The organism is Tepidimonas sediminis (assembly GCF_007556605.1).
Taxonomy (GTDB): Bacteria; Pseudomonadota; Gammaproteobacteria; order Burkholderiales; family Burkholderiaceae_C; genus Tepidimonas; species Tepidimonas sediminis.
Map to the genome: position 1 here is coordinate 1 of NZ_VJND01000012.1, position 56,608 is coordinate 56,608.

Here is a 56,608-nt window from a genome sequence, read left to right on the forward strand (position 1 = left end):
CGATCGAGCTGCCCAAGGACAAGGAGATGGTGATGCCGGGCGACAACGTCACGATCACGGTCAAGCTGATCGCGCCGATCGCGATGGAGGAAGGCCTGCGCTTTGCCATCCGCGAAGGCGGCCGCACGGTGGGCGCCGGCGTGGTGTCCAAGATCATCGAGTGAGGCCAGGGTCTCCGGCCTGCCGCTACAATCGGCAGGCCGCTGCAGGGGTATAGCTCAATTGGCAGAGCGTCGGTCTCCAAAACCGAAGGTTGGGGGTTCGATTCCCTCTGCCCCTGCCAGTCGCCGGTGAGCGCGCCAGCCGGCCCAACCGTCCAAGCCCGACCGGGTCCCGAACCAGGACCGCCGCGGGCTTGATCTTTCTGGTGCCAAGGTTTTTGTGGGATGTGAGGACACGATGGCCTCGACGGAGATCGAAACGGTCAGCCCCGCGGCCGACAAGGCCAGGCTTGCCGCCGCCGGCGTGCTGGCGCTGCTCGGTTTCGTGGCGTACTACCTGCTGGGCGCGCAGGGTGCCTGGGTGCAGTGGGCGGCGCTGCTGCTGGCGCTGGCCGCCGGCATCGGTGTCGGGCTGACGGCCTCGCCGGGGCAGCGCCTGATCGCCTTCGGCCGCGACGCGGTCAAGGAGGCGCGCAAGGTCGTCTGGCCCACGCGCAAGGAGGCCGCGCAGGTCACCGGCTACGTGTTCGCGTTCGTCGCCGTGATGGCGATCTTTCTGTGGCTGACCGACAAGCTGCTCGAGTGGGTGCTGTACGGCCTGATCCTGGGGTGGAGGTGAAGATGAGCGAGACGACGAATGCGGCGCCGACGATGAGCGCCGCGCCCGCCGAGGGGATGCGCTGGTACGTCGTGCACGCCTACTCGGGCATGGAAAAGGCGGCCGAGCGCAACATCCGCGAGCGCGTGCAGCGCGCCGGCATGCAGCACAAGTTCGGCCGCATCCTGGTGCCCACCGAGGAGGTGGTCGAGATCAGGAACGGCGTCAAGCGCACCACCGAGCGCAAGTTCTTCCCCGGCTACGTGCTGGTGGAGATGGTGATGGACGACGACACCTGGCACCTGGTGAAGAACACCAGCAAGGTGACCGGCTTCGTCGGCGGGGCGCGCAACCGCCCCACGCCCATCTCCGAGGAGGAGGTGCAGAAGATCATCGGCCAGATGCAGGAGGGCGCCGACCGTCCGCGCCACAAGGTCGAGTTCGAGATCGGCGAGCTGGTGCGGGTCAAGGAAGGGCCGTTCGCCGATTTCAACGGCACGGTCGAAGAGGTCAACTACGACAAGAGCAAGCTGCGCGTGTCGGTGACGATCTTCGGGCGCGCCACGCCGGTGGAACTGGAGTTCAACCAGGTCGAGAAGACCTGAGCGTGGCCCGGGCCGCGCCCTTGACCGCGCGGGTCCTCGGGTTATAATGGAGAGCTTTTTTAGCCCGCGGTTGCTGTCGACTGCGGGCGCGTTGCCGTCAACGGTTCGGGCGGCGACCTGCGGCGGGCAGCCGTCGCGGCGGGGTCGAACCATCAGCGCGAGGAGGCGTGCCCGCGCGGGGCGCCGTCGGAACTCGCAGGAGCAACCATACCATGGCCAAGAAGATCGTCGGCTTCATCAAGCTGCAGGTGCCAGCGGGTAAAGCCAATCCCTCTCCCCCGATCGGTCCGGCGCTGGGTCAGCGCGGCCTCAACATCATGGAGTTCTGCAAGGCGTTCAACGCCCAGACGCAGGGCATGGAGCCCGGTCTGCCGCTGCCGGTGGTGATCACCGCCTACGCGGACAAGAGCTTCACCTTCGTCATCAAGACGCCGCCGGCCACCACGCTGATCAAGAAGGCGATCAAGCTGGAGAAGGGCTCCTCCAAGCCGCACGCGCAGAAGGTCGGCAAGATCACGCGCGCCCAGCTCGAGGAAATCGCCAAGACCAAGATGAAGGACATGACCGCGGCCGATCTCGACGCGGCGGTGCGCACGATCGCGGGTTCGGCGCGCTCGATGGGTGTGATCGTGGAGGGACTGTGAGATGGCCAAGCTGACCAAGAAGCAGAAAGCCCTGCAGGGCAAGGTCGATCCGGCCAAGCTCTACCCGCTGCCGGAGGCGCTGGCGATCGTGAAGGAGTGCGCCACCGCCAAGTTTGACGAATCGATCGACGTGGCGGTGCAGCTCGGCGTCGATCCGCGCAAGTCCGACCAGGTGGTGCGCGGGGCCGTGGTGCTGCCCAACGGCACCGGCAAGACCAAGCGCGTGGCGGTGTTCGCCCAGGGCGCCAAGGCCGAGGAGGCCAAGGCCGCCGGGGCCGACATCGTCGGCTTCGAGGATCTGGCGGCGCAGGTCAAGGCCGGCAACATCGACTTCGACGTCGTGATCGCGGCGCCGGATGCGATGCGCGTGGTCGGCCAGCTGGGTCAGATCCTCGGGCCGCGCGGCCTGATGCCCAACCCCAAGGTCGGCACGGTGACGCCGGACGTCGCCGCCGCGGTGCGCAACGCCAAGGCCGGCCAGGTGCAGTTCCGCGTCGACAAGGCGGGCATCGTGCACACCACGATCGGGCGCCGTTCGTTCGACGTCGACAAGCTGCAGGGCAACCTGGCGGCGCTGATCGAGGCGCTCAACAAGGCCAAGCCGCAGTCGTCCAAGGGGCAGTACCTGCGCAAGGTCGCGGTGTCCTCGACCATGGGCGTCGGCGTGCGCGTCGACCCGCAGACCATCGTCGCGGGCTGACGGCCGAAGGAATTCGGGCCGGCGTTGTCGCTCCCCAAGGGAGCGGTGCCGCCGGGCTGGATGGTGGGTCCGGGCGGCGTGCCGTCCGGAGCCATCCAAGACCGCTGGTGCGAAGACCGCTTCGCCTAAGTGCCGCCCGTGCGGGCGGTGGCCAGCGCAGATGGCGATCCCGCCGTGGAAGGAATCGGGTGCCGGCTGCGGCCGGCGTGCGGTGTTGCCGGACACGGTTGATCGCTGCAACGAGGTGCAAGCCCGCCACCCGGCGGGCGTGCGTGGAAGGAGTCAACCTTGAGTCTGAACCGCAGTGAGAAGCAAGCCGTCATCGACGAGGTGGCGGCGCTCGCCGCCAAGGCGCAGACGCTGGTGATGGCCGAGTACCGTGGCATCACGGTGGCCGACCTGACCAAGCTGCGTGTCGAGGCCCGCAAGGCCGGCGTGACGGTCAGCGTGTTGAAGAACACGCTGGCGCGCCGTGCCGTGGCCGACACGCCGTTTGCGGTCGCCGCCGAGCAGATGAGCGGTCCTCTGCTCTACGCCTTCTCGGAAGATGCCGTGGCCGCCGCCAAGGTGGTGGTCGAGTTCGCCAAGACCAACGAGAAGATGGTCCTGCGCGGCGGCGTCTACGCCGGCAAGGCGCTGGACGTCAACGGCGTCAAGGCGCTGGCGAGCATCCCGTCCAAGGAGGTGCTGCTGTCGCAGCTGCTCGGTCTGCTGCAGTCGCCCGTCTCGCGCCTGGCGCGTGTCGTGGCGGCGCTGGCCGAGAAGAAGGGCGAAGGCCAGCCGGCCGCCGAGGCCCAGCCCGCTTGATCAGGGCATCGTCCGCTTTCCTCAACCTGTATTCCTGGAACTGACATCATGGCTTTCAACAAAGACGAATTCCTGGCCGCTCTGGACACCATGACGGTGATGGAGCTCAACGACCTGGTCAAGGCGATCGAGGAGAAGTTCGGCGTCTCCGCCGCCGCGATGGCCGCCCCGGCCGCCGCCGCCGGTGCCGCCGCTCCGGCCGCCGAGGAGAAGACCGAGTTCGACGTGATCCTGAAGGACGCCGGCTCCAACAAGGTCGCGGTGATCAAGGCGGTGCGCGAGATCACCGGCCTGGGCCTGAAGGAGGCCAAGGACCTGGTGGACGGCGCGCCCAAGACCGTCAAGGAAGGCATGCCGAAGGCGGATGCCGAGGCGGCCAAGAAGAAGCTGGAGGAAGCCGGCGCCAAGGCCGAACTCAAGTGATTCGGCGCTCGCCTGCTGCGCGGCCCGATCCTGGTCCCGCGATGCTCGCCGTACCTCGGTACGGCTGGGCTTGCCGAACCAGCCTCGGGCCGCCCGCGACGGCGATCGCTCGAATCACGATGGCGCCGCGCACGTCCGCAAGGGCTTGCGTGGCGGCTGTGACGGGGCTGGTCCGTGGACCGGCCCGTCGCGCTTGAGGTCGAGAGCGCACGTGCAAGGGGTTGGTCGCCGCCGGCTCCTTGCACGTGCCTTCTGAACCGACTGCAGGAGGCGCCTTGGTCCGGGCCCGCGTGCAACGCGCGGGCCGTCAGCCGACAGACCGGTGGGGGCCGGTCGCCAAGCCATGCCGCGGCTGCCGCAGCGCCGTTGCGCAGCCCGCCGCCAGTCGCCGCAGCATCGAACCGCGAGACGGAGTTTCCATGGCCCAGTATTCGTACACCGAGCGCAAGCGCATCCGCAAGAGCTTCGGCAGCCGCGACAGCGTGCTCGAGATCCCCTACCTGCTGCAGATGCAGAAGGACGCCTACACGGCGTTCCTGCAGGCCGACGTGCCGCCGCGCCAGCGCAAGTCGGTCGGCCTGCAGGCGGCGTTCGAGTCGGCCTTCCCGATCGTGTCGCACAACGGCTTCGTCGAGATGAAGTTCGTCGAGTACACGCTCGGCAAGCCGGTGTTCGACGTGCGCGAGTGCCAGATCCGCGGCCTGACCTACGCCGCGCCGGTGCGCGCGCGCGTGCAGCTGATCATCTACGACCGCGAGGCCTCCACGCCGCAGTCCAAGGTGGTCAAGGAGGTCAAGGAGCAGGAGGTCTACATGGGCGAGGTGCCGCTCATGACCGACAAGGGCTCCTTCATCGTCAACGGCACCGAGCGCGTCATCGTCAGCCAGCTGCACCGCTCGCCCGGCGTGTTCTTCGAGCACGACAAGGGCAAGACGCACTCCAGCGGCAAGCTGCTCTTTTCCGCGCGCATCATCCCGTACCGCGGCTCGTGGCTGGACTTCGAGTTCGACCCGAAGGACCTGCTGTACTTCCGCGTCGACCGGCGCCGCAAGATGCCGGTGACGATCCTGCTGAAGGCCATCGGGCTCACCCCCGAGGCGATCCTGGCGCACTTCTACGTCAACGACCACTTCCGGCTGCTCGACAGCGGCGCGCTGATGGCCTTCGTGCCGGAGCGCCTGAAGGGCGAGGTGGCGCGCTTCGACATCACCGACAAGAACGGCAAGGTGGTGGTGGCCAAGGACAAGCGCATCACCGCGCGCCACGTGCGCGAGCTGGAGCAGTCCGGCACCACGCACATCAGCGTGCCGGAGGATTACCTGATCGGCCGCGTGGTGGCCAAGAACATCGTCGATCCGGACAGCGGCGAGATCATCGCGCGCGCCAACGACGAGCTGACCGAGACGCTGCTGAAGAAGCTGCGCGCCGCCGGCATCCAGGAGCTGCCCTGCATCTACACCAACGAGCTGGACCAGGGCCCCTACATCAGCCAGACGCTGCGCATCGACGAGACGGCCGACGAGTTCGCCGCCCGCGTGGCGATCTACCGCATGATGCGCCCCGGCGAGCCGCCGACCGAGGACGCGGTGCAGGCGCTGTTCCACCGCCTGTTCTACAACCCGGAGACCTACGACCTGTCGCGCGTGGGGCGCATGAAGTTCAACGCGCGCGTCGGCCGCGACTCCCCCGACGGTCCGATGGTGCTGACCAACGACGACATCCTGGCGGTGGTCAAGATCCTGGTGGACCTGCGCAACGGCAAGGGTGAGGTCGACGACATCGACCACCTGGGCAACCGGCGCGTGCGCTGCGTCGGCGAGCTGGCCGAAAACCAGTTCCGCATGGGCCTGGCGCGCATCGAGAAGGCGGTCAAGGAGCGTCTCGGCCAGGCCGAGACCGAGCCGCTGATGCCGCACGACCTGATCAACTCCAAGCCGATCTCCGCGGCGCTCAAGGAGTTCTTCGGCGCCAGCCAGCTCAGCCAGTTCATGGATCAGACCAACCCGCTGGCCGAGATCACGCACAAGCGCCGCGTCTCGGCGCTGGGTCCGGGCGGTCTGACCCGCGAGCGCGCCGGCTTCGAGGTGCGCGACGTGCATCCGACCCACTACGGCCGGGTGTGCCCGATCGAGACGCCGGAAGGCCCCAACATCGGCCTGATCAACTCGCTGGCGCTGTATGCGCGCCTCAACGAGTACGGCTTCATCGAGACGCCGTACCGCCGCGTGGTGGACGGCAAGGTCACCGACCAGATCGACTACCTGTCGGCCATCGAGGAAGGCAAGTACATCATCGCGCAGGCCAACGCCGAGCTGGACGAGGAAGGCCGGCTGGTCGGCGAGCTGGTGTCGGCGCGCGAGAAGGGCGAGTCGATCCTGACCACGCCGGATCGGGTGCAGTACATGGACGTCTCGCCGGCGCAGATCGTCTCGGTGGCGGCCTCGCTGGTGCCGTTCCTCGAGCACGACGACGCCAACCGCGCGCTGATGGGCGCCAACATGTCGCGCCAGGCGGTGCCGGTGCTGCGGCCCGAAAAGCCGCTGGTGGGCACGGGCATCGAGCGCGTCGCCGCGGTCGACTCCGGTACCGTGGTGGTGGCCAAGCGCGGCGGCGTGGTCGACTACGTCGACGCCAACCGCATCGTCATCCGCGTCAACGACGACGAGGCGGTGGCCGGCGAGGTGGGCGTGGACATCTACAACCTGATCAAGTACCAGCGCTCCAACCAGAACACCAACATCCACCAGCGCCCGATCGTCAAGAAGGGCGAGCGCATCCACAAGGGTGCGGTGATCGCCGACGGCGCCTCCACCGACCTGGGCGAGATCGCGATCGGCCAGAACATGCTGATCGCCTTCATGCCGTGGAACGGCTACAACTTCGAGGACTCGATCCTGATCTCGGAGAAGGTGGTGGCCGAGGAGCGCTACACCAGCATCCACATCGAGGAGCTGGTGGTGATGGCGCGCGACACCAAGCTCGGGCCGGAGGAGATCACCCGCGACATCCCGAACCTGTCGGAGCAGCAGCTCAACCGACTGGACGAGTCCGGCATCATCTACGTCGGCGCCGAGGTGCAGCCCGGTGACGTGCTGGTCGGCAAGGTCACGCCCAAGGGCGAGACGACGCTGACGCCCGAGGAGAAGCTGCTGCGCGCGATCTTCGGCGAGAAGGCCTCCGACGTGAAGGACACCTCGCTGCGCGTCGAGCAGGGCAGCCAGGGCACGGTGATCGACGTGCAGGTCTTCACGCGCGAGGGCATCCAGCGCGACAAGCGTGCGCAGCAGATCATCGACGATGAGCTCAAGCGCTTCCGCCTGGACCTGAACGACCAGCTGCGCATCGTCGAGGCCGACGCCTTCGACCGCCTGGAAAAGCTGCTGATCGGCAAGGTGGCCAACGGCGGGCCGAAGAAGCTGCCCAAGGGCACGGTGCTCACCAAGGCATATCTCGCGGAGGTGGACAGGCACCACTGGTTCGACATCCGCGTGGCCGACGACGACGTGGCCGCGCAGATGGAGTCGATCAAGAACGCGCTGGAGGCCACGCGCCACAAGTTCGACCAGGCCTTCGAGGAAAAGCGCAAGAAGCTGACGCAGGGCGACGAGCTGCCGCCGGGGGTGCTGAAGATGGTCAAGGTGTTCCTGGCCGTCAAGCGCCGCCTGCAGCCCGGCGACAAGATGGCCGGCCGCCACGGCAACAAGGGCGTCGTCTCCAAGATCGTGCCGGTGGAGGACATGCCCTACATGGCCGACGGCACGCCGATCGACATCGTGCTCAACCCGCTGGGCGTGCCCTCGCGCATGAACATCGGGCAGGTGCTGGAGGTGCACCTGGGCTGGGCCGCCAAGGGGCTGGGCGAGCGCATCGGCGAGATGCTGCAGCGTCAGGCCGACGTGGCCGAGGTGCGCAAGTTCCTCGACACCATCTACAACTCCACCGGCCGCAAGGAAAACCTCGACGACCTGTCGGACGAGGAGATCATCGCGATGGCGCAGGAGCTCACCAAGGGCGTGCCGTTCGCCTCGCCGGTGTTCGACGGCGCCAGCGAGGAGCAGATCCGCGCGATGCTGCGCCTGGCCTACCCGGATGAGGTGGCCAAGGCCAAGGGCCTGACCGAGAGCCGCACGCAGGCGCAGCTCTACGACGGCCGCACCGGCGATCCGCTGGAGCGCAAGACCACCATCGGCTACATGCACTACCTGAAGCTGCACCACCTGGTGGACGACAAGATGCACGCGCGCTCCACCGGCCCGTACTCGCTGGTCACGCAGCAGCCGCTGGGTGGCAAGGCGCAGTTCGGCGGCCAGCGCTTCGGCGAGATGGAGGTCTGGGCGCTGGAGGCCTACGGCGCGTCCTACGTGCTGCAGGAGATGCTGACCGTCAAGTCCGACGACGTGCAGGGCCGCACCAAGGTGTACGAGAACATCGTCAAGGGCGAGCACTCGATCGATGCGGGCATGCCCGAGTCGTTCAACGTGCTGGTCAAGGAAATCCGCTCGCTCGGTATCGACATCGAGCTGGAACGCAACTGAAGCAAGCCCACGAGGAGCGCAAGCCATGAAATCCCTGCTCGACCTGTTCAAGCAGTTCACGCCCGACGAGCACTTCGACGCCATCAAGATCGGCCTGGCTTCGCCGGAGAAGATCCGCTCGTGGTCGTTCGGCGAGGTCAAGAAGCCCGAGACGATCAACTACCGCACCTTCAAGCCGGAGCGCGACGGCCTGTTCTGCGCCAAGATCTTCGGCCCGATCAAGGATTACGAGTGCCTGTGCGGCAAGTACAAGCGCCTGAAGCACCGCGGCGTGATCTGCGAGAAGTGCGGCGTGGAGGTCACGCAGGCCAAGGTGCGCCGCGAGCGCATGGGCCACATCGAGCTGGCCGCGCCGTGCGCGCACATCTGGTTCCTGAAGTCGCTGCCCAGCCGCCTGGGCCTGGTGCTGGACATGACGCTGCGCGACATCGAGCGCGTGCTGTACTTCGAGGCCTACGTGGTCATCGACCCGGGCATGACGCCGCTGAAGAAGGGCGCCATCATGTCCGAGGACGACTACGACGCCAAGCGGCGTGAGTACGGCGACGAGTTCGTCGCCAAGATGGGCGCCGAGGGCATCAAGGAGCTGCTGCAGAACATCGATCTGGACCTGGAGATCGAGAAGCTGCGCAACGACCTGACCGGCTCGGAGATGAAGGTCAAGAAGAACGCCAAGCGCCTGAAGGTGCTGGAGGCGTTCAAGAAGTCGGGCATCAAGCCGGAGTGGATGATCCTGGAGGTGCTGCCGGTGCTGCCGCCGGACCTGCGGCCGCTGGTGCCGCTGGACGGCGGGCGCTTCGCCACCTCCGACCTCAACGACCTCTACCGCCGCGTCATCAACCGCAACAACCGCCTGAAGCGCCTGCTGGAGCTGAAAGCGCCGGAAATCATCGCGCGCAACGAGAAGCGCATGCTGCAGGAGGCGGTGGACAGCCTGCTGGACAACGGCCGTCGCGGCAAGGCGATGACCGGCGCCAACAAGCGCGCGCTGAAGTCGCTGGCCGACATGATCAAGGGCAAGAGCGGCCGCTTCCGCCAGAACCTGCTGGGCAAGCGCGTGGACTACTCGGGCCGTTCGGTGATCGTGGTCGGTCCGACGCTGAAGCTGCACCAGTGCGGCCTGCCCAAGCTGATGGCGCTGGAGCTGTTCAAGCCGTTCATCTTCGCGCGGCTGGAGCAGATGGGGATTGCCACGACGATCAAGGCCGCCAAGAAGGAGGTCGAGGCCGGCACGCCGGTGGTGTGGGACATCCTGGAGGATGTCATCAAGGAACACCCGGTGCTGCTCAACCGCGCCCCGACGCTGCACCGCCTGGGTATCCAAGCGTTCGAGCCGGTGCTGATCGAGGGCAAGGCGATCCAGCTGCATCCGCTGGTGTGCGCGGCGTTCAACGCCGACTTCGACGGCGACCAGATGGCCGTGCACGTGCCGCTGTCCATCGAGGCGCAGATGGAAGCGCGCGTGCTGATGCTGTCGTCGAACAACGTGCTCTTCCCCGCCAACGGCGAGCCCTCCATCGTGCCGTCGCAGGACGTGGTGCTGGGGCTGTACTACGCCACGCGCGAGCGCATCAACGGCAAGGGCGAGGGCATGATCTTCGCCGACGTCGATGAGGTGGAGCGGGCGCTGGCGGCCGGCGCGGTGGAGCTGACCAGCCGCATCAGCGTGCGCCTGACCGAGTGGCTGAAGAACAAGGAGACCGGCGAACTGGAGCCGGTGACCAGGCTGCGCGACACCACGGTGGGCCGCGCGCTGCTGTCGCGCATCCTGCCCAAGGGGCTGCCGTTCGAGCTGATCGACAAGCCGCTGAAGAAGAAGGAGATCTCCAAGCTCATCAACGCCTCGTTCCGCAAGTGCGGCCTGAAGGAGACGGTGGTCTTCGCCGACCAGCTGATGCAGAACGGCTTCCGCCTGGCCACGCAGGCCGGCATCTCGATCTGCATCGACGACATGCTGGTGCCGGCCGAAAAACAGGCCATCATCGAGCGCGCCGAGGCCGAGGTCAAGGAGATCGCCCAGCAGTACGCCTCGGGCCTGGTGACCGCCGGCGAGCGCTACAACAAGGTGGTCGACATCTGGGGCAAGGCCGGTGACGAGATCTCCAAGGTGATGATGGAGCACCTGAAGAAGGAGAAGGTCATCGACCGCCACGGCAACGAGGTGGAGCAGGAGTCCTTCAACTCCATCTACATGATGGCCGACTCCGGCGCGCGCGGCTCCGCCGCCCAGATCCGCCAGCTCGCCGGCATGCGCGGCCTGATGGCCAAGCCCGACGGCTCGATCATCGAGACGCCGATCACCGCCAACTTCCGCGAGGGCCTGAACGTCCTGCAGTACTTCATCTCGACGCACGGCGCGCGCAAGGGTCTGGCGGATACGGCGCTGAAGACCGCCAACTCCGGCTACCTGACGCGCCGCCTGGTCGACGTGACGCAGGACCTGGTCGTCACCGAGGAGGACTGCGGCACCAGCAACGGCACGCTGATGCGCGCCATCGTCGAGGGCGGCGAGGTCATCGAGAGCCTGCGCGAGCGTATCCTGGGCCGCACCACGGCCGAGGACATCGTCGACCCCGAGACGCAGCGCGTGCTGGTGCGCGCCGGCCAGATGCTGGACGAGGACGCGGTGGACCTGATCGAGCAGGCCGGCATCGACGAGGTGCGCGTGCGCACCGTGCTGACCTGCGAGACGCGCTACGGCGTGTGCGCGCGCTGCTACGGGCGCGACCTGGGCCGCGGCGGGCTGGTCAACGTCGGCGAGGCCATCGGCGTGATCGCCGCGCAGTCGATCGGCGAGCCGGGCACCCAGCTGACGATGCGCACGTTCCACATCGGGGGCGCGGCGTCGCGCGCGGCGGTGGCCTCCAGCGTCGAGGCCAAGTCCAACGGCATCGTCGGCTTCAACAGCACGATGCGCTACGTCACCAACGCCAAGGGCGAGCAGGTGGTGATCGCACGCTCCGGCGAGATCGTCATCCACGACGACAACGGCCGCGAGCGCGAGCGCCACAAGGTGCCCTACGGCGCGATCCTGGCGGTCAAGGCCGACCAGCGCGTCACCGCCGGCACCGTCCTGGCCAACTGGGACCCGCTGACGCGCCCGATCATCACCGAGTTCGCCGGCGTGGTGAAGTTCGAGAACGTCGAGGAAGGCCTGACGGTGGCCAAGCAGGTCGACGAGGTCACCGGCCTGTCGACGCTGGTGGTCATCGACCCGAAGCGCCGCGGCGCCACCAAGGTGGTGCGCCCGCAGGTCAAGCTGATCGACGCCGAGGGCAAGGAGGTCAAGATCCCCGGCACCGACCATGCGGTGACGGTGACCTTCCCGGTCGGCGCGCTGATCCAGGTGCGCGACGGCCAGAGCATCCACCCCGGCGAGGTGCTGGCGCGCATCCCGGTGGAAGGCCAGAAGACGCGCGACATCACCGGCGGTCTGCCGCGCGTGGCCGAGCTGTTCGAGGCGCGCTCGCCGAAGGACAAGGGCATCCTCGCGGAGATCACCGGCACGGTGTCGTTCGGCAAGGAAACCAAGGGCAAGGTGCGGCTGCAGATCACCGACCCGGACGGCAAGGTCTGGGAAGAGCTGGTGCCGAAGGAAAAGAGCATCCTCGTGCACGAGGGCCAGGTGGTCAACAAGGGCGAGCTGATCGTCGACGGGCCCGCCGACCCGCAGGACATCCTGCGGCTGCTCGGCATCGAGGAGCTGGCGCGCTACATCGTCGACGAGGTGCAGGACGTCTACCGCCTGCAGGGCGTGAAGATCAACGACAAGCACATCGAGGTGATCGTGCGCCAGATGCTGCGCCGCGTCGAGGTCGAGAACCCGGGCGACAGCCACTACATCGCCGGCGAGCAGGTCGAGCGCTCCGAGATCCTCAACGTCAACGATCGCCTGCGCGCCGAAGGCAAGCAGCCGGCCACCTTCAAGAACCTGCTGCTGGGCATCACCAAGGCGTCGCTGTCGACCGACTCGTTCATCTCCGCGGCATCGTTCCAGGAGACGACGCGCGTGCTCACCGAGGCGGCCATCATGGGCAAGCGCGACGAGCTGCGCGGCCTGAAGGAAAACGTCATCGTCGGCCGCCTGATCCCGGCCGGCACCGGCATGGCGTTCCACGAGGCGCGCCGCGCCAAGGAGCGCATGGACGAGGAGGAGCGCCGCGCCATCGCCGAGGCCGACGCGCTGTCGCTGGCCGGCAGCGACGGCGACGACGAGACGGCTTGACGCGCTCTGGCAGCCCCGGCGCCGGCCCCCATGGGCGGCGCCGGGCGGGCCGATCGACCCCGCCCGGCGGCGCGCCGCGGCGGGGTTTTGTCGTCGTGAGCAGCCCGGCGCGTGCTAGAGTGCCGACGAGGGCCGGGGGGCCGGCTCAAGGGGCCGACGATGGAAGGCGCGACGTCGTGGATCGAGGCGGCCGGCCGCTGGCCGCGCTGGGTGTGGGCGCTGCTCGTGCTGGCGGCGCTGGGGCTGTGGCTGGCGCGCGCCTACAACCGGCTGCAGGCGCTGCAGAACCGCGTGGCCAACGCGTTCGGCCAGATCGACGTGCAGCTCAAGCGCCGGCACGACCTGATCCCCAACCTCGTCGAGGTGGCGCGGCGCTACCTGCGGCACGAGCACGACACGCTGCAGGCCGTCATCGAGGCGCGCGGCCGTGCGCAGCAGGCCGAACGGCGCGCCGCCGCCGCGCCGGTGGATGCCGCCGCCCTCGGTGCGCTGGCCGGCGCCGAGGCGGCGCTCGGCGGGGCGCTGGGGCGGCTGTTCGCGCTGGCGGAGGACTACCCCGAGCTGAAGGCCGACCAGACGCTGCGCGAGCTGCGCGAGGAGCTCGCGCACACCGAGAACCGCATCGCGTTCGCGCGCCAGGCCTACAACGACGAGGTGCTGGCCTACAACGACACGGCGCGCCACTTTCCGACCCTCGTGGCGGCGCGGCTGTTCGGCTTTGCCGTCCTGCCGCCGCTGCAGGCTACGGGGTCGGAGGAAGAGCGCCAGCCGCCGCGCGTGCGGCTGTGACGGGTTTGCCCGGCGGTGCGCGCCTTCTTCGATCGCCAGGCCGAGGCGCGGCGCCAGACGCGGCGGCTGCTGGTGCTGTTCGGCCTGATGGTGGCCGCGGTGGTGGCGGCGGTCAACGGCGCGCTGGCGCTGGCGTGGCGGCTGATGGCGGGCGGTGGCTGGCTCGGCTACCCGCGTTTCTTTTTCGAGGTCAACACCGGCGTGACGCTGCTGTTCGTGCTGGGCGGCTGGTGGCTGGAGAGCAACACGCTGCGCCACGAGGGTGGGGCCGCGCTGGCGCGGCGGCTTGGCGCGCGCCCGGCGCGCGAGGCCGACTTCGACGAGCGGCGCCTGGTGCACGTCGTGCGCGAGATGGCGCTGGCGGCCGGCATGACGCCGCCGGCGGTGATGGTGATCGAGCGCGACGCGGCGATCAACGCGTTCGCCACCGGCTGGGACGAGCGCGACGCCGTCGTGGCGCTGACCGAAGGCGCCCTGCGCCACCTGACGCGCGCCGAGCTGCAGGGCGTGGTGGCGCACGAGCTCAGCCACATCCGCGAGGGCGACACGCGGCTGAACATGCGCCTGGTCGGCATGGTGTACGGGCTGGAGATGCTGTACCGCCTCGGCGAGCAGCTGATGGAGCCGGATGCGCGCGGGCGGCGCCATGCCGGCGCGCTGATCGGGCTGGCGCTGCGCGTGGCGGGCTGGCTCGGCTGGGTGGCGGGCCATGCGCTGCAGGCGGCGGTGGCGCGCCAACGCGAGTTCCTGGCCGACGCGCGCGCGGTGCAGTGGACGCGCCAGCGCGACGGGCTGGGGCGCGCGCTGCGCAAGGTGCTGGGCCAGCGCCGCGGCGAGGGCGATGCCGGCGACGGCCCGCTGCCGTTGCCGCAGGCGCGGCACCTGTGGCTGGTGTCGGTGCCGCGCGATGCCTGGCTGCCCTGGTTCGATCCGCATCCGCCGCTGGCGCAGCGCATCGCGCGGCTCTATGGCGGTACCATGCCGCCGCTGCCACCGCACGATGGCCTGGATGCCGCCGATGAACCTGTCGTCCCCGCCCGCCCCACCCCTGTCTGAGCTGCTGGCCGCTGCGGCGCGCGGTGTCGCCGGCGTGCGCGCCGGCCGCTCGCTGGCGGAGCTGCTGCCCGCGGTGCCGGCGCCGCTGCGCCCCGGTACCCAGGCGCTGGTGTTCGAGGCGCTGCGCCTGGGCGGCACGGCGCACGCGCTGGTGCGCGCGCTGGCCGAGCGCACGCCGCCGCCGCGCGTGGCCGCGCTGCTGGAGGTGGCGCTGGCGCTGCTGGTGCAGGGGGAGGCCTATGCCGAGCACACGGTGGTGGACCAGGCCGTGCAGGCGCTGCCGCGGCTGCGTGCGCCGGCCCTGCGCGGCTTCGTCAACGCCTGTCTGCGCCGCTTCCTGCGCGAGCGCGAGGCGCTGTTGGCGCAGGTGCGCGCCACGCCGGAGGGGCGCTGGAACCACCCGGCGTGGTGGGTGCAGCGGCTGCAGGCCGACCATCCGCTGCGCTGGGCCGAGGTGCTGGAGGCTGACAATGCCGCCGCGCCACTGGTGCTGCGCGTCAACCGGCGCCGCGCCACCCGCGCCGACGTGCTGGCGCGGCTGGTGCTGCAGGGCTTGAGCGCCGAGCCGATCGGCGCCGACGGGCTGGTGCTGCAGCGCGCGGTGCCGGTGCAGCAGTTGCCCGGCTGGGAGGAGGGGTGGGTCTCGGTGCAGGACGGCGCGGCGCAGCTGGCCGCGCCGCTGCTGTTGGGCCAGGGGCTGCGTCCCGGCGCGCGTGTGTTGGATGCCTGCGCGGCGCCGGGCGGCAAGAGCGCGCACCTGCTGGAGCTGGCCGATGTGGATCTGTGGGCGCTGGACGCCGACGCGCAGCGCGTCCAGCGCCTCCACGAGACGCTGGCGCGGCTGCGCCTGCCGGCACCGGGCGGGGCGGTGCAGGTGCGCTGCGCCGACGCCGGCGATCCCGCCACCTGGTGGGACGGCCGACCGTTCGACGCCATCCTGCTCGACGCGCCGTGCACCGCCTCGGGTATCGTGCGCCGCCACCCGGACGTGCGCTGGCTGCGCCGAGCCGGCGACGTCGAGCGCCTGGCGGCGCAGCAGCGGCGGCTGCTGCGGGCGCTGTGGCCGCTGCTGGCGCCGGGCGGACGGCTGCTCTACGCCACCTGTTCGGTGTTCCGCGCCGAGGGCGAGGAGGTGGTGCGCCACTTCCTGCGCGAGCAGCGCGACGCGCGGCGCCTGCCGGCTCCGGGCCACCTGTTGCCCGGCGGGCGGCCGGCCGATGCCACGCCGGCGGCCGACGCGCTGCTGGCGGCCTGGGCGATGGGGGAGAATGCGCGCCGTGGCATGGACGGATTCTTCTACGCGCTGCTGGTCCGGGACTGAGCGGGCGGGCCGCCGTGGCGTGCTGCGGGCGCTGGCGGGGCTGGCGCTGGGCGCCTGGGCAGGGATGCCGGGGGCGCGCGCGGCGGCGCAGCCGGTGTGGCAGGTGTGGCGGCGGGACGAGGCGCTGCTGGTGCAGGCGCGCGTGCCGCTGGAGCTGCCGCCAGCGCTGCACGAGGCGCTGCTGCGCGGGGTCGCGCTGACCTTCGTCTGGCAGGCCGAGCTGCGCCGGCCGCGCTGGTACTGGACCGATCGGGTGCTGCTGGGTGCGCGCCGCACGGTGCGGCTGACCTACCAGCCGCTGACGCAGCGCTGGCGCCTCAGCGTCAGCGACGGTGCGGCCGCCGACGAGCCGGGCGCGGCGCTGCAGCGCGTGCTCGACACGCTGCAGGAGGCGCTGGCGCTGGTGCGCAGCAGCCAGCAGTGGCGCATCGCGCTGCCGCCGGCGCTGCGCGGCGACGAGCGGCTGGAGCTGGCCTTCTTCCTCGACACCGGACGACTGCCGCGGCCGCTGCAGTGGCTGTCCGGGGTGGAGGGGGTGCCGCCGTTGGCCTGGCGCACGGCGCTGCCGCTGGCCACGGTGCCGACGGCGGAGCCGCCGCAGGAGGCGGAGGAGCCGGCATGAGCGACGCCGCCCTGCGCGATGCCCGCCGCGCGCACCGCCTGCGCTGGTTCGTCGCGCTGGGCGTGGTGTTCATGCTCGGCGTCGGGCTGGTGCTGTTCGTGCTGCTGGCGCTGGCCACCGACCATCGCGCCGTGGCGCCGCAGACCTACGGACGGCTGCTGCTGCTCAACCTGGCGGTGGCCGCGGTGCTGCTGGCCGTGCTGCTGTGGCTGGGGCTGCGGCTGCTGGTGCGCCTGCGCCGGGGCCGCTTCGGCAGTCGGCTGCTGCTGAAGCTCGCGGCCATCTTCGCGCTGGTGGGGGTGGCGCCGGGTGGGCTGATCTATCTCGTCTCCTACCAGTTCGTCAACCGGGCCATCGAGGCCTGGTTCGACCAGCGGGTGGAGACGGCGCTGCAGGCCGGGCTGGCGCTGGGGCGCACCGCGGTGGACACGGTCAGCGCCGACTGGACGGCCAAGGCGCGCGGGGTGGCGGCGGCGCTGGCGGGCGTCGGGGACGCGGCGGCGGCGGTGATGCTGGAGACGTGGCGCGAGCAGCTGGGCGCGGCTGACCTGGTGCTGTGGAGCGTGCAGGGGCGCGCGCTGGCCAGCGCCGGCGAGTCGCGTTTCAGCCTGGCCCCGCAGCGCCCGCCGGCGGCGCAGCTGCGCCGCGCGCGCAGCGAGCGCGTCGTCACCTGGGTCGAGGGGCTGGACGATCTGGAGGGGCTGGGCGATCCGGCCGAGGTGACCAGCCTGCCGCCGCAGCGGCTGCCGCGCGTGCGCGTGCTGGCGCTGGTGCCGGCCGAGGCCGGGCTGGGCTTCGCCGCCGAACCGCGCTTCCTGCAGGTCACCGCCCCGATGCCGGCGGCGCTGGTGGCCAACGCGCTGGCGGTGCAGGTGGCCAACCGCGAGTACCAGGAGCGGCGCCTGGCGCGCGAGGGCCTGCGCAGCATGTACATCGGCACGCTGACGCTGGCGCTGTTCCTGTCGGTGTTCGGTGCGGTGCTGCTGGCGGTGCTGCTGGGCAACCAGCTGGCGCGCCCGCTGATCCTGCTGGCCGAGGGCATGCGCGACGTGGCGCGCGGCGACCTCGGGCCGAAGGTGGCGCTGCCGGCGCGCGATGAGCTCGCCGGCCTGACGCGCACGTTTGCCGACATGACGCGCGAGCTGGCCGAGGCGCGCCAGGCGGTGCAGGCCTCGATGCAGCAGGTCGACGCGGCGCGCGCCGGGTTGCAGACGCTGCTGGACAACCTGACCGCCGGGGTCATCGTGCTGGCGCCGGACGGGCGGCTGCGGCGCGTCAACCCAGGGGCCGAGCGTATCCTCGGCGTGCCGTTGGCGGCGCACCTGGGCCAGCCGCTGCAGGCGGTGCCGGGCCTGGAGGCGCTGGGGGCGTGGGTGATGGAGCAGTTCGCGCGCTTTGCCGGCGAGCATGACCAGCCCGCCGAGGGCGCGCACTGGCAGCAGCCGGTGGAGCACCGCCCGCCCGGCACGGCTGCCCAGGCGGCTGCGCGCACGCTGGTGGCGCGCGGCGCGGCGCTGCCCGGGGGCGAGTGGCTGCTGGTGCTGGACGATGTCAGCGACCTCGTTTCGGCGCAGCGCGCCCAGGCCTGGGGCGAGGTGGCGCGGCGGCTGGCGCACGAGATCAAGAACCCGCTGACGCCGATCCAGCTGTCGGCCGAGCGGCTGGCGCACAAGCTGGGCGCGCGGCTGCAGGGGCCGGATGCGGCGATGCTGGACAAGGCGGTGCGCACCATCGTCGACCAGGTCGAGGCGATGAAGCGCCTGGTCAACGAGTTCCGCGATTACGCGCGGCTGCCGGCGGCGCAGCTGGTGCCGCTGGATCTCAATGCGCTGCTGCGCGAGATCGCGGCGATGTACGAGGCCGGTCCGCTGCCGCTGCGGCTGGAGCTGCAGGAGGACTGCCCGCCGGTGCTGGCCGATGCGCAGCAGGTGCGCCAGGTGGTGCACAACCTCGTGCTCAACGCGCAGGACGCGATGAGCGCGGCGGGGGTCCGCGGCGCCGTGACGCTGCGCACGCAGACCTCGCGCAGCGGACAGTGGGTGCGGCTGCACGTGCTGGACGACGGGCCGGGCTTTGCCGAGGCGATCCTGCAGCGCGCCTTCGAGCCCTACGTCACCACCAAGCCCAAGGGCACCGGACTGGGGCTGGCGGTGGTCAAGAAGATCATGGACGAGCATGGCGGCCGCATCGAGCTGGCCAACCGGCGCGAGGGCGAGCGCATCGCCGGCGCCCAAGTGTCGCTATCATTCAGGGTTGCAAATATGCAACAGGGGGCCCTCGCCCGCGGGTGACAGGAGACGATGGCAAACATTCTGGTGGTCGACGACGAGCTCGGCATCCGCGAGCTGCTGTTCGAGATCCTCAACGACGAAGGGCACAGCGTCGAGCTGGCCGAGAACGCCGCCCAGGCGCGGCAGCTGCGCCAGCGCTACCGGCCCGACCTCGTGCTGCTCGACATCTGGATGCCCGACACCGACGGCGTGACGCTGCTGAAGGAGTGGGCCGCCACCGGGCAGCTGACGATGCCGGTGATCATGATGAGCGGCCACGCCACCATCGACACCGCGGTGGAAGCCACGCGTATCGGGGCGATGGCCTTCCTGGAAAAGCCGATCACGCTGCAGAAACTGCTGCAGGCGGTGGACAAGGCGCTGACGCGCGCGCCGCTGCGCGTGGTCGCCTCGGCCGCGGCGCAGCCCGCGCGTCCGGCGGCACCCGAGGCCACGAGCGGCCCGGCGGCGGGCGCGACCGGGCCCGCGCCCGAGGCGCCCCCGGCGCAGCCCGGCACGATCACGCTGCCGATGCCGGGCCGCGGCACGTTCACGCTCGATCTCGACGCGCCGCTGCGCGAGGCGCGCGATGCCTTCGAGAAGGCCTATTTCGAGTTCCACCTGGCCAAGGAGCAGGGGTCGATGACCCGCGTGGCCGAGAAGAGCGGGCTGGAGCGCACGCACCTGTACCGCAAGCTCAAGCAGCTCGGCGTCGACCTGTCGCGCGCCAAGCGGCTGGCGTGACGGCGGGGCGCCTTGCTCTGCGTGCTATACTGCGAGCTTTCACGGCCAAGTAGCTCAGTTGGTAGAGCAGCGGACTGAAAATCCGCGTGTCGGTGGTTCGATTCCGCCCTTGGCCACCAGATCCCGACGCCCGGCCCGTACGCCGGGCGTTTGTCTTGGCGGCTGCCGGGCCGCCGCTGCCGATGCTGCGCGTCACCACGCTCAACCTCAACGGTATCCGCTCCGCCGCGGCCAAGGGGCTGGAGGACTGGGTCGCCGCCGCCGCGCCCGACGTGCTGTGCGTGCAGGAGCTCAAGGCGCAGGCGGCCGACGTCGCCGGGCGCTTCGAGACGCTGGCCGGACGGCGCGGCCACTTCCACTTCGCCGCGCGCAAGGGCTATGCCGGTGTCGGCATCTACACCGCGCTGCAGCCCAGCGACGTCGTCGAGGGCATCGGCGTGCCGGAATTCGACGACGAGGGGCGCTGGATCGAGCTGCGCTTCGACACGCCCGCGCGGCGCTTCAGCATCGTCAGCGTCTATTTTCCGAGCGGCTCCTCCGGCGAGGAGCGCCAGCAGGCCAAGTTCCGCTTCCTCGAGCTCGTCGAGCCGGTGCTGGCGCGGCTGGCGCAGCAGCGCGAGGCGCTGGTGTGCGGCGACGTCAACATCGCCCACACCGAGAAGGATCTGAAGAACTGGCGCGGCAACCAGAAGAACAGCGGCTTCTTGCCGGAGGAGCGCGCGTGGGTGAGCCGCCTGCTGGCCGACGGGCGCTGGGTGGATGTCTACCGCCGCCTGTATCCCGACGCCGAAGGCGAGGGCTACACGTGGTGGAGCAACCGCGGCCAGGCGTGGGCGAAGAACGTCGGCTGGCGCATCGATGTGCACTGGGCCACGCCGGCGGTGGCGGCGGCGGCGCGCGCCGCCAGCGTCTACAAGGCGCAGCGCTTCTCGGACCACGCGCCGCTGACGATCGACTACGACTGGGCGCCCTGAGCGGCCCGGGCGGCGCGGGGGCTTGACGGCTGTCCTACACTGGAGCCATGAGCATGATCCCTGCCACCATCCTGACCGGCTTTCTCGGCGCGGGCAAGACCACGCTGCTCAAGCGCATCCTGACCGAGGCGCACGGCCAGCGCATCGCCGTGATCGAAAACGAGTTCGGCGCCGAGAACATCGACAACGACATCCTGGTGGCCGACACCGAGGAGCAGATCGTGCAGATGAGCAACGGCTGCGTCTGCTGCACGATCCGCGAGGACCTGCGCAGCACGCTGTCGCTGCTGGCGGCCAAGCGCCGCAAGGGTCTGCTGGCGTTCGACCGCGTGATCATCGAGACCACGGGCCTGGCCGATCCGGGGCCGGTGGCGCAGACCTTCTTCATGGACGACGAGGTCGCCGAGACCTACCTGCTGGATGCCATCGTGACGCTGGTCGACGCCAGGCACGCGCCGCAGCAGCTCGACGAGCGGCAGGAGGCGCGGCGCCAGGTGGGCTTTGCGGACCAGATCTTCGTCAGCAAGGCCGACCTGGTGTCGGCCGAGGAGCTCGACGCGCTGATCCACCGGCTCAAGCACATGAACCCGCGCGCGCCGATCGACACCGTGCACTTCGGCCAGGTGGCGCTGGACAAGGTGCTGGATCTGCGCGGCTTCAACCTGAACGCCAAGCTCGACCTCGATCCGGATTTCCTGCAGGCCGGGGAGCACGAGCACGCGCACCACGACCACAGCCACTGCGACCATGAGCACGGCCACTGCGCGCATGCGCACGACCACGGCCACGCCCGGCATCACCACCACCACGACGACGTCCAGAGCTTCGTGTGGCGCAGCCAGCGCCCGTTCGATCCGCACAAGCTGGAGGACTTCCTCGGCGCCGTGGTGCAGGTCTGGGGGCCGAAGCTGCTGCGCTACAAGGGCGTGCTGCACATGCAGGGCACCGACCGCAAGGTGATCTTCCAGGGCGTGCACCAGCTGATGGGCAGCGACCTGGGGCCGGTGTGGAAACCCGGCGAGGCGCGCGAGAGCCGCATGGTCTTCATCGGCATCGACCTGCCGCGCGACATCCTGGAGCAAGGGCTGCAGCAGGCGCTGGCCTGAAGCGCTGGGCTGGCGGCGCGCAGCCCTTACAATCGGCCCCCATTCCAACGGGCGGGCCGCTGTCGCGGTCGGGGTGCCGCCGTCGCGCCACCGCCCCAAGCAGAGGAGAGGCATCGTGGTGAAGAAACGCTCGTCGCCCACCGCGGCCGCACCCGCGCCGGCTGCGGCCCACGCGGCGCCGCCGGCGCCGCGCAAGCCGTCGGCCGCCGCCGCGCGGCGGGCCCAGCAGGCCGCGATGCACGCCCAGACCACCGAGGCCGTGGCGCCGACGCACGATCCGCGTGCCGCCAAGGCCAGCTACGCTCCCGAAACCGTCATGACCACCACCACCGCCGCGCCGGCCGCCGTGCTGGCCAAGGATCCCACCCGCGCCGACAACTGGAAGAAGCTGCCGGTCGAGCAGCTCACCGACGCCGACATCCTGGCGATGCCGGACGAGGAGTACATGAACGAGGTGCAGCTGGCCTATTTCCGCCGCAAGCTGCTGGAGCTCAAGCAGGGCATCCTGCACAACGCCGGCGAGACCACCGAGCACCTGCGCGAGGACACGGTCGTCGTGCCCGATCCGGCCGACCGCGCCACGATCGAGGAGGAGCACGCGCTGGAGCTGCGCACGCGCGACCGCGAGCGCAAGCTGCTCAAGAAGATCGACCAGGCGCTGGCGCGCATCGACAGCGGCGACTACGGCTACTGCGAGGAGACCGGCGAGCCGATCGGCGTCGGGCGCCTGCTGGCCCGTCCGACCGCCAGCCTCTCGATCGAGGCGCAGCAGCGCCGTGAGCTGAAGCAGAAGCTCTTCGGCGACTGAGCCGGAGGGCGCCGCAGCGGCCCGAGCCCGATGGAAGCCAGGCCCGCGTCCACCGCGCCGGTGCGCTGGTGGGCCGCGCTGTGGAGGCGCTGGCGCGGTGGCGTGGATCCCGCCGAGGACGTGCGCGGGCTGCCCGAGGAGCGCGCGGCGCTGGAAGCCGCGCTGCGCCTGAAGCGCCGCCACGACGAGGAACGGCACGCCGAACTGGACGAGCTGCGTGCGCTGCGCCTGCGCCAGCAGGGCCAGCGCGCAGGCGAGCAGCGCGGCGCGGCGCCCAGCGGCCAGGGCGGTGACGAGGCTTGGGCGGTGCCGGCGGCACCGCGCGCGCGCACGGCCGAGCAGATCGAGCGCATCGCGGCCCAGATGGCCGAGCAGCTCACCGCGCCGGCGCCGCCGGATGCGGCGGCCGACGGCGGGGCGCCGCGGCGCGGGCGGCCGCGGCTCGCCATCGACCTGGTGCACGCCGAGCCGCACGCCGCGGTCGAGCCGCAGGGCTGGCTGGGTCATCCGGCCCTGACCGAGGCGGCGGTGGCCTACGCCAACGGCCGCTTCGACGCCGCGCGCCGCTCGCTGGAGGCCCTGGAGGCCGACGCCCGGCAGCCGGCGCTGGCCTGCGTGGCGGGCCGGCTGCGGCTGGATCTGCTGTGGGCGCTGGGTGATCTGCCCGGCTTCGAGGCTGCGGCGGCGGACTGGGCCGAGCGCTTCGGCCGGCCGCCGCCGGTCTGGCCGGTGCAGCACGCCGAGACGGCCGCGCCGGCGCGGCCGGTGCCGCAGCGCATCTGGCGCGCGCCGGCGCGCCTGAGCGCCTCCGCGCTGACGGGCTGGGATGGGGCGTCCGAGCCCGACGCCCTGGACTGGCGCGGCCTGGAGGCCGTGGAGGACGACGCGCTGGCGCCGCTGACCGAGGCGCTGGAGCGCTGGGCGGCGCAGCCGCGCGTGCTCAGCATGGCCGGGGTGGAGGTGCTGCTGCGGGTGCTGAAGGCGGCCACGCCCTCGGGGCGGCGCGACGTGGCGGTCGGCTGGTGGCGCCTGCGTCTGGCGGCGCTGCGCCTGCTGGAGCGGCGCGCCGCCTACGAACTCGCGGCGCTGGATGCGCTGGCGTCGGTGGGGCTGGCGCCGGTGCCGTGGAGCGTGCCGCGCGCCCGCGTCGTGGAGGTGGACGAGTTGCCGGCCGAAGCGCCGTCGCCGGCCGCGCCCCAGGGCACCGTGCTGGCCGGCGAGAGCCAGTTTCCCGCCATGCCGACCGCACTGGCGGACTGGCCGGCCGAGGCGCCCGCCGCCCGCGGGGCCAGCGCCAGCGTCATCGTCGAAGGGGTGCTGGCCGGCGACGTCGGCTCGACGCTGGCGCGCCTGGAGGAGGCCTGGCTGCGGCTGCAGGACGCCGACGGCGGCGGCATGCCGCTGCTGGTGATCGACGCGCAGGGGCTGCAGCGGCTGGATTTCGCCGCCGCCGGCGCGCTGCTGCAGTGGCTGCTGGCGGCGCGCGCGCGCGGCCTGCGCGTGCAGTGGCACGGGGTGGCGCCGCTCATCGGTCTGCTGCTGCACGCCGTGGGCATCGACGAGGTGGCCGAGGTGCGGCTGCGACAATAGCGGCCATGGACCGTGACGTTTCCTCTTCAGCCGTCTTTCACGGCACCACGATCGTCTGCGTGCGTCGCCCCGATCCGGCCGACCCGGCCCGCACGCAGGTCGCCATGGGCGGCGACGGCCAGGTCACGCTCGGCCACATCGTCGTCAAGGCCAGCGCGCGCAAGATCCGCCGCCTGCACCGCGACCAGGTGCTGGCCGGCTTTGCCGGCGCCACGGCCGATGCCTTCACGCTGTTCGAGCGCTTCGAGGCCAAGCTGGAAAAGCACCAGGGTCACCTGGTGCGGGCGGCGGTGGAGCTGACCAAGGACTGGCGCACCGACCGCGTGCTGCGCCGGCTGGAGGCGATGCTGGCGGTGGCCGACCGCGACACCAGCCTCGTCATCACCGGCAACGGCGACGTGCTGGAGCCCGAGCACGGCATCGTGGCGATCGGCTCCGGCGGCGCCTACGCCCAGGCCGCCGCGCGCGCGCTGCTGGCGCACACCGCGCTGCCGGCCGAGGCGGTGGTGCGCGAGGCGCTGCGCATCGCCGGCGAGCTGTGCATCTACACCAACCAACACCACACCGTGGAGGTGCTGGCATGAGCGCCGCGATGACGCCGCAGGAGATCGTCTCCGAGCTGGATGCCCACATCATCGGCCAGCAGGCCGCCAAGCGCGCGGTGGCCATCGCGCTGCGCAACCGCTGGCGCCGCCAGCAGGTGGACGCCAGGCTGCGGCCCGAGATCACGCCGAAGAACATCCTGATGATCGGCCCGACCGGGGTCGGCAAGACCGAGATCGCGCGCCGGCTGGCCAGGCTGGCCAACGCCCCCTTCATCAAGGTCGAGGCGACCAAGTTCACCGAGGTCGGCTACGTCGGCAAGGACGTGGACAGCATCATCCGCGATCTGGCCGACGTGGCCGTCAAGCAGACGCGCGAGGCGGCGATGGCGCGCGTGCGCACGCGCGCCGAGGACGTGGCCGAGGAGCGCATCCTGGACGCGCTGCTGCCGCCGCCGCGTGACGGCGACGTCGAGCGCGACGGACACGCGCGCCAGGTGTTCCGCAAGAAGCTGCGCGAGGGCCAGCTCGACGATAAGGAGATCGAGATCGACGTGGCCGCGCCGCAGCCGCAGCTGGAGGTGATGACGCCGCCCGGCATGGAGGAGATGGCCGAGCAGCTGCGCGGCCTCTTTGGCCAGCTCAACCTCGGCCGGCGCAAGACGCGCAAGCTGCGCATCGCCGAGGCGCGCCGCCTGCTCATCGAGGAGGAGGCGGCCAAGCTCGTCAACGAGGAGGAGATCCGCGCCGAGGCGATCCAGAACCTGGAGCAGAACGGCATCGTCTTCATCGACGAGATCGACAAGGTGGCCTCGCGCAGCGACGTGGCCGGCGCCGACGTGTCGCGCCAGGGCGTGCAGCGCGACCTGCTGCCGCTGGTGGAGGGCACCACCGTCTCGACCAAGTACGGCCCGGTCAAGACCGACCACATCCTGTTCATCGCCAGCGGGGCGTTTCACCTGAGCAAGCCCAGCGACCTGATCCCGGAGCTGCAGGGGCGCTTTCCGATCCGGGTCGAGCTGCAGCCGCTGTCGGTGCAGGACTTCGAGGCGATCCTGACGCAGACGCACGCCAGCCTCGTGCGCCAGTACCAGGCGCTGCTGGCCACCGAGGGGGTGACGCTCGTCTTCACCGACGACGGCATCCGCCGCATCGCCGCCATCGCCTGGGAGGTCAACGAGCGCACCGAGAACATCGGCGCGCGCCGGCTGGCCACGGTGATGGAGCGGCTGCTCGACGAGGTCAGCTTCGATGCGCCGCGTCTGAGCGGCCAGACCGTCACCGTCGACGCCGCCTACGTCGAGGCGCGCCTGGGCGGGCTGGCGCGCGACGAGGACCTGTCGCGCTTCATCCTGTGACGTCCGGCAGGGCAGGCGTGGCCGCCAAACCTCAAGCAACGCTTCGCATCCGGCGTCCAAGTCCTTGAAGTTGGGTGCCTTTCCAGGGGTCGATCCGGTCTGCGGATCGGCCCCTAAGTCTTTGATTTCAGGGAAAAAATCGGCACCGAACCTTGTCGCGCGGGCCGTTTTGGTGCTACAGTGGGAGGAAGTGCAAAAAAGTGGTGGAAAGTGGAGCCCGCAACGGGTCTGAACCGTGTTCCAAGGCGCGTCTTCCCTCGTGCTCGATGCCAAGGGCCGGCTGTCGGTGCCGACCCGGCACCGCGACGTGCTGCTGGCCACGGCGGGCGGGCAGCTGACCATCACCAAGCATCCGCACGGCTGCCTGATGGTCTTTCCGCGCCCGGAGTGGGAGGCGTTTCGCCAGCGCATCGCGCAGCTGCCGATGTCGGCGCAGTGGTGGAAGCGCATCTTTCTCGGCAACGCGCAGGACGTGGAGATGGATGCCCAGGGGCGGGTGCTGGTCGCTCCGGAGCTGCGCGCCGCCGCCGGCATCACCAAGGAGGCGATGCTGCTGGGCATGGGCAACCACTTCGAGCTGTGGGACGCCGCCACCTACGCGGCCCAGGAGGCCGAGGCGATGCGCGGCGAGATGCCCGAGGCCTTCAAGGACTTTTCGTTCTGAAGGGGCCGACGGTGACGATGGCGCTGCAACATCGCACCGTCCTGTTGAACGAAGCGGTCCAGGCCCTTCGCATCCAACCGGACGGTCACTACGTCGACGGCACCTTCGGCCGCGGCGGTCACAGCCGCGCCATCCTGGCGCGCCTGGGGCCGGCCGGCCGGCTGACCGTGTTCGACAAGGATCCGCAGGCCATCGAGGTGGCGCAGGCGCTGGCGGCGCAGGACGCGCGCGTGACGGTGCGGCACGAGGGCTTCGCCGCGCTGGCCGGGCTGCCGCCGGCCAGCCTCGACGGCATCCTGCTGGACCTGGGCGTCAGTTCGCCGCAGCTGGACGATGCGGCGCGCGGCTTTTCCTTCCGCCACGACGGCCCGCTGGACATGCGCATGGACCCCACGCGCGGCATCAGCGCCGCCGAATGGCTCGCCACGGCCACGGTGGCCGAGATGACGGAGGTGATTCGTGACTACGGCGAAGAGCGGTTTGCTGCACAGATTGCAAAGGCGATTGATCGTCGCCGACAGGCACGGGGGCCTGTTCGAACCACCGCCGAGCTGGCCGAAATCGTGGCTGGTGCGGTCAAAACCCGAGAGCCGGGCAAGGACCCTGCGACGCGCACATTTCAGGCTGTTCGGATTCACGTCAACGCCGAGCTTGAGGAGCTGCAACAGGCGCTCGACGCCAGCCTGAGCGTGCTGCGCCCGCGCGGGCGGCTGGTGGTGATCAGCTTTCATTCGCTGGAGGACCGCCTCGTCAAGCGCTTCCTGCAGCGCCATGCGCGGGCGGCGGTGGATCGCCGCGCGCCGATGGTGGAGCCGCCGCCGCCGTGCTTTGCCGAGGTGGCGCGCACCCTGCCCACGGCGGCCGAAGTGGCCGCCAACCCGCGTGCGCGCAGCGCCGTCATGCGCAGCGCCACGCGCACCGCCGCGCCGGCACCGCGGCCGCAGGGGGGGCGGTGATGCGGCTCAACCTCGTGCTGCTGGCGCTGCTGCTGGCCAGCGCCTTCCATCTGGTGGAGCAGCAGTACCAGTCGCGTCGTCTCTACGTGGCCAAGGAGCGCGCGCGCGCCGAAGGGGCGCGCCTGCAGGCCGAGCACGAACGGCTGGTGGTGGAGCAGCGCGCGCTGGCCGCGCCGGCGCGCGTGCAGCAGCTGGCGCGCGAGCGGCTGCGCATGCACCCTGCGCATCCGGGCATCACCGAGTACGTCACGCTGCCGGCCGACGGCGCCGGAGGGATGCGATGAGGCGCGGCGGCCGCAGCATTCCCTACGGCAGCAGCCCGCTGCTGACCAGCGCCACCCCAGTGTGGCGCAGCCGCTTCGTCGTGGCGGTGCTGGCGCTGGCCTTCGTCGCGCTGGCGGCGCGTGCCGCCTACGTGCAGGTGATCGGCAACGACTTCTTCCAGCGCCAGGGCGAGGTGCGCTACGCGCGCACGATCGAGCTGCCGGCCAGCCGCGGCCGCATCCTCGACCGCAACGGCATGATCCTGGCGCAGAGCGTGGAGGCGCACAGCGTCTGGGCCGACCCGGAGGACGTGGCGCTGGACCACCCGCGCCTGCCGGAGCTGGCACGCCTGCTGGGGTTGCCGCTGGCGGAGCTGCGCCGCCGGCTGGACGTGGAGGCGCGCAACTTCGTCTGGCTGCGCCGGCAGGTCGACGAGCCGCTGGCGCAGCGCGTCAAGGCGCTGGCCATCCCCGGCATCTACCTGCGCAAGGAGTACAAGCGCCAGTACCCGCAGGGCGAGGCGCTGGCGCACGTGGTCGGCTTCACCAACGTGGAAGACCGCGGCCAGGAGGGCGTGGAGCTGGCGTTCGAGAAGGAGCTGGTGGGCCGACCCGGCTCGCGTCGCGTGATCAAGGACCGCCTCGGCCGCATCGTCGAGGACGTGCGCGACATCGTGCCGCCGGTGGCCGGGCGCGATCTGCAGCTGTCGATCGACGCGCGCGTGCAGTATTTCGCCTACCAGCGCCTGAAGGAAGCGGTGCAGCAGCACAAGGCGCGCGGCGGCAGCGCGGTGGTGCTGGACGCGCACACGGGCGAGGTGCTGGCGCTGGCCAACTACCCGAGCTACGACCCCAACGACCGCCGCAACCTGACCGGCGAGCAGCTGCGCAACCGTGCGTTGACCGACAGCTTCGAGCCGGGATCGACGATGAAGCCGTTCGTGGCCGCGCTGGCGCTGGACAAGGGGCTGGTGCGGCCCGACACGCCGATCCAGACCGCGCCCGGGCGGCTGCAGATGGGCGGCTTCACGATCTCGGACGTGCACCCCTACGGCGTGCTGACGGTGGCGGAGGTGATCCAGAAGTCGAGCAACGTCGGCACGGTCAAGATGGCGATGCAGATGCCGGCGCGCGACATGTGGGAGACCTACGCGCGGCTGGGGCTGGGACGCCGGCCGCAGCTGCCGTTTCCCGGGGCCACCGGCGGGCGGCTGCGCGCCTACCAGACGTGGCGGCCGATCGAGCAGGCGACGATGGCCTACGGTTACGGGCTGTCGGTGTCGCTGGTGCAGCTGGCGCAGGCCTACACGGTGTTCGCGCGCGACGGCGAACTGCTGCCGCTGACGCTGCTGCGCACCGATGAGCCGGCGCACGGGGTGCGGGTCTACAGCGAGCGCAACGCGCTGGCGGTGCGCCACATGCTGCAGCTGGCCGCCGGGCCGGGCGGCACCGCGCAGCAGGCGCAGACCGTGGGCTATTCGGTCGGCGGCAAGACCGGCACCGCGCGCAAGCAGGAAGGCCGCGGCTACGCGGCGCGCAAGTACCGCGCGTTCTTCGTCGGCCTGGCGCCGATCGATGCGCCGCGCGTGGTCATCGCGGTGATGGTGGACGAGCCCAGCGCGGGCGCGATCTACGGAGGCGTGGTGGCCGCGCCGGTGTTCGCCGACGTGGCGCAGCAGACGCTGCGGCTGCTGGGCGTGCCACCGGACGTGCGCGTGCAGCCGCAGATCGTGGCCAACGCCATCGAGGAGGATCCGGTGTGAGCGCGCTGCCGCTGCTGCCCGATCCGCAGGCCGCGCTGGCCTGGCTGCGCGCGCAGGGCGTGCGCGGGCTGGTGGCCGACAGCCGCCGCGTGCGTCCGGGCGATGCCTTCGTGGCCTGGCCCGGCGCGGCCACCGACGCCCGCGCGTACGTCGGTGCGGCACTTGCGGCCGGCGCGGTGGCGGCCCTGGTGGAGGCCGAGGGGCTGCAGCCCTGGCTGGAGGGCGCCGCCTGGCCGGCCGGCGCGCCGGTGGCGGCGCTGGCGGGGCTGAAGGCCGCCGCCGGTCCGCTGGCCGCCGCGTTCTGGGGGCAGCCGAGCCGGCGCGTGCCGCTGGTGGCGGTCACCGGCACCAACGGCAAGACCTCCACCGCGTGGTGGAGCGCGCAGGCCCTGGCGGCCGCCGGCCGCGACGCCGGCCTGATCGGCACGCTGGGCATCGGCCGGCCGGGCGCGGCGCTGCAGCCCACCGGGCTGACGACGCCCGATCCGGTGACGCTGCAGGGCGCGCTGGCCGCCTTCGCCGCCGAGGGGGCCGCGGCGGTGGTGCTGGAGGCCTCCTCGATCGGGATCGAGGAGGGGCGGCTCGACGGCTGCGACGTGCACACCGCCGTCTTCACCAACCTGACGCAGGATCATCTGGACTACCACGGCTCGATGGAGGCGTACGGCGCGGCCAAGCGGCGGCTGTTCGACTGGCCTGGCGTGCGCGCCGCGGTGGTCAACGTCGACGATCCGTGGGGGCAGCGCCTGGCCGCGGAGCTGCAGCCGCGCGCGCAGGCGGGTGCGCTGGCGCTGTGGACGTACGCGCTGCAGCCGTCGCCGCCGGCGCGCCTCACGGCGGGGGCGCTGGCGTGGCGGCCGCAGGGCATGCACCTCGCGCTGCACGAGGAGGGCCGGCCGGCCGCCGTCTGGACCCTGCCGCTGGTGGGGGCCTACAACGCCGCCAACGTGCTGGCGGTGGCGGCGGTGCTGCGCGCGCAGGGGCTGGAGTGGCCGGCGGTGCAGGCCGGCGTGGCTGCCCTGACCCCGGTGCCCGGGCGCATGCAGCCGGCGTGGAGCCCGGCCGACGGCGCCGCCGACGACCTGCCGCAGGTGCTGGTGGACTACGCGCATACGCCGGACGCGGTGGAGCAGGCGCTGCGCGCGCTGCGGCCGCTGGCGCAGGCGCGCGGCGGGCGGCTGTGGTGCGTGCTCGGCTGCGGCGGCGACCGCGATCCGTCCAAGCGCGCCCCGATGGCCGCCGCCGCCGAGGCGTGGGCCGACCGCGTCGTGCTGACCAGTGACAACCCGCGCAGCGAGGACCCGCACCGCATCATCGCGCAGATGGTGGAGGGGCTCGTCAACCCGGCGCGCGCGGTGCTGGAGCCCGACCGCGCCGCCGCCATCGACTGGGTGGTGCGGCAGGCCGAGCCGGCCGACGTCGTGCTGCTGGCCGGCAAGGGCCACGAGCAGTATCAGGAGATCGCCGGCGTGCGTCACCCGTTCTGCGACGTGCAGCAGGCGCGCGCGGCGCTGCGCCGCCGCCGGGAGGGTGAAGCATGAGCGCGGCGCCAATGACCGGGCTGGGGGCGCTGCTGGCGGCGCTGCCGGGCGCGCGTGTCGTCGGGGAGGCGGCGCGGCTGGCTCCGATGCGCGTGCACAGCGACACCCGTACGCTGCAGCCGGGCGACCTGTTCGTCGCGCTGCGTGGCCAGCGCTTCGACGCGCACGACTTCCTGCCGCAGGCCGCGGCGGCCGGCGCCGCGGGCGCGCTGGCCGAGCGGGGGCTGCAGGCCGCCGGGCTGCCGGGCGTGGAGGTGCCCGACAGCCGCGCGGCGCTGGCGCAGCTGGCCGCCGTGTGGCGCGCACGCGTGCTGCGGGGGTCGCTGATCGCCGTCACCGGCAGCAACGGCAAGACCACCGTGACGCAGATGACCGCCGCGATCCTGCGCGCCGCGGCCGGCGAGGCGGCGCTGGCCACCGAGGGCAACCTGAACAACGACATCGGCGTGCCGCTGACGCTGCTGCGGCTGCGCCCGGCGCACCGGCTGGCGGTGGTGGAGCTCGGCATGAACCACCCGGGCGAAACGGTGCGGCTGGCCGCCCTGGCGCAGCCGACGGTGGCGCTGATCAACAACGCGCAGCGCGAGCATCAGGAATTCATGGCCGGCGTGGAGGCGGTGGCGCGCGAGCACGCGGCGGTGCTGGCGGCCCTGCCGGCCGACGGCGTGGCGGTGCTGCCGGCCGACGACGCCTACGCCCCCTTCTGGCGCCAACAGGCCGGCACGCGCCGCGTGCTGACGTTCGGCAGCGCCGAGGCCGACGTGCGCGCCGCGCGGGCCGCCTGGGACGGTGACGCCTGGGCGCTGGAGCTGGCCACCCCGGCCGGGCCGGTGGCGACGCGACTGCGCATCGCCGGCGCGCACCACGTGCGCAATGCGCTGGCGGCGGCCGCCTGCGCGCTGGCCGCGGGCGTCGGCCCGGCGGCGATCGCGGCCGGACTGGCCGCGTTCGAGCCGGTGGCCGGGCGCTGCCGCGTGCAGCGGCTGCGGCTCGGGGCCGGGGCCGTCACGCTGGTGGACGACAGCTACAACGCCAACCCGGACTCGGTGCGCGCCGCCATCGACCTGCTGGCCGGGCTGCCCGCGCCGCACTGGCTGGTGCTGGGCGACATGGGGGAGGTCGGCGCGCAGGCGCTGGCGTTCCACGACGAGGTGCTGCGCCACGCGCGGGCGCGCGGCATCGGGCACGTGTGGCTGGCCGGCGACTGGTTCGGCCGCGCCGCGGCGGCGCTCGGGCAGGCCGGGGACGCCGACGTGCGCCACTTCGACGAGGTGGCGGCGCTGGCGCAGGGGCTGCTGCCCGCGCTGCGCGCCGGCGGCGGCAGCGTGCTGGTCAAGGGATCGCGCTTCATGCGCATGGAGCGGGTGGTGCAGGCGCTGCAGGGCGCGGCGGCCGCCGCGGAGGAGGGGCGCGATGCTGCCTGAGCTGGCCGAGTGGCTGATGGCGCGCATGCCCGAATGGGGCTTTCTGCGCGTGTTCCAGTACCTGACGTTCCGTGCCGTGATGGCGGCGATGACGGCGCTGGTGGTCGGCGTGGCCGCGGGCCCCTGGTTCATCCGGCGCCTGACCGAGCTCAAGATCGGCCAGCCGATCCGCAGCTACGGCGTGCAGGCGCACCTGAGCAAGAGCGGCACGCCGACCATGGGCGGGGTGCTGATCCTGTTTGCGATCACGGTCTCGACGCTGCTGTGGTTCGACTGGACCAATCGCTTCGTCTGGGTGGTGCTGGCCGTCACGCTGGCCATGGGCGCGATCGGCTGGGTCGACGACTGGCGCAAGGTGGTGCGCAAGGACCCGGAAGGCATGCGCTCGCGCGAGAAATATTTCTGGCAGTCGGTGGTCGGGCTGCTGGCGGCGTTCTACCTGGTGTTCGCGATCTCGGAGGGCTCCAACGCGCGCGTGTGGGCGCTGTTCACCGAATGGGTGCGCTCGGGCTTCACGATCGACCTGCCGCAGCAGGCCGGCCTGATGGTGCCGTTCTTCAAGGAGGTCAGCTACCCGCTGGGCGTCGGCGGCTTCGTGATCCTGACCTACCTGGTCATCGTCGGCAGCTCCAACGCGGTCAACCTCACCGACGGGCTGGACGGGCTGGCCATCATGCCGGTGGTGATGGTCGGCTCGGCGCTCGGGGTGTTCGCCTACGTCACCGGCAACGCGGTGTTCGCGCGTTACCTGCTGCTGCCGCACATCCCCGGCACCGGCGAGGTGCTGATCTTCTGCGCCGCGATGGCCGGGGCGGGGCTGGCGTTCCTGTGGTTCAACGCCTACCCGGCGCAGGTGTTCATGGGCGACGTGGGGGCCCTGGCGCTGGGTGGGGCGCTGGGCACGATTGCCGTCATCGTGCGCCAGGAGATCGTGCTGGCGGTGATGGGGGGCATCTTCGTGGCCGAGGCGCTGTCGGTGATGGCGCAGGTGGCCTGGTTCAAGTACACGCGGCGCCGCTACGGCGAGGGACGGCGCCTGCTGAAGATGGCACCGCTGCACCACCACTTCGAAAAGTCCGGCTGGCGCGAGACGCAGGTGGTGGTGCGCTTCTGGATCGTCACCATGCTGCTGTGCCTGGTGGGGCTGTCCACGCTGAAGCTGCGCTGACATGGAGGACCTTGACAAGATGACCGCGTGGCGCCACGACCTGCTGCCGACGTTGGCCGGGCGGCCCGCGCTGGTGCTGGGCCTGGGCGCCAGCGGGCTGGCGCTGGCGCGCTGGCTGCACGCCGCTGGCGCCGCGGTGACGGTGGCCGACACGCGCGCGCAGCCGCCGCAGGCCGCCGCGCTGCAACGGGTCGCGCCCGGCGCGCGGCTGCTCGTCAGCGCGCCGCTGGACGAGGCGCTGGCGACGCAGCAGCCGTGGGCGCTGGTGGCGCGCAGCCCCGGGCTGGCGCCGGCGCAGTGGGCGGCCCTGCGCGCCGCCGCGCAGGCCGCCGGCGTGCCGTGCGTCGGCGAGCTGGCGCTGTTCGCCGCGGCGCTGCGCGAGCTCGAGGCGCGCGGCGGCGAACGCGCCGTCGTGCTGGCCATCACCGGCACCAACGGCAAGACCACCACCACCGCGCTGACCGGCCACCTGCTGCGCGCGCTCGGCTGGGACGTGGAGGTGGCCGGCAACATCGGCCCGACCTTGCTCGACACGCTGGCCGAGCGGCTGCAGCAGGGCCGGCTGCCGCGCGCTTGGGTGCTGGAGCTCTCAAGCTTCCAGCTCGACGGCGTGGAGGGCTTCGAGCCTGCGGCGGCCACGGTGCTCAACGTCACGCAGGACCACCTCGACTGGCACGGCAGCCTGGAGGCGTACGCCGCGGCCAAGGCGCGTATCTTCGGCACCCAGGGGCTGATGGTGCTCAACCGCGACGACCCCACCGTGCGGGCGTGGCGGCCGGCGGAGCCGGCATCCGCCGCGCGCGCCGGGGGGCGCCGCCGTGCGGTGGCCGCACGGCCGTGGACGAGCTTCGGGCTGGGCTTGCCGACGCGCCCGGGCGACTGGGGCCTGGAGACGGCCGGTGGCGTGACCTGGCTGGTGCGCGCGCTGCCCGAAGCCGAGCCGGTGGCGGGCGAGCCGTTGCCGCTGCAGCGGCTGCTGCCGGCCGAGGCGCTGCGCATCCAGGGCCGCCACAACGCCGCCAACGCGCTGGCGGCGCTGGCGCTGGCCACCGCGGCGGGCGCCCCGCTGGCGCCGCTGCTGCACGCGCTGCGCGACTACCGCGGCGAGCCGCACCGGGTGCAGCCGGTGGCCATCGTGCGCGAGGTCGAGTACATCGACGACAGCAAGGGTACCAACGTCGGTGCGACGCTGGCGGCGCTGGAGGGACTGGGCGTGCAGCGGCGCCTGGTGGTGATCCTCGGTGGCGATGGCAAAGGGCAGGACTTCACGCCGCTGGCGCCGGCGGTGGCGCGCCATGCGCGTGCGGCGGCGCTGATCGGCCGTGACGCCGCGGCGATCGAAGCCGCGCTGGCCTACTGCGGCGTGCCGCTGCAGCGCTGCGCCGACCTGCCCGCGGCGGTGCGTTGGTGCGCGCAGCAGGCGCGCCCGGGCGATGCGGTGCTGCTGTCGCCGGCGTGCGCGAGCCTGGACATGTTCCGCGACTATGCGCACCGTGCCGAGGTGTTCGCCCAGGCAGTGCGGGCGCTGCAGGACGAGGAGGGCACCCCGGCATGAGCGTGTGGCGGCACCTGTGGCAGCGCGCCGGCCGGCCGTGGCCGCGCCTGCGTCCGGCCGGAGGGGGTGACGAGCTGCCGGTGCGCGTGCTGCGTCAGGATCCAGCGCGCCGGCCGCGCGTGGCGGTGGGCGCGCAGAGCCTGGACCAGCCGCTGCTGTGGGTGGTGGTGGCGCTGGTGTGCTGGGGGCTGGTGATGGTCTATTCGGCCTCGATCGCTCTGCCGGACAACCCGCGCTTTGCCTCCTATCCGCCCTATCACTTCGTGCTGCGCCACGCGCTGGCGGCGCTGATGGGCACGGTGGCCGGGCTGCTGGCGTTCCAGTTCTCCACCGAGCAGTGGCAGCGCGCGGCGGTGCCGCTGTTCCTGGCGGCGCTGGTGCTGCTCGCGCTGGTGCTGGTGCCGTTCATCGGCAAGGGTGTCAACGGGGCGCGGCGCTGGATTCCGCTCGGGGTGCTCAACTTCCAGCCCTCCGAGCTGGCCAAGCTGGCGGTGGTGCTCTACGCCGCCGACTACATGGTGCGGCGCATGGAGGTCAAGGAGCGCTTCTTCCGCGCCGTCTGGCCGATGGCGGTGGCGGTGGGCGTGGTCGGGGTGCTGCTGCTGGCCGAACCGGACATGGGCGCCTTCATGGTGATCGCGGTCATCGCCATGGGCATCCTGTTCCTCGGCGGCGTCAACGCGCGCATGTTCTTCCTGATCGCGCTGGTGGTGGCGGCGGCGTTCGCGGCGGTGGTGCTGACCAACGAATGGCGCCGCGAGCGCATCTTCGCCTACCTCGACCCTTGGAGCGAGCAGCACGCGCTCGGCAAGGGCTACCAGCTGACGCACGCGCTGATCGCGCTCGGCCGCGGCGAGTGGTGGGGTGTCGGCCTGGGCGCCAGCGTCGAGAAGCTGCACTGGCTGCCGGAGGCGCACACCGACTTCCTGCTGGCGGTCATCGGCGAGGAGTTCGGCTTTGCCGGCGTGCTGATGGTGATCGCGCTGTTCATGTGGCTGACGCGGCGCATCATGCAGATCGGCCGTCAGGCCATCGCGCTCGACCAGGTGTTCGCCGGTCTGGCGGCACAGGGCGTGGGGCTGTGGATCGGTTTTCAGGCCTTCATCAACATCGGCGTCAACCTGGGGGCGCTGCCGACCAAGGGACTGACGCTGCCGTTCATGAGCTACGGCGGCTCGGCCGTGCTGCTCAATCTGGTGGCCATCGCGTTCGTGCTGCGCGTGGATTGGGAGAACAAGGCGCTGATGCACGGAGGGCGGACATGAGCGCGGCCCCCTGCGCGCTGATCATGGCCGGCGGCACCGGCGGGCACATCTTTCCCGGCCTGGCGCTGGCCGAAGCGCTGCGCCAGGCCGGCTGGCGCGTGCACTGGCTCGGCGCGCCCGGCGGGATGGAGGCGCGGCTGGTGCCGCCGCGCGGTTTCGCGTTCGAGCCGGTGCCGTTCGGCGGCGTGCGCGGCAAGGGGCCGCTGACGCTGGCGCTGCTGCCGCTGCGGCTGCTGCGCGCGTTCGGGCACGCCTGGCGCGTGGTGCGCCGCGTGCGCCCGGACGTGGTGGTCGGCCTCGGCGGCTACATCACCTTCCCCGGCGGGATGATGGCGGTGCTGGCCGGCCGTCCGCTGATCCTGCACGAGCAAAACGCCGTGGCCGGGCTGGCCAACCGCGTGCTGGCGCAGGTGGCCGACCGTGTTTTCGTGGCCTTCCCCGGCGCGCTCCCCCAAGCCGAGTGGATCGGCAACCCGCTGCGCGCGGCGTTCCTGCGCCAGCCGCCGCCAGGGCAGCGCTTCGCGCACCGCACCGGGCCGCTCAAGCTCCTGGTGGTCGGCGGCAGTCTGGGCGCCGCGGCGCTCAACGACCTCGTGCCGCAGGCGCTGGCGCGCCTGCCCGAAGAGCGCCGCCCGCAGGTGCTGCATCAGAGCGGCGAGCGTCATCTGGAGGCGCTGCGCGCGGCCTACGCGCGCGCCGGGGTGCAGGCCGAGTGCGTCGCCTTCATCGACGACACCGCCACGGCCTTCGCCGAGGCGGATGTGATCATCGCGCGCGCCGGCGCCAGCACCGTCACCGAGATCGCCGCGGTCGGCGCCGCCGCCCTGTTCGTGCCGTTCCCCCACGCGGTCGACGACCACCAGACCACCAACGCGCGCTTCCTGGCCGACCACGGCGCGGCCTGGCTGCGCGCGCAGTCCGACCTCACGCCGGCCTGGCTGGCCGACTGGCTGTCGGGGCTGACGCGCGCGCAGCTGCAGCGCCGCGCCGAGCTGGCCTGGGCGCGGCGCAAGACCGACGCCGTCGATGTCATGGTGCGCGCCTGCACGGCGCTCATCGGCGGGAGTACGCGATGAAGCACGCGATCCGACACATCCACTTCGTGGGCATCGGCGGCGCCGGCATGAGCGGCATCGCCGAAGTGCTGCTCAACCTCGGCTACACCGTCTCCGGCAGCGATCTGGCCGACGGCGCCGCCACGCGCCGGCTGCGCCAGCTCGGCGCGCGCGTGCACCTCGGGCACGACGCCGCGCACGTGCAGGGGGCCGACTGCGTCGTCGTCTCCAGCGCCGTGCGCGACGACAACCCCGAGGTGCAGGCGGCGCGCGCGCGCCACCTGCCGGTGGTGCCGCGCGCGGTGATGCTGGCCGAGCTGATGCGCTTCAAGAAGGGCATCGCGATTGCCGGCACGCACGGCAAGACCACCACCACCAGCCTGGTGGCCAGCGTGCTGGCCGCCGCGGGCCTGGATCCGACCTTCGTCATCGGCGGGCGGCTCAACAGCGCCGGTGCGCACGCGCGCCTGGGTCAGGGCGACTACATCGTCGTCGAGGCCGACGAGTCCGACGCCTCGTTCCTGAACCTGCTGCCGGTGATGGCGGTCGTGACCAACATCGACGCCGACCACATGGACACCTACGGCCACGACTTCGGCCGGCTGCAGCAGGCGTTCGTGGACTTCCTGCACCGCATGCCGTTCTACGGCGCGGCGGTGCTGTGCGTGGACGATGCGCACGTGCGCGCGCTGCTGCCGCAGGTGCAGCGGCCGGTCACGCCGTACGGTTTCAGCGAGGACGCGCAGGTGCGCGCGCTGGACGTGCGCGCGGCGGGCACGCGGATGCACTTCCGCGTGCAGCGGCGCAACGGCGTGGCGCTGCCGGAGCTGGAGGTGGTGCTGAACCTGCCCGGCGAGCACAACGTGCGCAACGCGCTGGCGGCCATCGCGGTGGCCGCCGAGCTCGGCGTGCCGGACGAGGCGGTGCTGCAGGCGCTGGCGGAGTTCAAGGGCGTGGGCCGGCGCTTCCAGCGCCATGGCGAGGTGGCGCTGCCCGGCGGCGGCACGGCGCTCGTCATCGACGACTATGGCCACCACCCGGCGGAGATGGCCGCGACCATGGCGGCGGCGCGCGGGGCGTACCCGGGGCGCCGGCTGGTGCTGGCGTTCCAGCCGCACCGCTACACGCGCACGCGCGACTGCTTCGAGGACTTCGTGCGCGTGCTGGGGCAGGCCGACGCGGTGCTGCTGACCGAGGTCTACCCGGCCGGCGAGGCCCCGATCGTGGCCGCCGACGGGCGTGCGCTGGCGCGCGCGCTGCGCGTGGCCGGGCGCGTGGAGCCGCTGTTCGTGCCGGAGGTGGAGGCGCTGCCGGCGGCGATCCTGGCCAACGCGCGCGACGGCGACGTCGTGCTGTGCATGGGCGCGGGCTCGATCGGCCAGGTGGCGGCGCAGGTGGTGGCGCTGGCGGGCACGGCTGCGGCGCAGGAGGCGTGGGCATGAGCGGGTCGATCGACGTACGCGCGCTGGGCAAGGTGGCGGTGCTGATGGGCGGCCGCTCGGCCGAGCGCGAGGTCTCGCTGATGTCCGGCCAGGGGGTGCTGGCGGCGCTGCGCCGCTGCGGCGTGGACGCGCACCCGTTCGATCCGGCCGAGCGAGACCTGTGCGAGCTCAAGCGCAAGGGCTTTGCGCGCGCCTTCATCGTGCTGCACGGGCGCTGGGGCGAGGACGGCACCGTGCAGGGGATGCTGGAGCTGCTGGGCATTCCCTACACCGGATCGGGCGTGCAGGCGTGCGCGGTGGCGATCGACAAGACGCTGACCAAGCGCCTGTGGCAGGCCGAGGGGCTGCCGACGCCGGCGTGGCGCCGCGTGACGAGCGTCGCCGAGGCTGAGGCGGCGCTGGAGGCACTGGGCGCGCCGATGATCGTCAAGCCCGCGCGCGAGGGATCCACGATCGGGCTGACCAAGGTGCAGGCGCGCGGCCAGTGCGCCGAGGCGTACCGGCTGGCGGCGCGCCATGACCCCGAGGTGCTGTGCGAGCAGTTCATCGCCGGGCCGGAGGTGACCTGCGCCGTGCTCGGGCAGGGGGCGGCCGCGCGGGCGCTGCCGCTGATCCGCATCGTCGCCCCCGGCGGACAGTACGACTATCACGCCAAGTACTTCAGCGACGCGACGCGCTACCTCGTGCCCAGCGGCCTGCCACCGGCGCAGGAGGCGGCGATCCAGGAGCTGGTGCTGCGCGCCTACCGGACGCTGGGCTGCCGCGGCTGGGCGCGCGCCGACGTGATGATCGACGAGGCCAGCGGCCAGCCGTACCTGCTCGAGCTCAACACCGCGCCCGGCATGACCGGCCACTCGCTGGTGCCGATGGCCGCGCGCGCCGCCGGGCTGGATTACGAGACGCTGTGCCTGCAGGTGCTGGCGCAGGCGGCGCTGGACCTGGATCCTGCCGCGGAGGTCCACGCATGAACCGCCGCCCCGTGGCCGCCCCGGTGCCGCCGCTGCAGGTGCGGCTGCTCGACGCCACCGCCGCGCTGCTGGTGGCCGGGGTGTTGCTGGCGGCGCTGGCGGTGGCGGCGGTGCTGTGGGCGCGCCACCCGATGTGGACGCTGCGCAAGCTCATCATCGAGGGCGATGTGGCGCACCAGAACGCCGTCACGATCCGCGCACTGGTGCTGCCGCACCTGCGCGGCACGTTCCTGACGCTGGATCTGCAGGCGGTGCGCGAGCGCTTCGAGGCGCTGCCCTGGGTGCGCGAGGCGCGCGTGCAGCGGCAGTTTCCGCACACGCTGCGCGTGACGCTGCGCGAGCACGAGCCGCTGGCCTGGTGGGGCGAGCGCGGCGGCGGGCGCCTGGTCAGCGTGCAGGGCGCGATCTTCGACGCCGACCCGGACGAGCCGGCGGCCGACGGTTGGCCGGTGCTGGCCGGCCCGCCGGAAGAGGCCGAGGCGCTGGTGGCCATGCTGCGCCGCGTGGCGCCGCTCGTGCAGCGGCTCGGCCGCGACGTCGAGCGCCTGGAGCTCAACCCCCGCGGCAGCTGGCGCCTGGTGCTCGATGGCGAGGCGCCGCTGGAGCTGGGCCGCGGCGACGACGAGGCGCTGCAACGGCTGGCCGGCTTCGTGACCACGCACGCGGCGCTGCGCGCGCGCTACGGCGCGCGCGACATCGTCGCCGCCGACCTGCGCTACCCCAACGGCTACGCGGTGCAGTTGCGCGGCGTCAGCACGCGGCCGGAGCTGCCGCCGCCGGCGCGCCGCGCCGCCCCGACCCCACCCCCTTCCCACCGTTGACCCCGAACCGCCATGGCCAAGGAATACAGCGATCTCGTCGTCGGACTCGACATCGGCACCGCCAAGATCATGGTGGTGGTGGCCGAGGTGCTGCCCGGGGGTGACCTCAAGCTGGTCGGCCTGGGCGTGGGGCCCAGCACGGGCTTGAAGCGCGGTGCCGTCGTCAACATCGACGCCACCGTGGCCAGCATCCAGCAGGCGCTCAAGGAAGCCGAGCAGATGGCCGGCTGCCGCATCGCGCGCGTCTACACCGGCATCACCGGCAGCCACATCCGCGGCATCAATTCGCAGGGCATGGTGGCGATCAAGGAACGCGAGGTCACGCCGGCGGACGTGGCGCGCGTCATCGACACCGCCAAGGCGATCAACATTCCCACCGATCAGCGCCTGCTGCTGGTGGAGCCGCAGGAATTCATCATCGACGGCCAGGAGGTCAAGGAGCCGATCGGCATGAGCGGCGTGCGCCTGGAGGCCAAGGTGCACATCGTCACCGGCGCCCAGAGCGCGGCGGAGAACATCCTGAAGTGCGTGCGCCGCTGCGGGCTGGAGGTCGAGCAGCTGATGCTCAACCCGCTGGCGGCGGCGCAGGCGGTGCTGACCGACGACGAAAAAGAGCTGGGCGTGGCCCTGGTGGATGTCGGCGCCGGCACCACCGACGTGGCGATCTTCGCCGGCGGGGCGATCCGCCACACCGCGGCGATCCCGATCGCCGGTGACCTGATCACCAACGACATCGCGATGGCGCTGCGCACGCCGACCAAGGACGCCGAGGACATCAAGGTCGAGGCCGGCTGCGCCAAGCAGCTGCTGGCCGATCCCGACCAGCAGGTCGAGGTGCCGGGCATCGGCGACCGCGGCCCGCGGCTTCTCAGCCGCCAGGCGCTCGCCGGCGTCATCGAGCCGCGCGTGGAGGAGATCTTCGCGCTGGTGCAGCAGGTCATCCGCGAGTCCGGCTGCGAGGAGCTGCTGTCCAGCGGCATCGTGCTGACCGGCGGCAGCGCCGTCATGCCCGGCATGGTGGAGCTGGGCGAGGACATCTTCCTCAAGCCCGTGCGGCGCGGCGTGCCGCGCTACGCCGGAGCCCTTGCGGACATGGTCGCGCAGCCGCGCGCGGCCACGGTGATGGGTTTGCTCGAGGAGGCGCGCCTGGCGCGCCTGCGCGGGCAGAAGGTGGCGCAGAAGGCGGGTTCGGTCGGGGGCCTGCTGGCGCGCGTCAAGGAGTGGTTCGTCGGCAATTTCTGATTCCAGGTGAAGGAGCGTTCCATGAGCATCGAACTGATCGAGGTCGAAGAATTCAACCGCGGCACGCAGATCAAGGTGATCGGCGTCGGCGGCGGCGGCAGCAACGCGGTGGAGCACATGATCCAGAGCCGCGTGCAGGGCGTGGAATTCATCTGCGCCAACACCGACGCGCAGGCGCTGGCGCGCTCCTCGGCGCACCGGCTGATCCAGCTCGGCCGCACCGGCCTGGGCGCCGGCAGCAAGCCCGACAAGGGCCGCGAGGCGGCGCTGATGGCCGAAAGCCAGATCCGCGAGGCCATCGAGGGCGCGCACATGCTGTTCATCACCGCCGGCATGGGCGGCGGCACCGGCACCGGCGCGGCACCGGTGATCGCGCGCATGGCCAAGGAGATGGGCATTCTGACGGTGGGCGTGGTCACCAAGCCGTTCGACTGGGAAGGCGCGCGCCGCATGGCCAATGCCGAGGAGGGGCTGGCGGAGCTGGAGCAGAACGTCGACTCGCTCATCGTCGTGCTCAACGACAAGCTGCACGAGGAGCTGGGCGAGGACGTCACGCAGGACGAGGCGTTTGCCGCCGCCAACGACGTGCTGAAGAACGCCGTGGGCGGCATCGCCGAGATCATCAACGTCGAGGCGCTGGTCAATGTCGACTTCGAGGACGTGCGCACCGTGATGGGCGAGCCGGGCAAGGCGATGATGGGCACCGCGGTGGCCAGCGGTCCGGATCGCGCGCGCATCGCCGCCGAGCAGGCCGTGGCCTGCCCGCTGCTGGAGGGCGTGGACATGCGCGGTGCCAAGGGCGTGCTGGTGCTGATCAGCGCCGCGCGGGGGTCGCTGAAGCTGGCGGAATCCAAGCTCGCGATGAACACCATCCGGGCGTTTGCCGCGCCGGATGCCCACGTCATCTACGGCACCGCCTACGACGAGTCGCTGGGCGATGCGCTGCGCGTCACCGTGGTGGCCACGGGCCTGAGCCGCGCCGGCCAGCGCCAGCCGTTCACGGTGGTGCAGTCGCAGCCGCAGCAGGGCCTGCGCACCGGCACCGACAACGTGCCGTTCATCCCGACGCTGAACCAGGCCGTCGGCGGCGCCGGCGCTGCCTCCCCCGCCGCGGCCGCCAGCGCCGGGCTGCACCCCAACGTGCCGCGCGTCTGGCTCAACGGCCGCGGCAGCGCCGCCTCGCGCGTGGAGGCGCTGGCCTCCAGCGGCATGGACGACTACGAGATCCCGGCCTTCCTGCGCAAGCAGGCCGACTGACGGCACGGGCGGCGGCCGCCCGCCGCCGCGACGTCTCCTTCACGATCCCCGAGGGGGCGCCGGCCGCCGACCCGGCGCCCCCGCCGACCGCGCCGCGGCGCGCCTGCCGCGGTCAGCCGCCAGCGCGGATCCGCCCCCGCGCCTACAATGGCGGCGATGATTGCCCAGACCACGCTCAAGACCCTCACGCGCGCCGTCGGCGTCGGGCTGCACGGCGGCGAACGCGTGGAGTTGACGCTGCGGCCGGCCGCCCCCGACACCGGCATCGTGTTCCGCCGCGTCGACCTGGCCGAGCCGGTCGACATCCCGGTGCGCGCCGACGCCGTCAGCGACACGCGGCTGGCCTCGACGCTGGCGCGCGACGGGGTGCGCGTGCACACGGTCGAGCACCTGATGAGCGCCTGCGCGGGGCTGGGCATCGACAACCTCTGCATCGACATCACCGCCGAGGAGGTGCCGATCCTGGACGGGTCGGCCGCCGCCTTCGTCTACCTGTTGCAGAGTGCCGGGCTGCAGCGCCAGAACGCGCCGCGGCGTTTCCTGCGCGTCAAGCGCACGGTGGAGGTGCGCGAAGGCGAGGGTCGTCACGCCAAGTGGGCGCGGCTGGAGCCGTACCACGGCTTTCGCCTCAGCTTCGAGATCGCCTTCGACCACCCGGCGGTGGCCGCCACCGGCCAGCGCGTGTCGTTCGAGCTCGGCCGCGACAGCTATGTGCGCGACATCGCCCGTGCGCGCACCTTCGGTTTCGCGCGTGATGTCGAGGCCATGCGCGCCCAGGGGCTGGCGCTGGGCGGCGGGCTGGACAACGCCATCGTGCTCGACGACGTCAAGGTGCTCAACGCCGACGGGCTGCGCTACGACGACGAGTTCGCCAAGCACAAGATCCTCGACGCCATCGGCGACCTGTATCTGGTGGGCCACCCGCTGCTGGCCGCCTACAGCGCCTATCGTTCGGGCCACGCGCTCAACAACCGGCTGCTGCGCGCGCTGCTGGCGCAGCCCGACGCGTGGGAGATCGTCACGTTCGACGACGAGCGCGCCGCGCCGCAGGGCTTCGCCCGGCTGGTGCCGGCCTGGTGAGGCGGATGACGGGAGCGGCGCGGTGTTCCTCTTCCGCTTCCTGATGTTCGCGCTGCTGGGCACGAGCGCCTTGTGCTTCGCGTTCTACCTCGGCACCGGGCGCCGGCACTTCCTGCGCTGGGGCATCGTGATCCTGAAGTGGACGGTGATCGCGGCGCTGGCGTTCTTCGGCGTGCTGATCCTGAGCCGGATCGGCTAGGGCGGCACGCGCCGGCTGCTCAGTAGGTGCGGCCGTCGCGGTAGGCGCCGTGCGCGCGCGCGCGCAGCGGCGCCACGCGCGCGATCGCGGCGGTGGTGCGCGCCACCTGCGCGTGCGTGATGCACAGGCCCAGCGCGTCGGCGGCGTCCTTGCCCGGCAGCCCGGGCAGATTCAGCAGCCGGCGCACCATCTCCTGCACCTGGCTCTTCTGCGCCTTGCCGTAGCCGACCACGGCCTTCTTGAGCTGCAGCGGGGTGTATTCGGCCACCTCCAGGCCGTTGGCCACCAGCGCCGTCAGGCAGCAGCCGCGCGCCTGGCCCAGCATCAGCGTGGCCTGCGGGTTGACGTTGACGAACACCAGCTCCAGCGCCGCCACGTCGGGCCGCCAGCGCCGCACCACCTCGCCGATGCCGTCGAACAGGACCTTGAGCCGCTGCGGCAGCAGCGCGCCGTCCTCGGGGCTGGTGCGGATGGTGCCGCTGGCCACGTAGCGCAGCTGCGTGCCCTCCACGTCCACCACGCCGAAGCCGGTGGCCGTCAGGCCCGGGTCGATGCCGAGGATGCGCATGGCGGCTATCGTACCCCGTGCCTCAGGGCACGCGCACGGCGGGCATGCGCGCCAGGATGGTCTGCGCGCGCGCCTGCACCCAGGCCGAGTCGGGCCGCCGGCCGTAGCGCTTCGGCGCCGGCAGCAGCACCGCCAGCCGCGCGGCCTCCGCCGCCGTCAGGCGCGCGGCCGGCTTGCGCAGGTAGTGCTGCGCGGCGGCTTCGGCGCCGAAGATGCCGTCGCCCCACTCGACGCTGTTGAGGTAGACGGTGAGGATGCGGCGCTTGTCCAGCAGCGTCTCCAGCATCCACGTGATCAGCAGCTCCTGCCCCTTGCGCGCCAGCGTGCGCTCGCCCGAAAGCAACAGATTCTTGGCCAGCTGCTGCGTGATCGTGGAGCCGCCGGCCAGTCGCGCCGGGCGCACGTGGCCGCTGGCATCGCCGCGCTGGCCCGGCTGCTGCAGCCGCTGGCGGCGCGCCCAGGCCTGGCGCACGGCGTTCCACTCGACACCGAAGTGCTCGACGAAGCCGGCGTCCTCCGAAGCGATGACGGCGCGCGGCAGCTGCGCACCCTGCGCCGCCGCCGGCACGCCCTCGTGGCGCCAGCGCCCCAGCGCCCCAGCGCGCAGCAGTCGCCACGCCTCGCTGCGCTGGAAGGCGGTGCTGGGCGCCTCGCTCCACGCCAGCATGGCCACGCGCAGCGCGAAGCCCGCCTGCAGGGCCAGCAGCGCCAGCAGCGTCCAGCCGGCCCAGGCGGCCAGCCAGCGCAGTGCGCCGCGGCCGGCCGTGCCGGCGCGTCGTGGGGCGGCAGGGGGGCGCGGCGCCATGGCGGTCACGACGGGTTGGCGCTCAGCTGCGTCTGCAGCCCGCCCTCGCGGGTGAAGCGAAAGCGCGATACCACCACGATCTGGTCGGCGCGCGCGCGCATCGCTTGGCTGAAGCGCGCAAACGTCAGTCCGTGCACGATGGCGCGCGCGTGCGCATCGAGAAACGGGTTGCCCGACCCCTGCACCACCTCGGTGGCCAGCACGCGGCCGTCGTGGTTGACGGTGATGACCATGGTCAGCTCGCCGTACACCTTGCGCCCCCCCTGCTCGGGGAAGTGCGCCGTGCCGCGCTCCTCGATGCGGCGGCGCAGTTCGTCGTAGTAGAGGGCGTAGACGGCCTCGCGCGTCGCGGGGCTGATGTAGCGCCGGCGCGGGCGGGCGTTTTCCTCGTTGATGCGGCGCTCGATCTCGGCCAGCGCCTGCACCAGCGCCTGGCGGCGGCGTTCGCGCGCCTGCGCCTCGGTGCCGTCCTCCTGCGGTGCCTGCTGCTCCAGACGCGCCAGGTCGCGGCGCAGCTGCGCCAGCAGCTGCATCTGGCGCTCCTTCAGCGTCTCCAGCCGGCGTTCCTCGTCCTCCAGTGCCTCGCCAGCGCGCAGCACCGGTGCCGGCGGCAGTGGCGAGCTGGCGCGCCCGCGCTCGGCATCGCCGCCACCGGCCAGATTGGCCTGTGCGATGGCCTGGGCGCGCGCCGGGGCGCGCTCGTCGCGCGCGTTGACGAGGATCACCTCCAGCGGCGTGTCCTGCAGCACCCGCTGCGGCGGCGCCGGCGGCACGAAGCGCAGCGCCAGCAGCGCCGCGTGCGCCAGCAGCGACAGCGCCAGCGCCCACGGCAGCGGGTCGGTGCGCCTCGTCGGCGCCAGCGCAGCGGGGCGGACGGCGATCGTCATCGCGCGTGCGGCTCCCGTTTCAACCCGTGGCGGCCGTGGCGTCGCCGCCCGCGGCGGCGGACTCGCCGTCGTCGGCCTCGTCCACCGCCACCGCCACCGCCAGCGGTGCGGCCAGCACCTCCTCCGGCTCGCCCTCCAGCGTGTCGCCTTCCACGGCTTCCGTGGCGCCCAGCCGCTCGATCACCGTGCCGCTGACCTCCAGGCTCACCTCGTCGATGGTGCCCAGCCGCACGCGCACGCGCTCGCCGCGCTGCAGCCCCTCGGTGCCCAGCGCCGCCAGCACCAGCGGCAGCGTCTCGGCGCGCAGCAGGTTGTCCTTCAGATAGGCGGCCTCCAGCTCGGTGATGCCCTGCTGGCGCAGGTAGCGCAGCGTCCAGTAGCGCTCCATCGTGCCCTGGAACTGGCCGTAGGCGGTGTAGGCGGCGTCGAACGCGCTGATGATGGCCAGCAGCGCCGCGTCCTTGGGCTTGAACGGCGCGGCCAGCGCCGCGGCCGTGCCATGCCGCGCGCAGGCGATGATCTGCCACTGGTTGACCAGGTCCGTGTAGCGCCGCAGCGGTGACGTGCTCCACGCATAGCACGGCACGCCGATGCCGGCGTGCGGCAGCGCCTTGGTGCCCATGCGCACCTTGACGCCGGGGGCCAGGCTCGCCTGGCTGCGGTAGATGGCCGGCACGCCCAGTTCCGCCAGCCACTGGCCCCAGTGGCTGTTGGCCAGGATCATCGCCTCGGCCACCATCAGGTCCAGCGGCGCGCCGCGCGCGCGCGTGCCGATGATCACGGTCTCCTCGCCGGTCGGCTCCGGGCCGGTCAAGCCTTCCAGCTTGAAGGTGTAGTCCGGGCGGGTGAAGGTCTCGGGGCGGCCGCGCACCGCCTCGCGCCGCGCCTTGCACGCCTGTGCCAGCCGCCACAGGAAGGCCAGTTGCGGCTGCAGCGCCGCCACCTCGGGCGGCGCCTCGGCCGCGCGCGCGGGGTCCTCCAGCCACGCCGCCGTCACCACCGTGTCGAGCCGGTCGTGGCGCAGGTTGTGCGCGATCGGCACGCGCTCCAGCCGCGTCGTCGCGCCGCGGATCTCCAGCGTCGCCTCGTCGATCGTCAGGTACAGCGACACGGCCGGCCGCGGCGCGCCCTCCAGCAGCGTACAGGCCTGCAACACGGCATCGGGCAGCATGGTGATCTTGTGCCCCGGCATGTAGACGGTGGACAGGCGCTGGCGCGCCACCTCGTCCAGCGCGCTGTCCGGCGCGATCGCCAGGCCCGGCGCGGCGATGTGGATGCCCAGCGTCACCGCGCCGCTGCCCAGGCCCTGCACGCTCAGCGCATCGTCGATCTCGGTGGTGCTGGAGTCGTCGATCGAGAACGCCGCCACCCCGTCGGCCAGCGGCAGGTCGTCCGGCAGCGGCGGCGCCGGCAGCTCCGGAAAGCCGGTGCCGCGCGGGAAATGCTCGAACAGAAAGCGCTGCCAGTGGAACTGGTAGGCGCTGGTGATGGCCCCGGCGCGCTGCAGCAGCGCCAGCGGCGCCAGGTGCGCCTCGCGCGCGGCGTGCACCACGGCCTTGTATTCCGGCGCGTTCTTGTCCGGGCGGAACAGGATGCGGTAGAGCTGCGCGCGCACGGCCTCCGGGCAGCGGCCGGCCACCAGCTCGGCGGTCCAGGCGTCGATCTGCGCCTGCACGGCCTTCTTGCGCTCGATGGCGGCCAGCGCCTGCCGCAGCACGTCGGCGGGCGCCTTGCGAAAGCGCCCGCCCTTGCCGGCACGGCGGAAGTAGTGCGGCGCCTCGTGCAGCCTCAGGAGGGTGGCCGCCTGCTGCACGACGCTGGGCGGATCGTCGAAGTACAGGGCTGCCAGCTCCGCGAAGCCGAACTCCTCCTGTGGCGCGAATTCCCACGCCAGGTCGAGGTCGATGTCGGCTGCCAGCGCCGCGGCCTGCGTCAGCAGATCGGCCGGTGCCGGCTGCTCGAAGGTCAGCAGCACATGGGCGGCCTTGACCTTGAGCCGGCGACCCGAGTCGAGCTCGATCTGCACCGAGGCGTCGGTGCGGGACAGGATGCGGCCGGCGTGCAGCTTGCCGGCGTCGTCGAACAGGGCGAACAAGGTGGACGGTCTCGCGCGCTTGACAGGCGGGCGCGGGGCGCCCGCCGGAGGTTGCAGGGGTGGCGCCTAGTGTAGCGAGCCGGGGCCGCCGCCGGCCACCGTGTCCGCCCGCCCCGTCAGGCCGCCTGCGCCAGCGGCGCCGCCGGCAGCCGGCGCAGCAGCGCGCGCAGCGCCGCCCCGTACAGCGGCAGCAGCGCCAGCAGGCTGAAGGCGAGCTTGGTGGCGTAGTCCACCGCGGCGATCTCGACCCAGTGCTCGGCCATGAAGGCGTCGGGGCTGCGCCAGAACGCCGCGGCGAAGAAGACGAAGGTGTCGATCAGGCTGCCGACGATCGTCGAGGCGGCCGGTGCCACCCACCACGCGCGCAGCCGGCGCAGCCGGGCGAACACCGCGATGTCGGTGAGCTGACCGACCACGTAGGCGGCAAAACTGGCCAGCGCGATGCGCAGGACGAACTCGTTGAGCGTGGCCAGCCCCGCCCAGCCGGCGAAGCGCCCGTCGACGAACAGCACCGACACGACGTAGGAGGCCGCCAGCGCCGGCAGCATCACGCGGGCGACGACGCGCCGTGCCGGCTCGGGGCCGAGCAGCCGCACCGTCAGGTCGGTCAGCACGAACACGAGCGGAAAGGTGAACGCGCCCCAGGTGGTGTGCACGCCGCCGATCTGAAACGGCAGCTGCACCAGCACGTTGCTGGCGATGATGACGAGCACGTGCAGCAGCGCCAGCAGCGCCAGCGCGCGCGGCAGCAGATGCGGGGGCAGGGAATGCGACGGATGCGGCGACGACGCCGCGGCGATGAAGGCCATGGACGATCCTTTTTGATGAGTGGGGTGAGGGAACCCACGCCGGCCCCGATGGCCGGCTTGGAGGCAAGGGGCGCAAGTGTAGCGCGCCGCGTGCCGCCGTGCACGCGGCCGCTGCCGTGGGCGTCAACCCAGCATCGCGCGCCAGACGCCGCGCGCCCAGCTCCATGACGCCGCGCCGGAGCGCGCGCTGGGCTGGGGGTCGACGGTGAAGCGCAGCTTGGGCGCCTCGCCCGTCATCATCGTCGTCACCACGTTGACGTTGATCGCCTCCTCGTGCGAGGTGGCGGCCCAGCAGATGCCCAGCGGCAGCTCGATCTCGCCCTTCGGCGCGGGGGCGGCCTCGCCACGCAGGCGGCGCGCGATCTCTTCGCCGACCGCGCGGCCTTGGCCGAACGCCACCTGCCCGCTCTTGGGCTGCGGGCTGCCCTGGGCGTCGCCGATCACGAAGATGCGCGCATCCGCCTTGGCCTGGAAGGTCGGCAGCTCCACCTCGGCCCAGCGCTGGCCCAGCCCCGCCTGCCGCACCAGCCCGTTGGCCCGCATCGGCAGGATCAGGTTGGCGTGGTCGAAGCGCAGCTCGCCGGCGCTGGTCCGCAGCGTGCGCCGGCCGGCGTCCACCGCCTGCAGCTCGACGCCGGGACGGTAATCGATCACGTCCGCATAGGCCTTGAGCGCCCCCAGGATCGGCTGCGCGATCGGCGCCGGCGTCGGCGCCGCATTGGCATCCAGAAACACGATCTTGCCGCGCACGCCGCGCTTCTTGATCTGCTCGGCGACCAGCATCGCGCGCTCGTACGGCGCCGGCGGGCAGCGGTACGGGGGCTTGGGCGCGCTCATCACGAAGGTGCCGCCCTGCGCGAGGAAGCGCTCCACCTGCGCGCGCACCGCCTGGTGCTCGAAGGCGCGAAAGCCCACCGGCAGCGCCTCGCGCGCGGCGGCAAAGCCGGGCAGGCTCTCCTCCATGTACTCGATGCCGGGCGACAGCACCAGGTGGTCGTAGCGCAGCCGCTGACCGCCGGCCAGCACGACCTCGCGCCGGTCGCGCTCGATCGCCTGCACGCGGTCGCGCACGCGCCGCACGCCCGGCAGCGCATCGACGCGCTCGTAGCCATGCAGCAGGTCTTCCAGCTTGCCCGTCGTGGCGACGTAGTGCCCGCTCATCGGGCAGGACATGAAGCGGTCGTTGGGCTCCACCAGCACGATGTCGGCGGCCTTCTCGGCCGCCAGTGCGCGCACCGCGCCGAGCCCGCCCCAGCCGGCGCCGACCACCACCACCTGCGGCCGCGCCTGTCCGGTGATGCTGGCGCAGCCGGCCAGCCATGCCGCCGGGCCGACGGCCAGGCCCGCCTGCAGCACGCGCCGGCGCGGCCACGGGGCGGCGGCACCGCGCGCCTCGGACACATCGGGGGGCAGGGTGAGCGGGGTCGATGCCATGGGTTTCCTCCTCCTCGGATGGGACGAACGGCGATGGCTTGACAGGACGCAAGCCCCAACCGGTACCGGCATCGTAGAGGCAGAAGACCCCGGCGCAAGCAGGGATTTCCCGCAGGCGCGGTGCGCGCCGTTCAAGGCAGCAGCCGCAGCACGCCCAGCACCTTGAGCTGGCCCTGCGCGTCGCTTTCGGTGACGACGGCCTCGTTGAAATCGATCTGCTCGCCGGTCAGCGCGTCGATGTTGGGCAGGTGCGTCACCAGCACCACCGGGTTGGGCCCGCGCAGGCGCCGGATCCATTCCTCGGCGGCGTCCATCGCCTCGTTGAGCGAGCCGCCGCGACCGGAGAGGAACTCGCGCAGCCGCGCATCCAGCTCGGCCTTGCCGAACGCCAGCCGCGCCGTGTCGCGCGTGCGGCACATCGCCGAGGCCACGACGTGCAGCCGCTCGGGCGGCAGCCCGTGCGCGGCGAACGCCTTGCCGATCGCCTCGGCGTCGCGCCGTCCCTTGCCGGTCAGCATGTTCTCGCCGCGGCACTGACCGCTCGCGTCGAACGCCGAGCCGTCGCGGCCGCTGGCGTCGGTGTGCCGCATCACGACGACCATGTTCGGCCGCGTGGCCAGCGCCTGCCACAGCGCCTCGGCGTCGCTGGCGCGGGCGGCCGGGGCGACGGCCAGCAACGCGGCGGCGATCCAGCCGACGGCCGTCTTGCGCAGCGCGCCGGGGTGCTGACGCGCACGAGCCAGGCCGACCATACGGGCGGGGGAGTCTGGGGTGACGTCGACGGTCATTTCAGCTGCATCTCCACGAGCTCGGTCATCGTGTGCGCGTCGGGGCGGCCGTCGCGGAGCCACGTCTTGAACTCCAGTTTGACGAAGCGCTTGGCCGCGGGGGCGTACCAGAGCTTCTCCTCGTACCGCCCGGTGTTGGAGCCGTCGAACACCCGCGTCCAGAAGCCCTTGCACTCGATGCGCACGGTCGGGAAGGTGCCGGCCTCGGTCTTCAGGTCTTCCACCGCCTTGGCCTCGCAGTCGGCGTCGAAGTACCCCTTGCCGTTGCGCCATGGAAGCCTGCTGAAGCTCCAGCGCTCGCCCAGCGCGGTGATCGGCATGCGCATCGGCCCGCCGCAGACCTCCTGCTCGCTGTCCTGCATCCGGCGGCAGGAGCGTTGATCCAGCGTCTGGTAGACGGTGCTCGGGTTCTCGGGCCCGGTCAGGTTGCGGTTGCGGAACATCAGCCGCTCGCCCTCGACGCGGGCGAAGATCGACTCGAAGCGGGCGGTCTCGCGCCCGGTGAGTTCGTCGACATTGCGGTAGACCCAGCGGTCACCGCGCTGCAGCGTCGGCGGCTCCACCGGCAGAACCTGCGCCATCACCGGCGCGGTCAGCACCAAGCCGGCGAGCGTGCCCAGAAAGCGTCGAGAGCGGGATCCGGATGACCGCATGGCAAGACCTCCTCACGTGCCCCTTGCGCGTGCGTCCAAGTGTTCACGCCGCGGCCCCGGCTGTCAATGGTGCCGGCCCCACGGCCGATGGGTCGTCACCCCAACCCCCGCACCACCTCCAGCGCCTCCTCGACGCGCTCCACGCCGTGCAGCGTCAGCCCCTCGGTGGCGCGCACGAACGTCGCGTCGGGCTTGCGCGGCAGGTTGGCCTTGGGCACCACCGCCACGGCCATGCCGAGCTTGGCGGCCTCTTTCAGCCGCTCCTGCCCGCGCTGCGCCGGGCGCACCTCGCCGGCCAGGCCCACCTCGCCGAAGGCGACGAAGCCGCGCGGCAGCGCCCGCCCGCGCAGGCTGCTCGCGACCGCCAGCAGCACCGCCAGGTCCGCCGCCGGCTCGGCGATACGCACCCCGCCCACCGCGTTGACGAACACGTCCTGGTCGCCGGTGGCGATGCCGGCGTGGCGGTGCAGCACCGCCAGCAGCATCGCGAGTCGGTCGCGCTCCAGCCCGACGCTCAGGCGCCGCGGGGCGGGGCCGCCGGCGTCCACCAGCGCCTGCACCTCCACCAGCAGCGGGCGCGTGCCTTCCAGCGTCGCCAGCACGCAGCTGCCCGGCACCGGCTCGCGGTGCTGGCTCAGGAACAGGGCGCTCGGGTTGCCCACCCCTTTGAGGCCGCGCTCGGTCATCGCAAAGACGCCCAGCTCACTGACGGCGCCGAAGCGGTTCTTGATCGCGCGCACGAGGCGAAAGCTGCTGTGCGCGTCGCCCTCGAAATAGAGCACGGTGTCGACCATGTGCTCCAGCACGCGCGGGCCCGCGAGCGCGCCGTCCTTGGTGACGTGGCCGACCAGCACGAGGGTGGCCCCGCTGTCCTTGGCGGCGCGCGTCAGCAGCGCGGCGCACTCGCGCACCTGGGCCACCGATCCGGGGGCGGAGGTCAGCTGCTCGGTGTAGACGGTCTGGATCGAGTCGATCACCGCCACCGCGGGGCGCTGCTGCCGCAGCGTGGCCAGGATCGCCTCCAGCCGGATCTCGGCCAGCACCGGCACCTGGCTGTCGCCCAAGCCCAGCCGGCGCGCGCGCAGCGCCACCTGCGCGCCGCTTTCCTCGCCGGTGACGTACAGCGTCGGCAGCCCCGTGCGCTGCAGCGCATCCACCGCCTGCAGCAGCAGCGTGGACTTGCCGATGCCCGGGTCGCCGCCGATCAGCACCACCGCGCCCGGCACCACGCCGCCGCCGAGCACGCGGTCCAGTTCCGCCAAGCCGGTTGGCGTGCGCGCGACGTCGGCGGCCTCGATGTCGGCCAGCCGCGCCAGCGTCCCCTCGGCGGCCAGCCCCTGCCGCAGGGCGCTGAAGCGCCCACGCGCGTTCGCCGACGGCTCCGGCGCCGGGACGGTCTCCTCCAGCGTGTTCCAGGCCCCGCAGTGCGGGCAGCGCCCGTGCCAGCGCGGGGTGCCGCCGCCGCAGGCGCGGCAGAGGTAGAGCGTGCGGTCCTTGGCCATTCAGTCGGTGTCGGGTAAGTTCGGCTCGTCGTCCAGCAGACCCTGAGGCAGGTCGCGCCGCTGGTGCAGCACGCGCCAGACGTCCAGATGCCCGGGTCGTTCGACGAAGAAGATCAGGTACGGAAAGCGCGTCAGTGGCCAGGCGCGCAGGCCCGGCAGCCCCAGTTCATGGCCCCAGCGCGGCGAGGCGCTGCCCGGGTGCGCCGAAAGGTGTTCCAGCGCCTGCTGCAGCGCGTCGATGAAGCGGCCGGCCAGCGCCGGACCGCCCTGGTCGAGCCAGTGCGCCAGCGCCTCGTCGATTTCCTGCTCGGCGCGCTGGCGCAGGACGGCAGGCTTGCGGCTCACGCGTCGGCGGCCGGCGTGGCCGTGGCACGCGCGCGCAGCCGGGCGAAGTAATCCGCGTCGGCGCGCGCGCCGGGGGCCGAGGTGGCGCCTTCCAGCAGCCGCTCGCGCAGCCGCTGGCGTTCGAGGTCGGCGCGGATCAGCGCGCGCACGTATTCGCTGGCGGAGCCGTAGCCGCGCGTGCGCACCTGCTGCTCGACGAAGTCGCGCAGACTGCCCGGCAGGGAGACGTTCATCGTGCCCATGGTCGCAAGGCTAGCCGGCTTGGCAAACTTTGGCAAGGCCATCGGGCGCCAGCCCCAGATGCGCCAGCAGCACCGGCAGGTGGGCGTCGAAGTCGCTCAGCGCGTGATCGCTGCCCGGCACGACGTGGTGGCGGCTGCCGGGGTAGCGCGCCACCATCTCGCGCCAGTCCAGCACCTCGTCGCCGGTGGCGGCGATCAGCAGCACACGCCCGGGGTGCGGCAGCGCGCCGGCGGCGAGCTGGCGCAGCTCGTCCACGTATTCGGGGCGGAAGAAGATGCGCTCGGCCGGGTCGTGCCAGGCGGGGTGTTCGCCGATGTGGCGCGCCAGATCCCGCGCCGGGTCGACGGCAGGGTTGATCAGCACGGCGCGAAAGCCCCGCTGCGCCGCCAGCCGCGTGGCGTAGAAGCCGCCGAGCGAGGAGCCGACCACGGCGGCGGTCTCGTCCGGCCAGCCGGCCACGGTGGCCTCGATCAGCGCCCAGGCCGCGGCGGGGCTGGCCGGCAGCTGCGGGCAGGCCCAGCGCACCTGCGGGTGGTGCGCGGCCAGGTGCGCCGCCAGCCGCTGCGCCTTGAACGAGCGCGGGCTGGAGCGAAAGCCGTGCAGGTACAGCAGGTGCGTGATCGGAGGCGCGGCGGGCTGGTCCATGGGGCGCAGGATAATCGAGGCCCCATATGGCCGTCGTCATCGAAAAGCCGCCGCTGCGCGCGCGCCTGGCCCCGCTGGTGCAGGGGTTCGACGGGGCGTTCTTGCTCACGGTGGCGCTGCTGGCGCTGATCGGGCAGGCGGTGATGGTGTCGGTGGCGTGGGACATCGAGGGCCGCGTCTGGGACCATGCGCGCAACCTGCTGATCGCCACGGTGGTGATGGTGCTGGTGGCGCAGGTGCCGCCGCAGCGGCTGCAGGCGCTGGCCGTGCCGACCTACGTCATCGGCGTGCTGCTGCTGGTGGCGGTGGAGCTGGTGGGCGTCACGAGGAAGGGGGCGCAGCGCTGGCTCGACCTCGGCGTGGTGACGATCCAGCCCAGCGAGCTGATGAAGATCGCCATGCCGCTGATGCTGGCGTGGTGGTTCCAGCAGCGCGAGGGTCGGCTGCGCGTGTTGGACTTCGCGGTGGCCGCCGCGTTGCTGGCGCTGCCGGTCGGGCTGATCGTGCTGCAGCCGGATCTGGGCACGGCGCTGCTGGTGCTGGCCTCGGGGCTGTTCGTCATCTATTTTGCCGGGCTGAGCTGGCGCATCATCGTGCCGCCGCTGGTGCTGGGCGCGGTGGGCGTGGTCACGCTGATCGTCATGGAGCCGCAGTGGTGCGCGCCCGGGGTGGACTGGGTGGTGCTGCACGAGTACCAGCGCCAGCGCGTCTGCACGCTGCTCGACCCGACGCGCGATCCGCTCGGCAAGGGCTTCCACATCCTGCAGGGCATGATCGCGATCGGTTCCGGCGGCTTGTGGGGCAAGGGCTTCGGCCAGGGCACGCAGACGCACCTGGACTTCGTGCCGGAGCGCAGCACCGATTTCATCTTCGCGGCGTTCGCCGAGGAGTTCGGCTTCGTCGGCGTGCTGGGGCTGCTGACCGCCTACGGCCTGTTCGTCTGGCGCGGGCTGGTGCTGGCGATGGAGGCCTCGACGCTGTTCGGCCGGCTGCTGGCCGGCGCGCTGATCCTGGTGCAGTTCGTCTACGCCTTCGTCAACATCGGCATGGTCAGCGGCATCCTGCCGGTGGTGGGCGTGCCGCTGCCGTTCGTCAGCTACGGCGGCACGGCGATGGTGGCGCTGGGCGCCAGCCTGGGCTTGATGCTGTCGGTGGGGCGGCACAAGCGCCTGGTGCCGAGCTGAAGCGCGCGGGCGCCATGCCGGCGGGGGCTGCACGCTCGGGGCGCGCTGCCTACAATGCCGCCATGATCGCCGTCGAACCGACCCTGCAGCGCCTGGCCACGGCGCGCTC

General features: G+C 72.3%; 52 protein-coding genes and 2 tRNA genes (1 of these 54 cut by a window edge). 42 read left to right on the forward strand and 12 right to left on the reverse strand.

Going from position 1 to position 56,608, the window contains the following annotated elements:
- The 40 genes from Tsedi_RS09440 to Tsedi_RS12200 all read left to right on the forward strand — a co-directional run.
- On the forward strand, positions 1-164 hold a 164-nt coding region (locus Tsedi_RS09440), incomplete at its 5' end, for an EF-Tu C-terminal domain-related protein (RefSeq protein WP_484421970.1).
- A gap of 43 nt (positions 165-207) precedes the next feature.
- A tRNA-Trp gene (locus Tsedi_RS09445) sits at positions 208-283 on the forward strand.
- A 116-nt stretch (positions 284-399) separates the two neighbouring features.
- Positions 400-780: a preprotein translocase subunit SecE gene (gene secE / locus Tsedi_RS09450; protein ID WP_143895982.1), complete on the forward strand. Its 381-nt coding sequence runs from the start codon at positions 400-402 to the stop codon at positions 778-780.
- Positions 781-782: 2 nt separating this feature from the next.
- Positions 783-1,364, forward strand: a complete 582-nt coding sequence (gene nusG, locus Tsedi_RS09455) for a transcription termination/antitermination protein NusG (RefSeq protein ID WP_143895984.1) — start codon at positions 783-785, stop codon at positions 1,362-1,364.
- Between the two features lie 212 nt (positions 1,365-1,576).
- Positions 1,577-2,008, forward strand: a complete 432-nt coding sequence (gene rplK / locus Tsedi_RS09460) for a 50S ribosomal protein L11 (RefSeq protein WP_143895986.1) — start codon at positions 1,577-1,579, stop codon at positions 2,006-2,008.
- Position 2,009: 1 nt separating this feature from the next.
- On the forward strand, positions 2,010-2,708 hold the full coding sequence (rplA, locus tag Tsedi_RS09465; protein WP_143895988.1) for a 50S ribosomal protein L1: 699 nt from the start codon (positions 2,010-2,012) through the stop codon (positions 2,706-2,708).
- Positions 2,709-2,996: 288 nt separating this feature from the next.
- Complete coding sequence (gene rplJ / locus Tsedi_RS09470) at positions 2,997-3,515, forward strand: 50S ribosomal protein L10 (protein ID WP_143895990.1); 519 nt, start codon at positions 2,997-2,999, stop codon at positions 3,513-3,515.
- Positions 3,516-3,563: 48 nt separating this feature from the next.
- Positions 3,564-3,938: a 50S ribosomal protein L7/L12 gene (rplL, locus tag Tsedi_RS09475; RefSeq protein WP_143895992.1), complete on the forward strand. Its 375-nt coding sequence runs from the start codon at positions 3,564-3,566 to the stop codon at positions 3,936-3,938.
- Positions 3,939-4,357: 419 nt separating this feature from the next.
- Positions 4,358-8,473 (forward strand): DNA-directed RNA polymerase subunit beta, encoded by a 4,116-nt coding sequence (gene rpoB, locus Tsedi_RS09480; RefSeq protein WP_143895994.1) that lies wholly within the window; start codon positions 4,358-4,360, stop codon positions 8,471-8,473.
- 25 nt (positions 8,474-8,498) lie between these two features.
- Positions 8,499-12,698, forward strand: a complete 4,200-nt coding sequence (rpoC, locus tag Tsedi_RS09485) for a DNA-directed RNA polymerase subunit beta' (RefSeq protein WP_143895996.1) — start codon at positions 8,499-8,501, stop codon at positions 12,696-12,698.
- A 159-nt stretch (positions 12,699-12,857) separates the two neighbouring features.
- A complete protein-coding gene (locus tag Tsedi_RS09490) occupies positions 12,858-13,487 on the forward strand; it encodes a LemA family protein (RefSeq protein ID WP_143895998.1) in 630 nt (209 codons plus the stop codon).
- A gap of 15 nt (positions 13,488-13,502) precedes the next feature.
- A complete protein-coding gene (locus Tsedi_RS09495; RefSeq protein WP_246099250.1) occupies positions 13,503-14,543 on the forward strand; it encodes a M48 family metalloprotease in 1,041 nt (346 codons plus the stop codon).
- Positions 14,506-15,864, forward strand: a complete 1,359-nt coding sequence (gene rsmB, locus Tsedi_RS09500) for a 16S rRNA (cytosine(967)-C(5))-methyltransferase RsmB (RefSeq protein ID WP_143895999.1) — start codon at positions 14,506-14,508, stop codon at positions 15,862-15,864. Before Tsedi_RS09495 ends, rsmB begins: the two co-directional genes overlap by 38 nt.
- A gap of 19 nt (positions 15,865-15,883) precedes the next feature.
- On the forward strand, positions 15,884-16,486 hold the full coding sequence (locus tag Tsedi_RS09505) for a DUF4390 domain-containing protein (protein WP_185970628.1): 603 nt from the start codon (positions 15,884-15,886) through the stop codon (positions 16,484-16,486).
- Positions 16,483-18,777, forward strand: coding sequence for an ATP-binding protein (locus tag Tsedi_RS09510; RefSeq protein WP_143896003.1), 2,295 nt, complete (start codon positions 16,483-16,485; stop codon positions 18,775-18,777). The genes Tsedi_RS09505 and Tsedi_RS09510 overlap by 4 nt, the downstream gene beginning before the upstream one ends.
- Positions 18,778-18,786: 9 nt before the next feature.
- Positions 18,787-19,500, forward strand: coding sequence for a response regulator (locus Tsedi_RS09515; protein WP_143896005.1), 714 nt, complete (start codon positions 18,787-18,789; stop codon positions 19,498-19,500).
- A 43-nt stretch (positions 19,501-19,543) separates the two neighbouring features.
- A tRNA-Phe gene (locus Tsedi_RS09520) sits at positions 19,544-19,619 on the forward strand.
- A 63-nt stretch (positions 19,620-19,682) separates the two neighbouring features.
- Complete coding sequence (locus tag Tsedi_RS09525) at positions 19,683-20,474, forward strand: exodeoxyribonuclease III (protein ID WP_143896007.1); 792 nt, start codon at positions 19,683-19,685, stop codon at positions 20,472-20,474.
- 47 nt (positions 20,475-20,521) lie between these two features.
- Positions 20,522-21,580, forward strand: a complete 1,059-nt coding sequence (locus Tsedi_RS09530) for a CobW family GTP-binding protein (protein WP_143896009.1) — start codon at positions 20,522-20,524, stop codon at positions 21,578-21,580.
- A gap of 115 nt (positions 21,581-21,695) precedes the next feature.
- Complete coding sequence (dksA, locus tag Tsedi_RS09535) at positions 21,696-22,388, forward strand: RNA polymerase-binding protein DksA (RefSeq protein ID WP_246099251.1); 693 nt, start codon at positions 21,696-21,698, stop codon at positions 22,386-22,388.
- Positions 22,389-22,418: 30 nt separating this feature from the next.
- Positions 22,419-23,978, forward strand: coding sequence for an STAS domain-containing protein (locus Tsedi_RS09540; RefSeq protein ID WP_143896013.1), 1,560 nt, complete (start codon positions 22,419-22,421; stop codon positions 23,976-23,978).
- A 5-nt stretch (positions 23,979-23,983) separates the two neighbouring features.
- Positions 23,984-24,562: an ATP-dependent protease subunit HslV gene (hslV, locus tag Tsedi_RS09545; RefSeq protein ID WP_143896014.1), complete on the forward strand. Its 579-nt coding sequence runs from the start codon at positions 23,984-23,986 to the stop codon at positions 24,560-24,562.
- Positions 24,559-25,878, forward strand: a complete 1,320-nt coding sequence (hslU, locus tag Tsedi_RS09550) for an ATP-dependent protease ATPase subunit HslU (RefSeq protein ID WP_185970629.1) — start codon at positions 24,559-24,561, stop codon at positions 25,876-25,878. Before hslV ends, hslU begins: the two co-directional genes overlap by 4 nt.
- Positions 25,879-26,113: 235 nt before the next feature.
- On the forward strand, positions 26,114-26,542 hold the full coding sequence (gene mraZ / locus Tsedi_RS09555) for a division/cell wall cluster transcriptional repressor MraZ (RefSeq protein WP_143896016.1): 429 nt from the start codon (positions 26,114-26,116) through the stop codon (positions 26,540-26,542).
- 17 nt (positions 26,543-26,559) lie between these two features.
- Positions 26,560-27,498: a 16S rRNA (cytosine(1402)-N(4))-methyltransferase RsmH gene (gene rsmH / locus Tsedi_RS09560; protein ID WP_185970630.1), complete on the forward strand. Its 939-nt coding sequence runs from the start codon at positions 26,560-26,562 to the stop codon at positions 27,496-27,498.
- The gene (gene ftsL / locus Tsedi_RS09565; protein WP_342781105.1) at positions 27,498-27,782 is read left to right on the forward strand and encodes a cell division protein FtsL; all 285 of its coding nucleotides are present in this window, start codon (positions 27,498-27,500) and stop codon (positions 27,780-27,782) included. The genes rsmH and ftsL overlap by 1 nt, the downstream gene beginning before the upstream one ends.
- Positions 27,779-29,524, forward strand: coding sequence for a peptidoglycan D,D-transpeptidase FtsI family protein (locus tag Tsedi_RS09570; protein ID WP_143896022.1), 1,746 nt, complete (start codon positions 27,779-27,781; stop codon positions 29,522-29,524). The genes ftsL and Tsedi_RS09570 overlap by 4 nt, the downstream gene beginning before the upstream one ends.
- Positions 29,521-31,065 carry a UDP-N-acetylmuramoyl-L-alanyl-D-glutamate--2,6-diaminopimelate ligase gene (locus Tsedi_RS09575; protein WP_143896024.1) on the forward strand — a complete coding sequence of 515 codons (1,545 nt, stop codon included), beginning with the start codon at positions 29,521-29,523 and terminating at the stop codon, positions 31,063-31,065. The genes Tsedi_RS09570 and Tsedi_RS09575 overlap by 4 nt, the downstream gene beginning before the upstream one ends.
- Positions 31,062-32,489: a UDP-N-acetylmuramoyl-tripeptide--D-alanyl-D-alanine ligase gene (locus tag Tsedi_RS09580; protein WP_143896026.1), complete on the forward strand. Its 1,428-nt coding sequence runs from the start codon at positions 31,062-31,064 to the stop codon at positions 32,487-32,489. Before Tsedi_RS09575 ends, Tsedi_RS09580 begins: the two co-directional genes overlap by 4 nt.
- On the forward strand, positions 32,479-33,657 hold the full coding sequence (gene mraY, locus Tsedi_RS09585; protein WP_143896028.1) for a phospho-N-acetylmuramoyl-pentapeptide-transferase: 1,179 nt from the start codon (positions 32,479-32,481) through the stop codon (positions 33,655-33,657). Before Tsedi_RS09580 ends, mraY begins: the two co-directional genes overlap by 11 nt.
- 1 nt (position 33,658) lies before the next feature.
- Entirely contained in the window at positions 33,659-35,212 is a 1,554-nt protein-coding gene (gene murD, locus Tsedi_RS09590) for a UDP-N-acetylmuramoyl-L-alanine--D-glutamate ligase (RefSeq protein WP_143896030.1), read from the forward strand.
- Positions 35,209-36,477 carry a putative lipid II flippase FtsW gene (gene ftsW / locus Tsedi_RS09595; protein ID WP_143896032.1) on the forward strand — a complete coding sequence of 423 codons (1,269 nt, stop codon included), beginning with the start codon at positions 35,209-35,211 and terminating at the stop codon, positions 36,475-36,477. The genes murD and ftsW overlap by 4 nt, the downstream gene beginning before the upstream one ends.
- Positions 36,474-37,553: an undecaprenyldiphospho-muramoylpentapeptide beta-N-acetylglucosaminyltransferase gene (murG, locus tag Tsedi_RS09600; RefSeq protein ID WP_143896034.1), complete on the forward strand. Its 1,080-nt coding sequence runs from the start codon at positions 36,474-36,476 to the stop codon at positions 37,551-37,553. Before ftsW ends, murG begins: the two co-directional genes overlap by 4 nt.
- The gene (gene murC, locus Tsedi_RS09605; RefSeq protein WP_143896036.1) at positions 37,550-38,974 is read left to right on the forward strand and encodes a UDP-N-acetylmuramate--L-alanine ligase; all 1,425 of its coding nucleotides are present in this window, start codon (positions 37,550-37,552) and stop codon (positions 38,972-38,974) included. Before murG ends, murC begins: the two co-directional genes overlap by 4 nt.
- The gene (locus Tsedi_RS09610; protein WP_143896038.1) at positions 38,971-39,942 is read left to right on the forward strand and encodes a D-alanine--D-alanine ligase; all 972 of its coding nucleotides are present in this window, start codon (positions 38,971-38,973) and stop codon (positions 39,940-39,942) included. Before murC ends, Tsedi_RS09610 begins: the two co-directional genes overlap by 4 nt.
- Positions 39,939-40,763 carry a cell division protein FtsQ/DivIB gene (locus Tsedi_RS09615; RefSeq protein ID WP_143896040.1) on the forward strand — a complete coding sequence of 275 codons (825 nt, stop codon included), beginning with the start codon at positions 39,939-39,941 and terminating at the stop codon, positions 40,761-40,763. The genes Tsedi_RS09610 and Tsedi_RS09615 overlap by 4 nt, the downstream gene beginning before the upstream one ends.
- Before the next feature lie 12 nt (positions 40,764-40,775).
- Positions 40,776-42,005, forward strand: coding sequence for a cell division protein FtsA (gene ftsA, locus Tsedi_RS09620; protein WP_143896042.1), 1,230 nt, complete (start codon positions 40,776-40,778; stop codon positions 42,003-42,005).
- A gap of 21 nt (positions 42,006-42,026) precedes the next feature.
- Positions 42,027-43,262 (forward strand): cell division protein FtsZ, encoded by a 1,236-nt coding sequence (gene ftsZ, locus Tsedi_RS09625; protein WP_143896044.1) that lies wholly within the window; start codon positions 42,027-42,029, stop codon positions 43,260-43,262.
- Between the two features lie 156 nt (positions 43,263-43,418).
- Entirely contained in the window at positions 43,419-44,342 is a 924-nt protein-coding gene (gene lpxC / locus Tsedi_RS09630; RefSeq protein WP_143896046.1) for a UDP-3-O-acyl-N-acetylglucosamine deacetylase, read from the forward strand.
- 22 nt (positions 44,343-44,364) lie between these two features.
- Positions 44,365-44,541, forward strand: coding sequence for a hypothetical protein (locus Tsedi_RS12200; protein WP_185970631.1), 177 nt, complete (start codon positions 44,365-44,367; stop codon positions 44,539-44,541).
- A 19-nt stretch (positions 44,542-44,560) separates the two neighbouring features.
- On the opposite strand, the gene ruvC is transcribed toward Tsedi_RS12200, so the two are convergent.
- From ruvC to Tsedi_RS09685, 12 genes are all read right to left on the reverse strand, one after another.
- Entirely contained in the window at positions 44,561-45,109 is a 549-nt protein-coding gene (gene ruvC, locus Tsedi_RS09635; protein ID WP_143896048.1) for a crossover junction endodeoxyribonuclease RuvC, read from the reverse strand.
- A 22-nt stretch (positions 45,110-45,131) separates the two neighbouring features.
- The gene (gene mtgA / locus Tsedi_RS09640) at positions 45,132-45,914 is read right to left on the reverse strand and encodes a monofunctional biosynthetic peptidoglycan transglycosylase (RefSeq protein ID WP_143896050.1); all 783 of its coding nucleotides are present in this window, start codon (positions 45,912-45,914) and stop codon (positions 45,132-45,134) included.
- A gap of 5 nt (positions 45,915-45,919) precedes the next feature.
- Complete coding sequence (locus tag Tsedi_RS09645) at positions 45,920-46,801, reverse strand: energy transducer TonB (protein ID WP_143896052.1); 882 nt, start codon at positions 46,799-46,801, stop codon at positions 45,920-45,922.
- Positions 46,802-46,820: 19 nt separating this feature from the next.
- On the reverse strand, positions 46,821-48,896 hold the full coding sequence (locus tag Tsedi_RS09650; RefSeq protein WP_143896054.1) for a ribonuclease catalytic domain-containing protein: 2,076 nt from the start codon (positions 48,894-48,896) through the stop codon (positions 46,821-46,823).
- A 116-nt stretch (positions 48,897-49,012) separates the two neighbouring features.
- A complete protein-coding gene (locus Tsedi_RS09655) occupies positions 49,013-49,705 on the reverse strand; it encodes a 7-cyano-7-deazaguanine/7-aminomethyl-7-deazaguanine transporter (protein WP_143896056.1) in 693 nt (230 codons plus the stop codon).
- Between the two features lie 123 nt (positions 49,706-49,828).
- Complete coding sequence (locus Tsedi_RS09660; RefSeq protein ID WP_185970632.1) at positions 49,829-51,139, reverse strand: FAD-dependent oxidoreductase; 1,311 nt, start codon at positions 51,137-51,139, stop codon at positions 49,829-49,831.
- A gap of 131 nt (positions 51,140-51,270) precedes the next feature.
- Positions 51,271-51,927 carry a histidine phosphatase family protein gene (locus Tsedi_RS09665; RefSeq protein WP_185970633.1) on the reverse strand — a complete coding sequence of 219 codons (657 nt, stop codon included), beginning with the start codon at positions 51,925-51,927 and terminating at the stop codon, positions 51,271-51,273.
- A complete protein-coding gene (locus Tsedi_RS12205; protein ID WP_185970634.1) occupies positions 51,924-52,529 on the reverse strand; it encodes a hypothetical protein in 606 nt (201 codons plus the stop codon). The genes Tsedi_RS09665 and Tsedi_RS12205 overlap by 4 nt, the downstream gene beginning before the upstream one ends.
- A gap of 146 nt (positions 52,530-52,675) precedes the next feature.
- Entirely contained in the window at positions 52,676-54,082 is a 1,407-nt protein-coding gene (radA, locus tag Tsedi_RS09670) for a DNA repair protein RadA (RefSeq protein ID WP_143896062.1), read from the reverse strand.
- Positions 54,083-54,427: a type II toxin-antitoxin system RelE/ParE family toxin gene (locus tag Tsedi_RS09675; RefSeq protein WP_143896064.1), complete on the reverse strand. Its 345-nt coding sequence runs from the start codon at positions 54,425-54,427 to the stop codon at positions 54,083-54,085.
- Positions 54,424-54,660, reverse strand: a complete 237-nt coding sequence (locus tag Tsedi_RS09680; RefSeq protein WP_425472757.1) for a type II toxin-antitoxin system ParD family antitoxin — start codon at positions 54,658-54,660, stop codon at positions 54,424-54,426. Before Tsedi_RS09680 ends, Tsedi_RS09675 begins: the two co-directional genes overlap by 4 nt.
- A gap of 19 nt (positions 54,661-54,679) precedes the next feature.
- Positions 54,680-55,315 (reverse strand): YqiA/YcfP family alpha/beta fold hydrolase, encoded by a 636-nt coding sequence (locus Tsedi_RS09685; RefSeq protein WP_143896068.1) that lies wholly within the window; start codon positions 55,313-55,315, stop codon positions 54,680-54,682.
- A 26-nt stretch (positions 55,316-55,341) separates the two neighbouring features.
- On the opposite strand from Tsedi_RS09685, the gene rodA reads away from it, so the two are divergent.
- Together rodA and tldD are read left to right on the forward strand one after the other, a co-directional pair.
- Entirely contained in the window at positions 55,342-56,499 is a 1,158-nt protein-coding gene (gene rodA, locus Tsedi_RS09690) for a rod shape-determining protein RodA (RefSeq protein ID WP_143896070.1), read from the forward strand.
- Positions 56,500-56,561: 62 nt separating this feature from the next.
- Positions 56,562-56,608, forward strand: partial view of a metalloprotease TldD gene (gene tldD / locus Tsedi_RS09695; protein WP_143896072.1) — the beginning only. It continues 1,420 nt past the right edge of the window; only the first 47 of its 1,467 coding nucleotides appear in the window; the start codon lies at positions 56,562-56,564; the stop codon falls past the right edge of the window.

What these genes read in the sequence shown, in the direction of transcription:
- secE (WP_143895982.1), top strand. Translation starts at nt 400, where the DNA reads ATGGCCTCGACGGAGATCGAAACGGTCAGCCCCGCGGCCGACAAGGCC.
- nusG (WP_143895984.1), top strand. Translation starts at nt 783, where the DNA reads ATGAGCGAGACGACGAATGCGGCGCCGACGATGAGCGCCGCGCCCGCC.
- rplK (WP_143895986.1), top strand. Translation starts at nt 1,577, where the DNA reads ATGGCCAAGAAGATCGTCGGCTTCATCAAGCTGCAGGTGCCAGCGGGT.
- rplA (WP_143895988.1), top strand. Translation starts at nt 2,010, where the DNA reads ATGGCCAAGCTGACCAAGAAGCAGAAAGCCCTGCAGGGCAAGGTCGAT.
- rplL (WP_143895992.1), top strand. Translation starts at nt 3,564, where the DNA reads ATGGCTTTCAACAAAGACGAATTCCTGGCCGCTCTGGACACCATGACG.
- rpoB (WP_143895994.1), top strand. Translation starts at nt 4,358, where the DNA reads ATGGCCCAGTATTCGTACACCGAGCGCAAGCGCATCCGCAAGAGCTTC.
- rpoC (WP_143895996.1), top strand. Translation starts at nt 8,499, where the DNA reads ATGAAATCCCTGCTCGACCTGTTCAAGCAGTTCACGCCCGACGAGCAC.
- Tsedi_RS09490 (WP_143895998.1), top strand. Translation starts at nt 12,858, where the DNA reads ATGGAAGGCGCGACGTCGTGGATCGAGGCGGCCGGCCGCTGGCCGCGC.
- rsmB (WP_143895999.1), top strand. Translation starts at nt 14,506, where the DNA reads ATGAACCTGTCGTCCCCGCCCGCCCCACCCCTGTCTGAGCTGCTGGCC.
- Tsedi_RS09510 (WP_143896003.1), top strand. Translation starts at nt 16,483, where the DNA reads ATGAGCGACGCCGCCCTGCGCGATGCCCGCCGCGCGCACCGCCTGCGC.
- Tsedi_RS09515 (WP_143896005.1), top strand. Translation starts at nt 18,787, where the DNA reads ATGGCAAACATTCTGGTGGTCGACGACGAGCTCGGCATCCGCGAGCTG.
- Tsedi_RS09525 (WP_143896007.1), top strand. Translation starts at nt 19,683, where the DNA reads ATGCTGCGCGTCACCACGCTCAACCTCAACGGTATCCGCTCCGCCGCG.
- Tsedi_RS09530 (WP_143896009.1), top strand. Translation starts at nt 20,522, where the DNA reads ATGAGCATGATCCCTGCCACCATCCTGACCGGCTTTCTCGGCGCGGGC.
- Tsedi_RS09540 (WP_143896013.1), top strand. Translation starts at nt 22,419, where the DNA reads ATGGAAGCCAGGCCCGCGTCCACCGCGCCGGTGCGCTGGTGGGCCGCG.
- hslV (WP_143896014.1), top strand. Translation starts at nt 23,984, where the DNA reads ATGGACCGTGACGTTTCCTCTTCAGCCGTCTTTCACGGCACCACGATC.
- hslU (WP_185970629.1), top strand. Translation starts at nt 24,559, where the DNA reads ATGAGCGCCGCGATGACGCCGCAGGAGATCGTCTCCGAGCTGGATGCC.
- rsmH (WP_185970630.1), top strand. Translation starts at nt 26,560, where the DNA reads ATGGCGCTGCAACATCGCACCGTCCTGTTGAACGAAGCGGTCCAGGCC.
- ftsL (WP_342781105.1), top strand. Translation starts at nt 27,498, where the DNA reads ATGCGGCTCAACCTCGTGCTGCTGGCGCTGCTGCTGGCCAGCGCCTTC.
- Tsedi_RS09570 (WP_143896022.1), top strand. Translation starts at nt 27,779, where the DNA reads ATGAGGCGCGGCGGCCGCAGCATTCCCTACGGCAGCAGCCCGCTGCTG.
- Tsedi_RS09580 (WP_143896026.1), top strand. Translation starts at nt 31,062, where the DNA reads ATGAGCGCGGCGCCAATGACCGGGCTGGGGGCGCTGCTGGCGGCGCTG.
- mraY (WP_143896028.1), top strand. Translation starts at nt 32,479, where the DNA reads ATGCTGCCTGAGCTGGCCGAGTGGCTGATGGCGCGCATGCCCGAATGG.
- murD (WP_143896030.1), top strand. Translation starts at nt 33,659, where the DNA reads ATGGAGGACCTTGACAAGATGACCGCGTGGCGCCACGACCTGCTGCCG.
- ftsW (WP_143896032.1), top strand. Translation starts at nt 35,209, where the DNA reads ATGAGCGTGTGGCGGCACCTGTGGCAGCGCGCCGGCCGGCCGTGGCCG.
- murG (WP_143896034.1), top strand. Translation starts at nt 36,474, where the DNA reads ATGAGCGCGGCCCCCTGCGCGCTGATCATGGCCGGCGGCACCGGCGGG.
- murC (WP_143896036.1), top strand. Translation starts at nt 37,550, where the DNA reads ATGAAGCACGCGATCCGACACATCCACTTCGTGGGCATCGGCGGCGCC.
- Tsedi_RS09610 (WP_143896038.1), top strand. Translation starts at nt 38,971, where the DNA reads ATGAGCGGGTCGATCGACGTACGCGCGCTGGGCAAGGTGGCGGTGCTG.
- Tsedi_RS09615 (WP_143896040.1), top strand. Translation starts at nt 39,939, where the DNA reads ATGAACCGCCGCCCCGTGGCCGCCCCGGTGCCGCCGCTGCAGGTGCGG.
- ftsA (WP_143896042.1), top strand. Translation starts at nt 40,776, where the DNA reads ATGGCCAAGGAATACAGCGATCTCGTCGTCGGACTCGACATCGGCACC.
- ftsZ (WP_143896044.1), top strand. Translation starts at nt 42,027, where the DNA reads ATGAGCATCGAACTGATCGAGGTCGAAGAATTCAACCGCGGCACGCAG.
- lpxC (WP_143896046.1), top strand. Translation starts at nt 43,419, where the DNA reads ATGATTGCCCAGACCACGCTCAAGACCCTCACGCGCGCCGTCGGCGTC.
- ruvC (WP_143896048.1), bottom strand. Translation starts at nt 45,109, where the DNA reads ATGCGCATCCTCGGCATCGACCCGGGCCTGACGGCCACCGGCTTCGGC.
- mtgA (WP_143896050.1), bottom strand. Translation starts at nt 45,914, where the DNA reads ATGGCGCCGCGCCCCCCTGCCGCCCCACGACGCGCCGGCACGGCCGGC.
- Tsedi_RS09645 (WP_143896052.1), bottom strand. Translation starts at nt 46,801, where the DNA reads ATGACGATCGCCGTCCGCCCCGCTGCGCTGGCGCCGACGAGGCGCACC.
- Tsedi_RS09655 (WP_143896056.1), bottom strand. Translation starts at nt 49,705, where the DNA reads ATGGCCTTCATCGCCGCGGCGTCGTCGCCGCATCCGTCGCATTCCCTG.
- Tsedi_RS09660 (WP_185970632.1), bottom strand. Translation starts at nt 51,139, where the DNA reads ATGGCATCGACCCCGCTCACCCTGCCCCCCGATGTGTCCGAGGCGCGC.
- Tsedi_RS09665 (WP_185970633.1), bottom strand. Translation starts at nt 51,927, where the DNA reads ATGACCGTCGACGTCACCCCAGACTCCCCCGCCCGTATGGTCGGCCTG.
- radA (WP_143896062.1), bottom strand. Translation starts at nt 54,082, where the DNA reads ATGGCCAAGGACCGCACGCTCTACCTCTGCCGCGCCTGCGGCGGCGGC.
- Tsedi_RS09680 (WP_425472757.1), bottom strand. Translation starts at nt 54,660, where the DNA reads ATGAACGTCTCCCTGCCGGGCAGTCTGCGCGACTTCGTCGAGCAGCAG.
- Tsedi_RS09685 (WP_143896068.1), bottom strand. Translation starts at nt 55,315, where the DNA reads ATGGACCAGCCCGCCGCGCCTCCGATCACGCACCTGCTGTACCTGCAC.
- rodA (WP_143896070.1), top strand. Translation starts at nt 55,342, where the DNA reads ATGGCCGTCGTCATCGAAAAGCCGCCGCTGCGCGCGCGCCTGGCCCCG.